Origin of the sequence: Confluentibacter citreus (assembly GCF_002807055.1) — a bacterium.
In the GTDB taxonomy this organism is placed as follows: domain Bacteria; phylum Bacteroidota; class Bacteroidia; order Flavobacteriales; family Flavobacteriaceae; genus Confluentibacter; species Confluentibacter citreus.
In genome coordinates this window covers 1-57,671 of record NZ_NIXN01000003.1, presented here as the reverse complement: position 1 = coordinate 57,671, position 57,671 = coordinate 1, and the positions used below count along the sequence as shown (strand labels likewise).

Below are 57,671 nucleotides of genomic sequence, written 5' to 3'. Positions count from 1 at the left end.
TTGGGAAGTATAGAATCGTTGCTTTCAGCCGTCGTATCAGATTCTATGATTGGAGGAAAACACCGCTCCAATGTCGAATTAATTGCACAAGGTGCTGCAAACATTGTGTCATCATTATTTGGAGGCATACCTGCTACAGGTGCTATAGCAAGAACAGCAACCAATGTTAAGAATGGTGGACGAACCCCTATTGCAGGCATCATGCATGCATTGGTTTTATTATCCATCATGCTGTTATTTGCACCTTATGCCAAGTTAATTCCGCTGTCCTGTCTTGCCGGTATTTTAATGGTCGTGGCCTATCATATGAGTGAATGGCGCCAATTCAAATCCATTTTAAAAGGAAATAGAATGGATATCATCATCCTATTGACCACATTTTTTCTCACAGTCATTTTCGATTTGGTCATCGCTATTGAAATAGGGATCGTACTTTCCAGCTTTATGTTTATGAAACGCATGAGTGAATCGGTGCTTGTTGAAAACATCTCGACAGACCATGTTAATGGCGAACATTTATTTGATGAAGAACAATTAGACCTACCCAAAGATGTGTTGTTATATGAAATAAATGGGCCTTTATTTTTTGGAGCAGCACGTCAATTTCAAGAAACCATAACCAATACACATTTACAACCCAAAGTTATTATTATCAGGATGCGATATGTCCCTTTAATAGACGCAACAGGGTATCAAAGCCTAAAGGAAATTATTAAATCTTATCACACAAGAAATATAAAAGTTATTTTATCAGGTATACGCGAAACATTAAAGAACGACTTCGAAAAAAATGGTATGTACGCCGTTTTAGATAGCCAATATATAGTAGGAGATATTAAAGAAGCCATTAAAATAGCAAGTGATCAATAATGTATTGTATTAGATAAGATATGTCCAGCTAAGGTTTTAATTTCCTATTTTTATATCTTCTAAATCAAAGGAATGCCAACGAAAACCAATTTAAGATGATCCAAAAAGTAAATCTAACCATATTGATGCTATGTGTATTAATAACATGCATCTCCTGTAAAAATACATCAGAACAAAAACCATTAGAAACAGATGTAAAGCCAGCATTTGAGGAAACTTGGGAATCCCTTGCAACCATCGACCGGGAACCAGAATGGTTCAAGGATGCCAAGTTTGGTATTTATTTTCATTGGGGACTTTACAGCGTACCCGCATTTGACAATGAATGGTACCCAAGGTGGATGTATGTGTCAGGAAGAAAGGAATGGGGAGGAAAGATTTTTGAGCATCAACAAAAAACCTATGGGCCGTTATCGGAATTCAACTATCATGATTTTATCCCCATGTTTACTGCTGAACATTTTGATGCGAAAGAATGGACGGATTTATTTAAAAAAGCGGGGGCTAAATTTGCAGGTCCCGTAGCGCAACACCATGACGGATTTGCTATGTGGGGCAGTAAAGTAAACCCTTGGAACGTTAAGGATATGGGACCCAAAAAAGATATTTTGGGAGAATTATATACCGAACTTAAAAAGAACGATATGAAAACCATCGCCACATTCCATCATGCCAAATTACTTCAACGCTATGCACAAGATACCTTGCAATGGGCCAAGAATTCATCTGACCCCGGCTTTGACAGCCATTATCCCTACCATCCAGATTATATCACTTCGACTACCGACCCAAAACTTAGAAAGTTTTATGGAAACATGCCTGCGGATGAGTTTCATGATTATTGGTTAAATCAAATCAATGAAGTGGTGGATAATTATGGGCCCGACATCATTTGGTTTGATTCTTGGCTAGATAAAATTCCAGAAAATTACCGTCAAAAAATGGTAGCGCACCATTTCAACACGGCCGTTTCTAGAGGTCAAAAACCCATTGCTGCCTATAAACAGGAAGATTTGCCTGCAAATGTTGGGATGTTGGATATAGAGCAAGGTGGAAAAACGGGTCTTTCTGATGATTATTGGCTTACTGATATCACTATAAGTAATTATAGTTGGAGTTATATTGCCGGACAAACCTATAAAAAACCAGATTTAGTTATCAGAAACATGATTGATGTGTGGAGCAAAAGAGGTATTGTATTGCTGAATATTTCACCAAAAGCAGATGGTACCATTATAGATGAGCAAAGACAAGTATTGCTAGCTATTGGAAAATGGATTGATAAGCATAAAGAAGCTGTATATGAAACCAGAGCCTTTACCACATTTGGTTATGGTGAAGCAGCATTTGAAAAAGGGGAGTTTGGAGGACAATCGGCTACCATGGATTATAATGAAAAAGATATTCGTTTCATGGTATCTAAAGATAATAAGCATTTATATATTTTCTCTTTAGGACTTCCTAAAGCCGAATCCAATATTGAAATCCGTACACCTATAACATCCAAAATCAAAAACGTATCCGTTGTTGGTAGTGGGGTAGATTTAAAATGGTCCGTTACCAATGATAAATTAACGTTTGCAACACCAAACGCATCTCAAATGGACGAGATTGCAACCGTGTTTAAAGTTGATTTTGAATAATTACACGTTTCAAATCAATACACAGCGGGGTTTTTAGTTAGTGGCGTTAACAGTATACGACTTCATCAAATTACAGTCCTTTTTTTTACGGGATATTAAATGAATTACAGTAAAAATAGCAATTAAGCAATACTTTTCATTGGCGTGGGAAGGTTTCGAAAAAAGAACTATTTTTATTCAAATCCGACTAAAATAAAGATTTTCAAAACATAATTTATATGTTATCGGAAGTCACTTTTAGTATCTGGCTTCTTTAAATATTTAGTTCAATTTACATATCAAAAATATATGATTCAAAAAGGTGCTGAGGCAGAAAGACTAGCCATACCAGATACATACAAATACTGGAAAAAATGGGGGCCTTATTTAGCCGAAAGACAGTGGGGAACCGTTCGCGAAGATTATAGTGAACATGGCACAGCTTGGGAATTTATAGACCATGAAAAAGCACGTAGCAACGCCTACCGGTGGGGCGAAGAAGGTATAGCAGGGTTTTGCGATTCGCGGGAAATTTTGTGTTTGGCCCCTGCGTTTTGGAATGGGAAGGATGCCATTTTAAAAGAACGCTTGTTTGGGTTGACCAACAATCAAGGGAATCATGGTGAAGACGTGAAGGAACTTTATTTCCATCAAGTATCCTCACCTACACACTCGTATTGCAAATACCTTTATAAATATCCCCAAAATGAATTTCCTTATGGGGATTTGGTTAGCGGCAATCAGCGTGGGCGTGATCAATTTGAATATGAATTATTGGATACAGGTAGCTTTAAAAGCCAGGCCTATTTTGATTGTTTTATTGAATATGCCAAAGCAGACGTAGATGATATTCTCATGAAAGTCACCGTGGTAAACAGAGGTGCAAAAACAGCCGATATCCATGTGTTGCCCCATCTTTGGTTTCGTAATTTTTGGAAGCATAACAAGCGGCACGCACGTCCAAGCATGAAATCTATTTCCAATACGGTAGTGCAATCCAGAAGCACCAGAAATGGGCGATATTATTTATATCACGAAGACGGAGAGCAACTATTTTGTGAAAACGAGACCAATAACAAGCGTATTTATAATTACCCAAATGAAGTCGATTATGTTAAGGATGGTATCAACGACCACGTCATAGATGGGAAACCTACTGTAAACCCAGAAAAAAATGGCTCGAAATTCGCCATTTGGCACCATTTTAAATTAAAAGCGGGTGAAGAAAGAATTGTTAAAGTACGTCTTAGTAAAAATAAGGTAGAACAGCCATGGGCAGATTTTGATACTACATTTCATCAAAGAATCGCCGAGTGCGAACAGTTTTATAACGAAACCATAAAAACCGATATTCCAGAAACACATCAAGTCATTGCAAAAAGTGCCTTTTCTGGGTTATTGTGGACAAAACAATTCTATTATAACGATGTATTTAAATGGCTGTTTGGCGGCCCAGGTGAACCCACCCCCAATCGGGCAAACATGCGTAATTACAATTGGCAACACCTTACCAATAGGCATGTTATTTCCATGCCCGATAAATGGGAATATCCGTGGTATGCGGCATGGGATTTAGCCTTCCACATGGCATCATTTGTAGAGATAGACCCCTTCTTTGCCAAAGAACAATTGTTGTTGGTACTGCAAGAAAGTTATATGCATCCTAACGGACAGATTCCAGCCTACGAGTGGAATTTTAGCGATGTAAATCCACCCGTACATTCTTGGGCGGTTTGGAGCGTTTACGAAAAAGATAAAAACTACACAGGAAACGGCGATATCCCTTTTTTAGAAAAAGCATTCCAAAAACTGCTGATTAATTTTACATGGTGGGTCAACCAAAAAGATAAAAGCGGTACTGACCTTTTTGAAGGTGGTTTTTTGGGCTTGGATAATATTGGGGTGTTCGATCGTAATCACATGCCTCCTGGAATCAAACGCATGCAGCAGGCCGATGCCACCAGTTGGATGGCGATGTTTACGCTCAATATGCTACGTATGTCCTTAGAGCTTTCCAAAACCAATAAAATTTATGAAGAGTCTGCTGCCAAGTTTTTCAGGCATTTTTTAAACATCGCATGGGCGATGCACCATATTGGGAAAAAGGACATATCCCTTTGGGACGATGAGGATAATTTTTATTACGACGTGGTAGAAATGGCAACCGGGGCGACCGATCGTTTGCGGGTGCGTTCTTTGGTTGGCGTCATTCCTATGTTTGCTGTTGAAATCATTCACAAGGACCTTTTTGAGGAACTAAAGAAATTTAGGATTAGAGCGAATGAAATTATAAGAACCCGTCCAGATTTGGCCTCCCTAATTTCAAATTTAGACAATGCCAATTCCGAGGGTAATTATCTGTTCTCCATCATGCGCGGGTTTAGGTTGGAACATTTATTAAAACGCTTGCTGGATGAAGATGAATTTCTTTCTGATTACGGCATACGTTCCCTGTCTAAATACCATGAAAAACATCCGTTTGTGTTCGAACATCATGGACGCCATCAAATTCAATATGAACCAGGAGAGAGCCGTTCCAACATGTTTGGTGGAAATTCAAACTGGCGCGGCCCCATTTGGCTACCTATTAATTATATGATTATTCAGTCCTTGCGCAAGTATTATACTTTTTATGGTGATGCCTACACATACGAATTTCCAACGGATTCTGGTCATAAACTTAATTTAAAGGATATTGCCAATCAACTTACCAAACGCTTGATAAAACTGTTTGAAGCCAATTCTGACGGCAAATTTCAGTACCATGCCGATGATCCCGAACACTTGTTTTCAAAAGACGAACACTTTAAAAACCTACATCTGTTTTACGAGTTTTTTGATGGCGATACCGGCAAAGGCTTGGGTGCATCGCACCAAACGGGATGGACAGCCCTCATTGCCAATTTAATTATGGAAATGGAAGACAGTAAAACATAGTAAGGTCTTGGTTATCAAAAAAATGGTTTATTAAAAAGTTTTGTCTGTTAAATTCAAGTTTTGACGATTATACTTAATTAAATTTTTTTTAAACCTAAAAAAGATTTAGTTTCAAACTCATTTTTTTTGGTTAATAATGAAAAGAAACCTGTTTTGCCTTTTTTTTGCTTTTCTAATACATTCTATTGTTTTCTCGCAATGGGTACAAACTAATGGTCCAATTGGAGCTCATACAAACCAAATAGTTAAGTCTGGGATCTTTTTGGTTTTAAATGCAGGTAATGGTGGCATATTTAGATCATCTAATAATGGGGCTTCATGGGAATGGAGTGGTTGGGGTTTGCCTTGTAATGAACAAGTGCTGGCCTTGTCAGAGTACAACAGTACTTTATATGCTTCAGTTTTTAAAAACGGTATATTTTTATCCACAGACAATGGTGCGTCTTGGAAACCAATAAATGCTGGTATTGAAGATAAAACATTCTATTCATTATTTGTTGATAGAATAAATCTTTTTGCGGGTAATTCTGAGGGGGGGATGTATTATTCTGGAGATAATGGTACTACTTGGACTGATAGAAGCACAGGAGTTACCGATATGGGTTTTACAAGTTTTTTGTATTTTAATTTTAAGCTTTATGCAGGAGGTCGTTCATCTGCTCTTGATCCTTCTCGAGCACTATTTGAAACCTCTGATAACGGGTTGACATGGAAACAAGTAATCATTCCGGGTATTGGGCCTAATGGCGTTCAATCCATGATAGTAAAAGATGGATTGTTTTATGTAGCCAATGATGATACCGTTTTTATTTCAAGTGATGGGGTTATCTGGAATGCAACATCAGTTGATACAAATGCTTCTATTGTTAGCATGGGCGTAACCGGAAATTCAGTTTATTTAACAACTTCCGCAGGAAGATATTTTGTGTCACCTGATAACGGAGCAACTTGGAATTTGGTACAAAACACCTCTACCAATGCCTTTGCAAATCACGTGTTTTTTTCAAATGGTAAAATTATTATGAGCACCAATCAAGGACTATATGAGTCCTTTGATTTTGGAGCTACTTGGCTACTCAATAATACAGGAATTACCGGTTTAAAAATAGAATCTTTTGGAGAGAATGGTAACTCTTTATTTGCAGGAACAAATGACCAAGGTGTTTTTAGATCGGCTGATGGTGGACTAAATTGGGAGTTAATCAATACAGGTATCAATACATTTAATTCTTTACATGTTACGAGTATTGTAAATGTTAATGGCGATATGTATTTGGGAACAGGGGATGGGGTATACAAATCTACAAACAATGGAAATAGTTGGGATTTTATATTTAACCCTGGATTAAATATTTCAACCCATGCGTTAGATTATGATAGTGGTGTACTTGTAACAGGAGCTAGTGGCACTGGGATTTATATTTCTAAAGATTTTGGTGTGACTTGGACGTTAGTTTCAACAAATGGAATTAGTACAAATGTAGATTATGAAAGTATTGAAATCATTGGAAATACTATCATTGTAAGCACAAATAATAGCGAACTATTTATTTCTCAGGACCTAGGTGCCAGTTGGACCAACAGATCAATCCCCGGAGGGTTTTCAACAACTTCCGATTTGCAATTAATCAATAATAAATTATATGCAGCAACTAGCAGGGGTTTGTTTGTTAGTGATAACCTTGGAGTTGGTTGGAGTTTGTATAATACAGATATAAAAATGATTAATGACATCGTGATAGATGGAGACAAAATATACGCTGCAACCAATACAGGGGTTTATGTTACTAATCAGACCTTTGGAGAATGGTATCCCTTATGTGAAGGTTTAGGAATTCAAAATACAAATGAAATCTACATTAAGGATAATGTGTTGTTTGCAGGGACTTTTGCGTCTAGTGTATGGAGGCGGTTTAAGATTATTGGAGGATTGCCCCCGTTAGAGGATGAACGTACCATTGGCATTAATGATTTAATGTTATGTCCTGATAGCTCTGAAATAAACCTATTCACTTATGCTGGATTGCCTGCCAGCGCTAGAGGAGAATGGACACCTAGTTTGTCAAAGAATGGTTTTTTTACTCCGGGTTTAGATGCAGAAGGAACTTATAAGTTTGTTTACGAAAATGATTTATGTGGATGTGAAGCTTATATAAAAGTAAACGTTTCACTAGAAGGGCTTTTTGCGGGTAATGATAATGATATGACTTTGTGTACTATAAGTGAGTCAGTCAATTTATTTGAAAGCCTTGGGCCTTATGCTGATGAAGGAGGTGTTTGGACACCTGCTCTCGCAAGTGGAACAGGCGTTTTTGATCCAAAAATCGATGTTCAGGGCATATATACATACACTGTTACAAATAATGGTTGTCCCAACGATTTTTCAGAAGTAAATGTGATTGTTTCCGATGACAATGACGTTGGTATTGGTGGGGACTTTGTTCTTTGTTATTCACAGACCCCCATAAATTTATTTACACTATTAGGCGGAACACCAGATGTGGGGGGTGAATGGATTCCGAAATTAGCTGGCACATCTGGTTTATTTAATCCAGCCATAGAAAAATCTGGAACTTATACTTATTATTTTCCTGATTCAGAATGCTCACAAGATAAAGCAGAGATACAAATTACTCTGGTAACAAAGGCAAATCCTGGTATTAGTAATGGGACAGTTCAAGTATGTGTAAATAGTGGAGGTGTAGATTTATTTAACATGCTAGGTACAAACGCAGATAGTGGAGGATTTTGGAGCCCCTCGCTTGCTAGTGGTACTGGTTTTTTCAATCCTAAAATAGATGTTCCTGGAAGGTATACGTATACTGTTGAAAATGATTGTGGAATGGATCTGGCCAATATTGAAGTTTCAGTTTATGAATCCGTTAAAATGGATGACTATTCCATATCTATTGAAGCATCCGAAAACAATAGAAATACGGTTATCCTAAATGTTGATTCAACATTGCCATATGAATTTTCATTAGATGGTATTTATTTTCAAAGAGAACCTGTATTTTACAATGTTTCTGGCGGGGCTTATACACTTATTGGAAGAGAAATTGCTGGTTGTAGTTATTTTGAAGAGAAATTATTGCTTGTAGGTCATGCCAGTTTTTTTACTCCCAATGGAGATGGGGTTAATGATACTTGGTTTATAAAAGGCACTTCCAACCAAAATTATAATTTATACATATACGATCGCTACGGGAAGTTGTTAAAAAACTTAGAAACATCCCAAGCTTGGGATGGTACATTTAATGGTCTACCTTTGCCGTCTTCAGACTATTGGTTTAAATTGGTTTTTGAAGATGGAACTAGTAAAGTAGGACATTTCACTTTAAAAAGATAGATGGGTCTTTGGAGGAGCAACTAACCGTCATTGCGAGGAGTGAGCGACGTGGCAATCTCCTTAATTGGTCATTGCGAGGCACGAAGCAATCCCATGAGGATAACTACAATTATGTCAGCAATTTAAAATAAACAGATTGCTACTGTCTCCCGATAGCTATCGAGACTCTTCGCAATGATATTAAACATACAGATTACTTCATGCCATGGCGTGTCATTGGTAACGACCATGGTTATAATTGTATATCAAAATAAAATTCACCAACTTTGAAACTCAAAAAAACAAAATAACTATGAGCAAAACAAAACTTACCATAAACAGCAACGGGTCAGTAAAAATAGATGGCGATTTCGAAATAGTAGATAGCCAAGGGAATGCGTATGGATTACAAGGCAGAACGGTTTTAAGTATTTGCCGTTGTGGGCTATCAAGTAACAAACCATTTTGCGATGGCGCGCACCGCAACCATTTTGAACACGATGCCAAAGCGTTCGATTTGCCACCAATGAAAACGAGTTAAATGTTTAACTTGTCATTCCTGCGGATCCCGATAACTATCGGAAAGGAATCCACTCAATAAATAAATTGCTTCACTGCTTTCGTCATGACGTTGCTATTTGTAATCACGATAATAACGTCATTGCGAGGCACGAAGCAATCTCTCGGTGTTGATTAAAACAGCTACAACAAAAAACAATCAAATCCGTTAATAACTCCTAACAATTCCTTTATAAAGACACCTTCTAAATTCCTATTTTGCATCCCCCAATAAATAAGAATTAAATGAAAGTCTGTATTGCCGAAAAGCCCAGTGTTGCCCGCGAAATCGCTTCTGTTTTAGGAGCGAACACCAAGCGCGATGGTTATTTTGAAGGCAATGGCTATGCGGTAACTTACACGTTCGGACATTTATGCACCTTAAAAGAGCCCAACGATTATAAGCCCCATTGGAAAAGTTGGGACTTAAACAATTTACCCATGCTTCCCGAAAAGTTTGAAACCAAAGTGGTAGCGAATTCGGGGATACAAAAGCAATTCAACATTGTAAAAAGTCTGTTCGCCAAAGCTGAGGTTGTTATTAACTGTGGTGATGCGGGGCAAGAAGGGGAGCTCATCCAACGTTGGGTAATGAACGAAGCCAAATACAAAGGCGAAGTTAAACGGTTGTGGATTTCATCCTTAACTACTGAAGCCATCAAAGAAGGTTTTGAAAACCTAAAACCATCCAGCCAATACGATAATTTGTTTTACGCCGGTTTTTCCAGAGCCATTGGTGACTGGTTATTGGGCATGAACGCCACCAGATTATATACCTTAAAACACGGTGCCAATAAACAAGTATTGTCCATTGGACGAGTACAAACCCCAACCTTGGCGATGGTGGTAAACCGATTTAAGGAGATTGAAAACTTTAAACCGCAACCCTATTGGGAATTGCAAACCTTGTATAGGGACACGCTTTTTAGTTATGAAGAGGGTCGTTTTTTAGACAAGGAAGCAGGTGCCGTTTTAGCCAATAAAGTCAAGGAAAGTGATTTTGAAATTGTGTCCGTCGACAAGAAAAAAGGCAATGAATATGCGCCCAAACTATTCGATTTAACAGGCTTGCAGGTGTATTGCAATAACAAGTTCGGGTTTTCGGCAGACGATACGCTTAAAATTGTTCAAACCCTATATGAACAAAAAGTAGTGACTTATCCAAGGGTGGATACCACATTTTTACCAAATGATATTTACCCAAAAGTGTCGGGTATTTTACAAAAGCTGACCAATTATGCAACCTTAACGCAACCACTTTTAGGAAAAAAGATTAAAAAATCCCCTAAAGTGTTCAACGATAAAAAAGTCACCGATCACCATGCCATCATCCCAACAGGCATGCAAACCAATTTGCAATACAATCAGCAACAGGTATATGACATCATCGTGAGGCGTTTTATTGCGGTGTTTTATGAGGATTGCGATGTGGCAAACACCACGGTGATAGGCAAAGCCGCCGAAGTGCCTTTTAAAGCCACTGGAAAGGAAATTCTGAAAAAAGGCTGGCGTGTGGTTTTTGAGGATGCAAACTCCAAGGAGAAAGAGCCCGATATCTTACCAACGTTTGTAAAAGGTGAAATGGGACCCCACGAACCCTCGTTTTTGGAAAAGGAAACCAAACCACCCAATCAGTTTACCGAAGCCTCGTTATTGCGTGCCATGGAAACCGCGGGGAAAGAAGTGGATGATGACGAGTTACGCGATTTGATGAAGGAAAACGGTATTGGGCGACCATCTACACGAGCCAACATTATTGAAACGCTTTTTAAACGCAAGTATATTGTCAGGAACAAAAAACAAGTCTTACCAACCCAAACGGGCATTCAACTGATTGATACCATTCAGAATGATTTATTGAAATCCGCTGAACTCACAGGTTCTTGGGAAAAGCAATTAAAAGATATTGAAAAAGGCACATTTACGGCAGGCGCTTTTATCAACAACATGAAGCGTATGGTCGATGCCTTGGTTTCCGACGTGCGTCGAGAAGCGGTTCGCGCCAATATTTCGCACGCTGCTACAAGTCCAAAACAAGCGTTTAAAGAGGCGAAAACGAAAGCGACAGGCATAAGTGCCGAAACTTGCCCGAAATGCAAGCAAGCGACTTTATTAAAAGGGAAATCGGCCTACGGATGCAGTGCTTATAAGTCTGGTTGCGATTTTGTGTTGCCGTTTACCTATGCTGGCAAAAAAATATCGGAGAACCAATACATGAGATTGCTTCAAAAAGGCAGCACGGTCAATTTAAAGGATTTCAAAACCGATGCTGGAACGGTGGAAGGTTTGCTGCGTTTTGATGCTGATTTCAAATTGGTGTTAGAACCTAAGAAATCTTCCACGAAAGCGATACCTGAAACATTAGTGTGTCCGAAATGCAAAAAAGGAACCGTCATAAAAGGCAAGACCGCTTATGGGTGTAGCGACTATAAATCGGGTTGCGATTTTAGGGTGTCTTTTGAAATGGTGCGACAAAAAGTAAACGGACATACTCCGACTAAAGAGCTTGTATATAATATTTTAACCGAAAGCATTTAAAGTGATGCATAAGCATTTCATTATCTACAAACCTTACGGTTATTTGAGTCAGTTTGCCAGTAACGCTAGCAAGCAACAATCAAAGAAGTTTTTGGGTTCACTGTATGATTTTCCAGAAGGCATCATGGCAATTGGTAGGTTGGATGAAAAATCGGAAGGTCTTTTGTTATTGACTACCGATGGAAAAATGAGTGATTTTATCAACAGTCAAAAAGTAGAAAAAGAATATTATGCCTTGGTGAATGGCGACATCACGCATGAAGCTATTGAGCAACTTTCCAAAGGTGTGGAGATTGGTTTTGAAGGCAAGAAATACCAAACCAAACCTTGTAAAGTTTTTAAGTTGGAACATGCGCCCAATTTACCAGAGCGTTCTAAAAAAATACGTGATAGTAGGCACGGGCCAACTTCGTGGATTTCCATTACCTTGAAAGAAGGCAAGTTTAGACAGGTACGTAAAATGACTTCCGCAGTGGGGTTTTCAACCTTACGATTGGTTCGAGTTCGGGTAGGTAGCATTCGCCTACACAATATGCAAGTTGGAGATGTTGTTGCGGTTGATGGGTTTCTCAAATAACGTTATGGTGAACGCAGTGAGGCAATCTCATGATTAAGAACTATAATTAAAGAGACTAAGCATACCGTCATTGCGAGGCACGAAGCAATCTCACGATGTAGAACTTACGACAAACGGATTGCTTCGTCGTAGCTCCTCGTAATGACAAATATGGAATTCTTTTTAAACCTCCAGCTTTTGTAATTCCTTGTAATTCCTGTTTAAGCGTTTCAGCAGAAGGCCGTAAATAAGCTTGTAAAACAGCCAAATAACAAGTATGAAAAGACTAGCAAAGCCAAATAAAATTAAATACATGACAGTCCTTTCCGTAGCGCCAAAACTCGCCATGCTTTTTGCTGTTTCTGGGTCGTTATGCAGCGCGTAGTAAAAGCCAATAATTAAGGAAATACCACCAAATATTAAGTTGTATAATACATAATATTTAATTACTCGGCGGGTTTTTATAATGTTTTCCATTAACTTTTTGGCACTGTCCGTAACAGAAATTGTTTTATGGGATTTAAATAATAAGTAAATAAATAGGATGGTAATGCCAAAACTAAATAGGGTCATAATTGTGAAAAGATGTTCGCTATCGTATATTTTGTCTAGCCTCTCTTTATAACTGTCTGAACAAACATAGGGAATGGCGCTCACTAAGATCCAAAATACAAGTTCGGCTATGCTGATATAAAATAGGGTCTTGACTATAGAAGACGATTTTTTATGCAGCATAGGATAAATATCGTTAACCGATAATTTTTTATATTCTGACTGTTTATTCCAGTCTTTTTTTAATAGCTCTAATTCATCCATAAAATTAAGGATTTAATATAGTTTTAAGTTTTGTTTTAATCCTGTTCATTTTCACTCGGGCATTCACTTCGCTTATCCCCATGGTTTCACTAATCTCACTATAGTCTTTGTCTTCTAGGTATAAAAAAACCAGTGCTTTGTCAATGTCATTTAATTGATGTAAGGCATTGTATAATGTTTTAAGTTGTTGTTCTTCGGTATCGTCATAGTCCTCTGCTTTCATCCTGAATTCAACACCATCAAATTCTTGGGTACTAATGCTGCGTTTAGATTTTCTGTAAAGTGTGATGGCGGTGTTTAAACCTACTCGATACATCCAGGTGCTAAACTTCGCGTCGCCCCTAAATTTTGGGTACGCCTTCCAAAGTTGAATGGTGATTTCTTGAAATAAATCATTATGGGCATCATAATTATTGGTGTACAAACGGCACACTTTATGGATGATATTTTGATGCTTTTCAAGCAATTCAACAAAGCTATGTTCTAGTTCTTTATTCAATGTTTTGGTATGGTTATAATATTAGTATTCTAATTGTTTTAAATGTTACAAATGGGAGTGGAGTTATTGAAAAAAATCATTTTTTTATAGTTTAAATTTGAAGCTTGTAGACTTCCTTTTTCAATGTATTTGGTGAAATATCCAGTTGATTTCTGTTATATTTGACATGTTTGTGATTATTTCAAAAAATATAAACTAAGACTTTATATAAAACTATTAAAATACTGATAACATGAATTTTAATAGTATGTCATAGATAAAATCTATATAGTGTTATTTAGTGTAATTTCAATCAAAAATGTAAGTTTTTATTTGCTAATATAGCAAAAATATTTTTACTGTAAATGAAGTTATTAAAACTAAGAAAAGTTTATAAAAGACACTTGTTTAGCTGATTTTTTTTAAGGTTTTTTTTTATTGATTTTTGGCAGGATAAAAACAGTGGCTTTAACTTTAAGTACTATTTAAATGTAAAAATGTAATTTGGTTATTGGGTCTAAAAAAGACCTATAAATGTATAATAGGGATGTAAAAAAGAAATGGTCAATTGATTTATTATCTATCACTACCTTCTTCTTTTTTTCCTTCCTCAATCATTTCATTTGCTTCCTGTAAATCCTCGCTATCCAAGTTTTCTTCATTTGTTTCTTTTTTGTTCATTTTAGAATCAATAAAAAAACGACAGTATAGGGGCAAGTGGTCTGACCCAATATTTTCTAGGGTCTTAAATTCTTCAATAAAAATACTATTGGAATGAAAAAGCAAATCAATTGGAAATCGTAATAGCTTGTAATTAGCATGGTACGTGGAGAAAAAGCCTCTCCCGATACGAGGATCTATTAATCCCGATATTTTTTTAAATAATTTGCTCGATTTAGACCAAGCAACATTATTAAAATCACCCACTACAATTACGGGATTGTTGTACTCCTTGACTTTTTTTCCAATCATTATAATTTCACCATCCCGCTCTTTGGAAGTGTCTTCTTCAGTTGGGCTGGGAGGTGGCGGATGTGTGCCAAAAAACGTGAGTTTTTCATTGTTGTCAGTCGTTAAATTGGCCTCGATGGAAGGTAGGTCGTCTGCCATAAAATAATTCACCTTACAATCATCGACCTTTATTTTAGAGTAAAAGTGAATGCCGTATGTATTTTCTAATGCTACTTTTTTTCGATATGGATATTGGGTGTCTAAAACGGACATAGCCTGTTCCCAATCTGAATTCGATTCCATGGTTAAAAATATGTCTGGTTTCAATTCATTAACCAAAGAAATGAATTTTAGATACTCCTTATTGTATTGATATACATTGAACGACAGGACGGATATTGATTTATCACTTTTTCGTGTTTTAGCATTCCGAAACAGATTTTTGAAGGGTACATAAGGCATCAATATCACGGCGTGATTCATTATGAAAATAAACAAAAGAATTTCAGTTATTAATATATGGATTGGCAGTAGATTATATATTAATATTCCAAAAATTAGAGTGACAATTTGTGTAATTAAGATTTGCATTCTAGCAAATTCACATATTCTAAATATCCAATATTGATGGGATATAAATGGAAGTATCGATGCTATAATAAGTATGGTTGAAAATAAAAAGTAGAATATAATCCAAATCATTTAGCTAAGATAGGTGATGTTTTTAAATAAACCCTAAAGAAAATATAAACATCAAATCACTGAACAATGAGTTTTTTATTCATTTTATAGAAGGAGCTATTTAAATTGTCAGTCCGTGAAAAGGTGAATCTTTCTAAAGAAAAACAAAATATTTCTTTATTTTTGCATCTTTGTTTATAAGAGCAAGGTTAGTTAAAATTTCAAGAAATATTATGTTTAATAATTTAAGTGAAAAGTTAGATAAAGCGTTACATGTTTTAAAAGGACATGGTAGCATTACAGAGGTAAATGTTGCAGAAACACTTAAAGAAGTACGTCGCGCTTTATTGGATGCTGACGTTAATTTTAAAATAGCAAAAGATTTTACCACCACGGTTAAAGAAAAGGCTTTAGGGCAAAACGTATTAACAACGTTACAGCCTGGGCAATTAATGGTTAAGATTGTAAAAGACGAACTTACCGAGCTAATGGGTGGCGATGCTGAAGGTATTAATTTGTCTGGAACGCCAAGTGTTATTTTAATGTCCGGTTTGCAAGGTTCTGGTAAAACAACCTTTTCTGGTAAACTAGCTAACTATCTTAAAACAAAAAAATCCAAAAAACCATTGTTGGTTGCATGTGACGTATACCGTCCAGCGGCGATAGACCAATTGCATATTGTTGGGGAACAAGTTGGTGTTGAGGTTTTTAGTGATAAAGGAAATACAAATCCAGTAGCCATTGCGCAAGCGGGTATTGCCCATGCGAAAGCAAATGGTTATAATGTGGTGATTATAGATACCGCAGGTCGTTTAGCTGTTGATGAAGTGATGATGACCGAAATATCAAATATCCATAAAGCCATTAAGCCACAGGAAACCTTGTTTGTGGTGGATGCCATGACAGGACAAGATGCCGTTAACACCGCAAAAGCGTTTAACGATGTATTGAATTTTGATGGTGTTATTCTTACCAAATTAGATGGTGATACTAGAGGTGGAGCGGCTATTTCGATTAAATCGGTTGTTAATAAACCCATTAAGTTTATTGGTACAGGTGAGAAAATGGAAGCGATTGATGTGTTCTATCCGTCGCGTATGGCCGATCGTATTTTGGGAATGGGAGATGTAGTGTCCCTTGTAGAACGTGCCCAAGAACAATTTGATGAAGAAGAGGCTAGAAAACTTCAAAAGAAGATTGCTAAAAATCAGTTTGGATTTGACGATTTCTTGAAACAGATTCAGCAAATCAAGAAAATGGGAAATATGAAAGATTTGGTTGGCATGATTCCCGGCGCTGGAAAAATGATGAAAGATGTCGATATTGATGATAATGCGTTTAAAGGTATTGAAGCCATCATTCATTCCATGACGCCTAAAGAACGTAGCAACCCAGCTATTATTAATGCTAGCAGAAAAAAGCGTATTGGAGATGGTTCTGGAACGTCTGTACAGCAAGTGAATCAACTTTTAAAGCAGTTTGAACAAATGAGCAAAATGATGAAAATGATGCAAGGCGGCGGTGGCAAACAGATGATGCAGATGATGAAGAATATGCGCTAGGTTAGTTTACAGTTTCAGTCTCAGTTTTTAGTAATAAAATTTATTTTATGGATTTCAAAAAACTATTAGCTTACCAAAAATCTTTTGAATTGGCTATGTTTGTTTTTGAAATTTCTAAATCCTTTCCAAAGGAAGAAACATATTCTTTAACAGATCAAATTAGAAGAAGTTCTAGGTCGGTTTCTGCTAACATAGCGGAAGCATATAGAAAAAGAATATATCCAAAGCATTTTATAAGTAAGCTAACTGATGCAGATGGGGAAAATTCTGAAACTAGCACATGGTTAGATTTTGCCTAAGCCTGTAATTATATAGATAAAGAAAAGCATTTAAAGTTTTCCGAACAAAGTATTGAAGTTGGTAAACTTATAAATTATATGATTAACAATCCAAGCAAGTTCGGAGTAAATTCAGTGAACGAATAAGTAAACTGGGACTGCCACTGCGACTGAAAACTATTTATATGATAATTTTAGACGGTAAAAAAGTTAGTAATGACATAAAAGATGAAATCGCTGAACATGTAGAAGCGATGGTTTTTAATGGCCAAAAAGTACCGCATTTGGCTGCCATTTTGGTGGGTACAGATGGTGCGAGTATGACGTATGTGAATGCCAAAGTGAAGGCTTGCGAGAAAATTGGTTTCAAATCCACGTTGATTGATTTGCCTGAATATACCTCTGAAAAAGAATTGTTGGCAAAAATAAATGAATTGAATACCAATGATGATATCGATGGATTTATTGTTCAATTGCCTTTACCAACGCATATAGATGAACAAAAAGTTTTAATGGCCGTTCATCCTGATAAAGATGTTGATGGATTTCATCCCACAAATGTTGGGAAAATGGCTTTAGATTTGCCTACTTTCTTACCAGCAACACCTTATGGCATTCTTGAATTGTTGGAACGTTATCAAGTAGAAACTTCTGGAAAAAATGTCGTTGTTATGGGAAGAAGCCATATTGTTGGTCGACCCATGAGTATTTTAATGAGTCAGAAACGAAAGGCAGGAGACGCCACCGTAACGGTTGTTCACAGTCGTACAAAAAACTTGGCAGGGATTACGAAGCAAGCGGATATTATTGTAGCCGCAATTGGTATTTCAGAGTTCTTAACGGGCGATATGGTTAAGGATGATGTTGTTATTATTGATGTAGGTATTACACGCGTTCCCGATGCAACAAAATCAACTGGTTACAGATTGGCAGGTGACGTCGATTTTGAAAGCGTTAGTAAAAAAGCGAGTTATATAACCCCGGTTCCCGGTGGTGTTGGCCCCATGACGATTGCCATGCTATTAAAAAACACACTATTAGCTTGCGAGAGACGTAGCTCTAACTAATGGTTAATTCGTTTTCTATACTTATTGATAAAAATTTCAGCTAAATTTTTATATAAGATTAATTCCCTGGTTCATCCTTTCTATATTTTAGCATAGATACGCCGGCGATAAAAAAAACACCCCCTAATATAGTTAATGCCCAAGGGCTAAGTGCTACAACGTTATTTCCAAAAATACCTAAAACACCTAAAATTAAGGCTGTCATACCTCCAACAGTTAAAATCAATGCCAATATTCGTATCATAATTTCAAATTTATTTTGATGCTAAGATAGAGCTAAAAAGGGTACGATGAACGTTATAAAATGAAGCGCACGCGTTTTAAATTACTAATATTAAGTTGTCCATTTGTTTGGTAGTTTCTATTAATTTCGGCGAACTGTATTAGGTTTATACTCTTTAGTTGAATCACTAATCAGTCTGTTTAATTCGCTAAATTCTTCATTAGTCAATTCTCGGTATTCGCCAACGGGCATATCCATTTTAATGTTCATGATACGAACCCGTTTCAGTGTTTCAACTTCATAATTTAAATATTCACACATCCTGCGAATTTGTCTGTTTAAACCTTGGGTCAATATAATTTTAAATTCGTATGTGCTCAATTTTTCAACAACACATTTTTTGGTGACCCTATCCAAATCTTCCAAAGGGATACCGCCAGCCATACGATCAACAAACGTTTGCGAAATGGGTTTGTCTACTTTCACGATGTATTCCTTTTCATGATTATTACTGGCACGAAGAATTTTATTTACAATATCACCATCATCAGTTAAAAGTATTAAGCCTTCACTTGGTTTATCTAATCGGCCGATTGGAAAAATGCGTTTTGGATACTTAATAAAATCAATAATATTATCCTTTTCAACACTGGTATCGGTGGTGCAAACAATGCCTACGGGTTTATTAAAAGCTAAATAAACAAACGATTGGTTTGTATTGCTTATTTCTTTTCCATCAACATGAACAACATCATTAGGAGCCACTTTTGTGCCCATTTCTGGAATGATACCGTTAATGGTTACGCGTCCAGCTTCTATAAGTTTATCGGCTTCCCTACGGGAGCAATAGCCTACCTCACTTAAATATTTATTGATTCGTTTTAATTCTGCTTCCATAGCCCAAAAATACAATAAACTATTGGTTGATGAAGTCTAAAATGTGTGCATTAATTTCCTTGGATTTTAAACCGTGGCCCAAACCAGAGGTTGATATAAGTATTGAATTTTTATAATGTTTTTGGTAATCTAAAGCATCGCTATAAGGAATAATCTTGTCCTCTTTATCGTGAATGACGAGTCCTTTGGAATGGATGTTTTCTGAAAAATTACTAATGTGATAATAACTTGGTAGACGTCCGAAGCGGTTAAATACCCATTCGTCAATGCCATTAGAAACCTTATTGTTATAACGCATCATACTTTTATAACGCTTAAAAATACCTGTAAAGTTTGAAGGCGCTCCCAATAAAACCAATTTTTTAACCGAAGGTAAATTGTATTTGTGCATGGAAATTACAGTCGCTATGCCGCCAACAGAATGACCAATAATAATAGTTGGATTTATTGTTTTAGCAATCTCATGAATACATTCCGAATATAGCACGGCATTAAATAATACGCCTCCAGAATTACCATGTGCAGGAGCATCCAAAGCGATGATATTATAATCGAGGGCTTTTAAAAGTTCAATTAATTTTTTCCATCTGGAGGTGTTGCTTTCCCAGCCATGAACTAATAGAATGGTTTCCTTTTTTCCTGCCCATTGATAGGTCATGATGTTTAGATCTTGATACCATAATTCTTTTTGGATGGAGCTGCTAAGAAATTCAGTGTCCATTTTTTTAGCGTTTCCTTTTTGGGGTCTGGAAAACAGTTGAAAAGCCAAATGGACAGCAAATGGCGTTGAAATATGGCTGATAAAGTTTATGGACGAGCCAATAATTTTTGGGAGGTACTTATTCATTTTAAAAATTTCTCTATTTACCGAACACCCTCGTAAAGTGTTTTGTACTATATGCTTTCTGACGCTAATTCACTAATTTTTTCTAATAACATGAAGACCCAGGACCCATGACCAAAATCACTATTTTAGCGGTTTTCTCTTTATCATACCACCTTTAAGGTCTTTCACAATCCCCATGATTATAAACGCCTTTTTATCTATTTTATCTATTTCGGTTTGTAATCTGGCAAGTTCTAAACGTGTAACAACGGTGTAAATAATATCTTTATCATAACTATCGCCATTTGTTCCAAAGCCCCCTTTGCCTGCATAAATGGTACAGGCGCGTCTTAGGTTTTTGGTGATCATGGTTCTTAAATCTTGATGTTTTTCTGAAATAATGGTGACTCCCACATATTCTTCAACACCATCTACAACAAAATCTACTGTTTTGGCAGCTGCTAAATACGTTAATATGGCATAAAGCGCTGTTTCAACAGATAGGATATAGGCACCAACAGAAAATATTAGAAGGTTTATTAAAAGCAGGACATCTCCAATGGTAAGTGACAATTTTTTACTTAAAAATATAGCGAGTACTTCAGTGCCATCAATCACACTACCGCCTCGCATGGACATGCCTATACCTAGTCCTAAGAAGAATCCTCCAAAAACAGAAATTAATAATTTATCTTCAGTTACTGTTGGATACTCTACAAAGTGAACCACAAAAGCCAAAAGGGCTATAGCAGCTATACTCCGAATGGCAAACTTAATATTTAGGGTTCTAGAAGCTAGAATTAAAAATGGAAGATTGACAAGAATTAAAAAATAACTTAAATCTAAGTTCGTAACGTTTTGAAGCAATAAAGACATTCCAGTAGCGCCACCATCAATAAACCGATTTGGTAATAAAAAACCTTTTAATCCAAAACCTGCCGAAAACACACCAATGAGGATAAATATATATTCTTTTATAGCATGGGATATTTCTACTTGAAACCTTCTAACTATAGGTACAATTTGTTTTTTACTAACAGGGTCATCAGTTTCTTGCTCCGATTTTATTCTCTTGCGTGCAATTTCTACTAAAATCTTTGATAAGAAAGCATTCATGGGCAACTTTTATATGTTATTCCAATTTATGAAAAAGTATTTTATTTTGGCATTATCTGGAATATGTATGGCTTCAATTTTTAAATTGGTATCAAAGCGAAGACTAGCAGGTAATTCTTTTTTATCTATGGTGAATGTGGTGTTTATTTCTTTAACTGTGATAAGCACAGAGTTGATTAAATTATCTATTTTGGTTATTTTGTAATTATCCGAAATATCTTTAAAAGTACTTAATATGGAAATGTCTCTAACGGTTTTGTAGCGGGGGTCTAAAATTCTAACATTCTTTATTAATGATGTAGAATCTGATGGTTTTCTGGGTGTTAAGACCAATAATTTTTTACCGCCTTTTTCAAAAATTTCAATATCATTAATGTTTAAGGTAAACTCATCAGTACCAGTATAATTAACAATAGAATCTTTGCTAAAAATATGTTTAAGGTCTTTAACCTGAGTTGAGTCATTCAATAAACCAACATATTGTTTGCCAATTTCAAAAGTATTTGGCTCTTTTTTGCAACTAACAACTAATATGAATAGAATGATGATACTGAAAAGGGGCTTGTGCATTTAAATTAAGGTTTTATGTTGATAATAAGCGTTATTTTTTCATGACTCTTGTTAAAATGCCAAATACACTACGAATAAATGTAGCACTTGTCAGCACTTTTACAACAGGATTCATGGCGGTGCTTCTACGAGCTGTAGGCGCAGTTTTTTGTTTAGATGTTGCTTTTTCAAGCGCCTCTCGTTCTTGTTTAGCCTTTTCCTTAGCTTCTTCTGCTTCTGCTTGTTCTATTTTTTCATTCAAAAGTTCGTAAGCACTTTCTCTGTCAATCGTTTCGCTATACTTTTTTACAAGTTTGGATTGGGAAAGTAAGGTACTTAATTCACTGTCGGTTAATACATCCATTCGGCTCATGGGTGCACGCATCATGGTCGCAGCCAATGGGGTAGGACGTCCTTTCTCGTCTAAGGCAGAAACCAAAGCTTCTCCAATGCCAAGCGATGTTAATACCGTTTCAGTATCATAATAATCGGAATCAGGGTAATTTTGAGCCGTCATTTTAATGGCTTTTCTATCGTTGGCAGTAAATGCCCTAAGGGAGTGCTGAATTTTTAAACCTAACTGACTCAATACCGCTTCGGGTACATCAGTTGGGTTTTGGGTGACAAAATATAAGCCAACACCTTTACTTCTAATTAACTTGACAATGCTTTCAATTTGGTTTAACAAGGCTTTAGAGGCTTCATTAAAAATTAAATGGGCTTCGTCAATAAAAATCACCAGTTCTGGTCGGTCGCTATCGCCTTGTTCAGGAAACGTTGAATAAATTTCAGCCAGTAAACTCAACATGAATGTTGAAAACAATTTAGGTCTATCTTGAATATCGGTTAATCTAATGATGTTGATATAACCTCTGCCATCTCTATCAATTCTTAATAAATCATCGACATCAAAAGAAGTTTCTCCAAAAAATAAATCGGCTCCTTGTTGTTCCAATTCCACTATTTTCCTTAAAATAGATCCTGTGGAAGCTGTAGAAATGTGTCCGTAAGCCTCAGCAAATTCTTTTTTACCTTCTTGTGTGGCATATTGTAATATTTTTTTGAAATCCTTTAAATCTAGAATGGGCAATTTATTATCGTCACAATATTGAAAAATCACCGCAACAACGCCAGCTTGTGCTTCAGATAAATCTAAAATACGTGATAGTAAAACAGGTCCGAATTCACTAATAGTAGCTCTTAATCGCACACCATCTTGTTCGGACAGCGTTAAAATTTCAACAGGGAAACTTTTAGCTTCATAGGGTAAACCAATTAGGGCATGGCGCTCATCAATTTTCGGATTACTCGTGGCTGCTTGTGCCAATCCACTTAAATCCCCTTTAATATCCATGAGTAATACAGGAATACCTTTATCACTCAAATTTTCCGCCAATACCTGCAACGATTTTGTTTTGCCGGTACCCGTGGCACCAGCAATTAAGCCATGACGGTTAAGGGTTTTTAATGGAATTTTTACAAAGGCATTTGTAATGGTTTCACCATCTAACATGGCGGCACCCACAGGAATAAAATCGCCTTTGGTTGTATTGCCTTGATTGATATAATTAAAAAAGGTTTCTTTTTTATCCATGGGTATTTATTTTGCATAAAAATACACGAAAAATGAAGAAGAAAAAAATATGGTTTCATTTTATAAAATGATGCTTATTTTTTTTGTTTTTGAATATTATGGACAATATGGTTCATGTAATTTGGAGGGTACATTTAAAAAAATCGTAAATCAAAAATCGTGAATCGTAAATTTTAAAAAGTATCTTTGCAACCTATGAACAACGACTTGCAAATATTGGTTGATAAAGGCGAAATGTTGCCTTTAATGGAGGAGTTTTATACCATACAGGGTGAAGGTTTCCACAAGGGAACAGCGGCTTATTTTATTAGAATAGGAGGTTGCGATGTGGGTTGCCATTGGTGTGATGTTAAAGAAAGTTGGAACGCTAATTTACATCCACCGACCGAAGTTTATAAAATTGTTGAAAATGCAAAAAAACATAGTGATACCATTGTTGTTACTGGCGGCGAACCCTTGACTTGGGATATGACAATACTAACAAATGCATTAAAGGCTGAAGGATTACAAATACATATTGAAACATCGGGCGCTTACAAATTAACAGGCATTTGGGATTGGATTTGTTTATCCCCAAAAAAGATGAAATTGCCAACCAAAGAAGTCTATGAAAAGGCTAATGAGCTAAAAATGATTATCTACAATAAAGATGATTTCCGCTTTGCGGAAGAGCAAGCCGCTATGGTTAATAAAAGTTGTATTTTATATTTGCAGCCAGAATGGAGCAAACGCGATAAAGTGATTCCTGAGATTGTTGATTATGTGATGAAAAATCCTAAATGGAAAGTGTCTTTACAAACACATAAATATTTAAATATTCCTTAATAAAAAACAGCCTTGAAATTTCAAGGCTGTTTTTTTATGCTAACAGAATAAATATTATTTACTAACTGGTACGGCAATTCTAGTAGTGCCCCAAGCTAGGTGCATGTTATCGTTTTCAAAAACAATTGAAAAATCATCAACAGCTTCCCCGGTGGTTGCAGGAACATTTACCCTCACTACATCATTAGCTTCTTTGTAACTAAAAGCGCCCCAAACATCCAATTCATTATTTAAAATGACAGTCCATTCAGTGTCGCCCGGAATTGCAAATAAGGAGTAAGTTCCAGCTTTAACTGCTTTTCCACCGAAATTCATATCCTGAAAAAATTTAATTTCCGTTGCTTCGTTGGCTCCAGTTCTCCATACTTTACCATTAGGTGCCAATTTACTTAACTCTCTTCCGTTAAGTTGAGGGCGGCTGTAAATAACTTTAATCATAGGAGGGGCGGTTCTTTCAGCTCTGTAGTATGTGATGTCCAAAGGACTTTTGTCCACGTTTGCAAATTTTTGCGCATAGGTGTTTATTGAAAATAGCATACCAAACGCTAAAGCAATAGTTGTTAAAATAATTGATTTTTTCATATTTAAATTATGGATTAAATTTTTTTTAAAATTAATGCAAATAATCTTAATGATAAGCTAAAAGTTGGTATGAAATGTTAAAATTTAAGATTTTACAAAACTATTTTTTTATAAATTTTAATGATTACCTGATTATGATTATTCAGTTATCATCTTTTTAATCAATGAAATTTGCCCAAGGTGATAATAACTATGTTCAATAACACCTTCAATATTTCTTAAATACGTTCCATACTTTTCATCCACAAATATTTCGTACAATTTATAATCTGGTATGTTCGCAACTTCCTTGATGAATTCTTCAGAGTTGAATAAAAACTCATTTATCAATTTTTTCCAATCAGTTTCTGATGCAATAGGTTGCATATCAAAACTGTATTGGTCCCGAATCTCAAGTTCACCACCTTTAAAGACATTTATAATGCCAGTTAAATAATAGTTTATATGAAAAGTCAGTGTAGCAATGGTGTTTAAAGTTCCTATTTTTTGGGTTGCTTGTTTCCACGTTATGCTTTCAATTTGCAATTTGTAGTTTGTGTTTGCTATCCAATGTCCATTCAAAAGGACTTCATGCAACCGATTTGCGAGTTCTTTATTTCTTTCCATTTTTAGTTGTTGTTTTGGGTTTTGTAAAAATACTGAAGATTTTGCACAATAAAACTGGAAGTTAATAGACTTGCAACTGGCTTTATGCTAGGTAAAACCAGCAATTTTTTATATACTTTGTTGTGCTCAGTAATTTTATTTAAATTTTGAGTTTAAAAAATCTTTTAAACCTAAAAAATTATCTCCGCCTCCACAAGTTCGATATAAAATATTTAAGTCGGAGTCTATAACGATAAAAGTAGGATAACATTCAATTCTTAAACCGCCAATAATTGGAGATGATATATCTCCAGAACCTGGTTTTCCTTTTATTATTCCAATGTACCAATTCATTTGATTAGTTTTGGTATAATCCAATACAGGTTTTGGGTCCAATTCAAACGCCAAACTTGCAAATTGTATATGGTTGCTAAATGTTTGATGTAATTCAACTAATTCAGGGGTAAGTTCTTTACAGGGAGCACACCAAGTACCCCAAAAGTCTAGTAACAGAAATCCTTTCTCCTTTGCTAAATTTTTAAGAGTTGTAGAGTTACCGTTTAGGTCATGAACTACATAATTTTTTGAAATCTCATTAGTTCTGAATCCGTTAATAATTTCTGTGTTATTAATTTCACGTATTATTAATTTTGAATGATAAAAAGACAAACTGTCTATCCTAAAAAACTTATTATCAAACTTTACGGTATCTTTTAGTTTATACTTTGCAAATAATTGATGATTTGAAGAATAAAAGGTAGTGTCGGAATTTTTGAAAATGATTTCTTCTCCAAATACACCTTTATTAGCTCCAACACTATATTCTTTGTCACCTATCTTAAACTTTCCATACAAATAGTCAAGTATTACAGCTTCTAATCGTAAACTATTTTTCCATTTTTCCTTCTCTGTTTCTTGTTTATATGTTAAGTTGGATGTAGGTACAAATTGAAGATATGTTTGCTGTCTATAAAAATTACCTTTTGAAAGTTTTGTGATATTTATATTTTTAACATTAAATGAGTCACGATAATTTTCTTTCTTGGTAATACTTTTGTTAAATTCTATTATTTCGTCATCACTAAAATCTTTGTTTTTATTAAGGTCAATAATATAATATTGTTTGCCATTGTTATAACCACTCAACACATATATTTTAGTCGCGGTTGTATCAGCTATATTTTTTACATTACCCTCTCTAATTGCATTTTTCAAATCTCTGGGACTAACATAATTTAAACACATTACAAAAGAACTGTCCCTATTTACAAGTCCTTTAAATTTATTGTGCATTGAATCCATAAAAATGAAAGAAAGAGGTATCACCCTTCTAGGAAAAGGATTATCGACCTCACTAACATTTAATTGCACGGTTATTTCAGATGTTTTTTTTTCTTTTTTACCACAAGAAATTAAAATCAGCAAAATACCAAGAAGTAATATGTTAGTTTTCATTATCGGGTTTTTATTTTTATTGGGCACAACTTGTCATAAGGAGAAGTTTTGTTTTAATATCCCAGTAAATATAGTCAATATTTCCTACTAGAAATAAAAAATCCCGACAGTAACCTATCGGGATTTCATAAAATCTATTTTTCTCTAGTCTCTAGTCTTTTATCTATCGTCTATTATCCTATTTCTTAATAACCCTCACATTCATTTCCTCAATCTTTTTATCGGATAAGATGGAAGGCGCTCCAAATAATAAATCGTCGCTCGTGCCTGTTTTTGGGAATGCCATCACTTCACGTATGGATGCTTTTTTCTCTAAAATCATCATCAATCTATCTACGCCCCAAGCAATACCGCCGTGTGGTGGCGCGCCATAATGGAACGCTTTGTACATGGTGCCAACGCTTTTCAGCATTTCCTCTTTATTGTAGCCCATATTTTTATAAGTCGCTTCTAAAATTTCAGGTTTGTGGGCACGAATGGATCCACCGCCAATTTCGTAACCATTTAATATTAAATCGTATTGTTGGGCGATGATACTGCCAATTTCTTCTTCCTTGCCGTTCATGTGTTTTTCAATATCATAAACCGCGGGCATGGAGAAGGGGTTGTGTGTAAATGTCCATCGACCTTCATCCGTTTTTTCAAACATGGGGAAATCAATCACCCACGCCGGACGTAATTCTTTCGGATTGATTAAATGCAACATACTGCCCAATTCCTGACGCACCGCATCCAAAGCTTTATTGGCTGTAGCGTAATCGGCAGCTGAGAAAAATACAATATCACCCACTTGAGCGTTGGTTGTTTTTATGATGCCTGCTGCAATGTCTTCACCTAAAAATTTAATAATGGGCGATTGTAAATCAGTTTCATTAACAATGATATAAGCCAAACCACCTAAGCCGTGTTGTTGCGCTGTGGCCGTTAATTTTTCAATTTGCCCTTTGGATAAGCGTTTGTTGCCTTGTTCTTCAGCAGACACCTTAATACATTTTACAATACCGCCTTCTTCAATCGGTTTGCTAAATACTTGAAAAGTTGTGTCTTTTACAATGTCTGTAATGTCTTGAAGTTTCAATCCGAAACGCAAATCTGGTCGGTCGCAACCATAATAATACATGGCATCTTGATAGGTAATGACTTCAAACGGACGCAATATCCATTTGTTGCCATATATTTTAGTGACCACCTCATTAAACATTTTGGTATTTAAATCGATGATTTGTTGCATGCTGGCATACGCCACTTCCATATCCAATTGGGTAAATTCCGGTTGACGGTCGCCACGGGAATCTTCATCCCTAAAACAACGTGCAATCTGGAAATACTTTTCGTAACCGCTTACCATCAACATTTGTTTAAACTGTTGCGGTGCTTGTGGCAAGGTGTAAAAGGCGCCAGGTTGTTTACGGGTTGGTACAATAAATTCACGAGCCCCTTCATCGGTTCCGGCACTTAAAATGGGCGTTTCAATTTCCAAGAAATTTTCTGCATCCAAAATATCACGCAGTAATTTGATAACCTTATGACGGTTGACAATCACGCGACGCACATCGTCATTTCTATGATCTAAAAACTTATATTGAAAACGAATGGTTTCGTTGGTTTTGGTCGCGCGTTTTATTTCGAAAGGAAGTGTTCTGGATAGGTTTAAAATATCCAATTCATAAGCTTCCAATTCTATTTTTCCGGTTCGTAAAGCTGCATTATAATCATCTTCTTTACGCTGAACAATCGTGCCTGTTACAGTAATAACGGACTCTGGTTTTAGCTTCACAAGTTCATCTAAATTAGGAAATGATTCCCGACTTAAACGCACTTGGAAAATCTCGGTACTGGAATCGCGTAAATCGATAAAAATCAACTCACCATGGTCGCGAACACTGGCAACCCAACCCGCAAAGGTTACTTTTTCAGAAATATTAGCTTCAGAAATAGCGGTGATTAGGTGTGTTCTGTATTCTTCTTTTATGATGATGGGGATTTGTGGTAATGCTTCTTCTTTGGTTGTTGGTTGTTGGTTGTTAGTTGTTGGGTCTTGGGTCTTGGGTCTTGGGTCTTGGTCTTCCGTCTTTGGTTTTCGGTCTTCTCCAGCAAGCATCTTCAAAATTCCCTCACGAACCACTTTTCCAGACGCGCCTTTTCCAATAATTTCAATCACTTTACCGACTAAAATACCTGCTTTTCCTTGGTTTCCAGCTTTAATATCGTTGGCAGTCGCTTCGTTTTCTGAAATGACTTTAGCGATGGCATCCTGAATTTTTTCTTCGGAAATGCTGTTTTCTTCGAAATAGGTTTTATAGTCGAAACTAGCATTTTCAAGCAACGATTTAATCGCGTTTTGAACCAATACGACCGTTACTTTTTCTTCTTTGAATAATCTGAAAATGGCAATAAAATCCTGTGTGTTTTCGATTTTAGAATAATCCTCAGGTTTTATATTGTTTGATAATGTTTTAGCAACAAACGAAGCATCATTCAATTCGTTATTGATAGCCACAAAGGTTTCTGAACGCAACGAATCCGCCGTGAAAAATTTAGCATCCTGTGGCAATACACCGCCTTGAATTAAAATGGATTCCACTGCAAAAGGAAGCGTTTTGGTATCCACATGAATCGCTTCCACAGCATTCTTGATGTTTACAAAAGGTAAATCCGGTTCAGAAATAAAACGATAATCCGCCTCAAATTCCTTTTTACGCATGGTTTTGGTTTGCTTTAAATCGGCATCCCATAGAACTGTGGTTTGGTCGGGTCTGAATTCCTTGTGCTCAATATAATAATTGAATTGTTTTTCAACTTCTTCCTTTAAGGCATCGACCATAAACTTAAACGAGTTCAAGTTTTTAATTTCGGTACGCGGATTTAACGCATAACTATGTTTTTTACGAAGTGATACTGAAACATCAGATTTAAACTCGCCTTTTTCAAGATTGGCTTCAGAAATTTTTAAATTTTGAACAATACGTTGGATGTATTGGGCGTAAATGGAAGCGTCTTCGATATGGCGAATGCAAGGTTCGGTCACAATTTCAATTAACGGTACGCCGGCTTTATTAAAATCGACTAACGAAACCGTTTTTTCGTGCATCAATTTGGCGGCATCTTCCTCAATATGAACTTGGGTTAAATTGACTGTGAACTGACTGCCATCATTCCTAAAACACGATACTTGTCCGTCAGGAATAATAGGATTATGAAACTGCGTGATTTGAATATTTTTCGGATTATCCGGATATTCATAATGCTTTCTATCCCAAGAAATAATGTCATTTTCAAAAGAAGAATTTACCGCTTTTCCAAAATAAATGGCTTTGGTGATGGCTTCTTTATTGATAGCGGGCAACACACCCATTTGTCCCGTACAAACAGAACATATATTTTGGTTTGGGATGTCTATTTCTTGATTTGGACAAGAACAGAACAACTTGGTTTTTGTATTCAGTCGAACGTGTGTTTCCAGTCCGATGACTAACTCTAAATCGTGCGCTTTTAAGGCGGCGTCTAATTGTTCCAGTTCCATTATATCGTGTCTTTTAAGAAGTTAGCAAACTTCAAAACGAGTTCGTCATTATTTTTTGCGGCCGTTATTTGCAAGCCCGTTTCTGTGCCTTGAGGGATGGTTAAAGTCGGTAATTGCCCTAAACTAAAACCAACCGTGTACGCATCACTTAAATACATGGCATGTGGGTCTTTCAAACTATCACCAATTTTTGGTGGTGAGTTTGGAGTAACAGGAGATAAGATGATATCGACTTCCTTAAAATCATTTTCAAAATTTTCGGAAATAGCATCTCTTAAAGCCAATCCTTTCAGATATATTTCATCTGAAAACCCTTGGGATAATACTTGATTTCCTCCAACAATACGACGTTTTGTTTCTTCCGAAAAATTTTCAGAACGTGTGATGGCGTAGGATTCCTTTAGGTTTTTATCTTCAATGCGGTTGCCGTAATTGCTACCATCTAAACGAGATAAATTGGAAGCTGTTTCAGCCATGGCCAACGTGTAATAAGTTGAAACTAAAATATCAGATTTAAAGAAATCCAGTTCCTTGACCTCAATTCCTTTGGCTTTTATCTTTTCAATAGCTATTAAAAAATCAGCTTTTATTTTAGAATCTATGGCATCATTTTCAATGAAATTTTTAAAATAACCGATGGTTTTAATGCTTTTGGAATTTAAAATGCTATCTTTAGTAATTTCCGCGGAAGCGTAAGTGGTTTGATCTTTAACGTCTTTTCCACTCATGGCGTTTAAAACAATACGAATATCTTCAACCGATTTGGCTATTGGGCCAACACAATCCGTTGAAGAGGCATACGCCATCAATCCGTAACGCGAAATGCGACCGTAAGTCGGTTTTAAACCATAAACATGATTGTAACCCGCAGGTTGACGCACAGAACCTCCAGTATCACCACCAATTGAGAAAATAGTATACTCTTTTGCAACATTCACCGCAGAGCCCCCACTAGAACCACCACCAACCAAATCGGGGTTATTGGCATTTTTCACAGCGCCGAATATGGTATTTTCACTAGACGACCCATGTCCGAAACTATCGCAATTCTCTTTTACGATAGGAATAGCACCAGCATCCAATAGTTTTTGAATGGCGGTTGCCGTGTAAGCCGATTTATAATTTTTCAACAAATTGGAGCTTGCTGTGGTATAAGTGCCCTGCAACATATACACATCTTTAATCCCAAACGGAATGCCTTCCAATAAACCAATGGGGTCTCCCTTGGCAATTTTAACATCTACTTTTGCGGCAAGTTTTAAGGCTAAATCATCTAATAATGAATTAACCGTATTGTTCGTGTTCTCTTTTAAAGCGTTTAATTTTTGTTGAACTAATGCCGTACAAGATATTTTCTTATCCACCAATTGCTGATGGATTTTATGTATTTGAGAGTCCATCATTATTCTTCTATAACTTTAGAAACTACCAAATAGCCGCCTTTTTCTTTAGGGAAGTTTTCGATGATGATTTGTTTTTCCAAGGCAGAACTTTCAATCACCACATCATTTCTTAAATCGTTTAAAGACACGTAATTATTACGATTATTATTAAAAGAATTATTATTTGTTGGCTGTGCATTTTTAATCACATCAAATAATTTGTTCACAGCCTCACTGGGTTGCGCTCCTTTAATACTCGACAATACGTCGACCGTCATAATTTTACTCATGTCTTAAAATTTAGATTAAAAAAAGCCTTCCAAGTTTGGAAGGCTTTATATTTTATTTTTAAACAATAACCTTCCCTTCCTATAATTTAGGATTATTGAAATTATTATTGTTATTATTTATCATAAATACTTTTTACGCTTCCAAATATATATAGAAATTATAAATCAAACACTATTTTTTATAACTATCCTAATCTATATTATCAAATTAATAAAAAACCCCATGATATTTTAGAGGTTTTAGTTTAAATAGATATTTTTTATCGAAACAAATGTATATTTATATTATGAATTTGACCATTACAGCAAAACATTATAAGCTTCCATTAAGGCATCCATTTACCATTTCGAGGTACACGGTAGAAACGCAAAGTACCGTGATTGTAAGCATGAGTCATGGCGAATTTACAGGTTATGGTGAAGCGACAGTGAATCCATATTATAATAGCACCGTTGAGAAAATTGAGGGTTCTATTCAACAAGTGAAATCCATAATAGAAGCGTCTGATTTAAAACATCCCAAGGAATTTTGGTTGGATGTCGAACCCTATTTAAAAGACGATTATTTCACGCTTTGCGCGATAGATTGTGCTTATTGGGATTTGTATGCTAGAATTCATCATAAAACTTTACGAAGTTATTTTGGAAATCAAATAGAAAAATTACCCTTGACGAATTATACCATCGGCATCGATTCCATTGAAAATATGAAAGTTAAAATCCTTGAAAAGCCATGGCCGATTTATAAAATAAAATTAGGAACTGAGCAGGATGTAGAGATTGTAAAATCCTTAAGGAAGATAACAAACTCCGTATTTAGAATAGATGCCAATGCCAGTTGGACCGCAGAAGAAACGTTGAGAAATATTGAGGAATTAAAATCTTTAAATGTCGAATTTATCGAACAACCATTGAAGGCGGGTGATTGGCAAGGCATGAAACTTTTAAAAGAAAGAAGTGAACTTCCCATAATTGCTGATGAAAGCTGCCAAAGACAGGAAGATGTTGATATGTGTGCAGACATTTTTCACGGTATCAATATTAAATTGATGAAATGCGGAGGAATGACGCCTGCTCTAGAAATGATAAAAAAAGCTCGACAATATGATATGTTGGTTATGGCGGGGTGTATGACTGAATCATCTATAGGGATTTCAAATCTGACGCAACTTGCCGGTTTGCTCGATTATATAGATGCCGACGGCGCCATGTTACTAAAAAAAGATATTGCAAAAGGTGTGTATTTTGAAGACGGAAAAATGGTGTTTTCTTTTGAAAATGGTTCTGGTGCCGAAATGCTTAAATGAGTCATTATTTGCATCATTTTTATTTTAAATTTAAGTTTGAAAAAACAGAAATTCGCGATTTAAGACGTTTTGTTTATCCTTCTTCTCGTAAACTGATTAAAAAACAATCAAAATTCAATTTAAGCCACTTTTTAGGCGATTTAAGACATTTTCAAGTAATTAACAAATGTTGATAATTATAAAGGTAAATCGATAAAATACTTTTAAATCACTTTTAAATTTCGTATATTTGTCTGTATTCAGAAGGATGCGTCAAGCATCTTTTTTTATGACATAAACCAGACTAAATTATATTAAAAAAGTAATATGAGCGAAGCAAAAGAAGAATTTAATAAACATAATTATTCGGCAGATAGTATTCAGGCTTTAGAGGGCATGGAGCATGTGCGTATGCGTCCATCGATGTATATTGGAGATGTTGGTACTAGAGGCCTTCACCATTTGGTATATGAGGTTGTTGACAACTCCATTGACGAAGCGCTTGCTGGACATTGTAATAATATTACAGTAACCATAAACGAAGACAATTCCATTACGACTGAAGATGATGGTCGTGGTATTCCAGTGGATTTACACAAAAAAGAAGGCGTTTCAGCCCTAGAAGTTGTAATGACCAAAATTGGTGCCGGTGGTAAGTTTGATAAAGATTCATATAAAGTTTCTGGAGGGTTGCATGGTGTTGGTGTCAGTTGTGTGAATGCCTTATCTGAACATTTGCGTGCTACTGTTTATAGAGATGGTAAAGTTTATGAGCAAGAATATGAGCGTGGAAAAGCGATGTATCCTGTTAAACAAATTGGTGAAACCGATAAACGTGGTACAACGGTTACTTTCAAACCAGACCAAACTATATTTACCCAAACTGTGGAGTATAGTTATGATACCTTGGCTAGTAGATTAAGAGAATTATCTTATTTAAATAAGGGTATCACCATTCATTTAGTTGATAAAAGGGAGAAAAAAAGCGACGGCACTTTTGAAGGGGAAACATTTCATTCTACCGAAGGTCTAAAAGAATTTATAAAGTTTTTAGATGGAAACAGAGAGCCTTTAATGAAAGATGTTATTGCTTTTGAAGGTGAAAAAAATGGTGTTCCAGTTGAAGTAGCTATGGTTTATAATACATCGTATGCTGAAAATTTACATTCGTATGTTAATAACATCAATACGCATGAAGGAGGAACACATTTAGCAGGTTTCCGTCGTGGATTAACTATGACCCTGAAAAAGTATGCTGATGACTCTGGTATGTTGAAGAATTTGAAATTTGAAATTGCCGGTGATGATTTCCGTGAAGGATTAACGGCCATTATTTCGGTAAAAGTTCAAGAGCCACAATTCGAGGGTCAGACTAAAACAAAATTAGGAAACAGGGAAGTTTCTGCATCTGTAAGTCAGGCGGTATCTGAAATGTTGACGGATTATCTAGAGGAACATCCAGACGATGCTAGAATCATAGTTCAAAAAGTGATGCTAGCGGCACAAGCACGTCATGCTGCCCAAAAGGCTCGTGAGATGGTTCAGCGTAAAACCGTTATGAGCATTGGTGGTTTACCAGGGAAATTAAGTGACTGTTCAGAGCAAGATCCTTCAAAATGTGAAGTATTCCTTGTTGAGGGAGATTCTGCAGGCGGAACGGCAAAACAAGGTCGAGATAGAGCATTTCAAGCCATTCTTCCGTTAAGAGGTAAGATTCTAAACGTTGAAAAGGCTATGGTCCACAAAGTATTTGAAAACGAAGAGATTAAGAATATTTTTACGGCTTTGGGTGTCACTATTGGAACAGAAGAAGATAGTAAAGCCCTTAACCTTTCTAAATTAAGATACCACAAAGTGGTAATTATGTGTGATGCCGATATTGATGGTAGCCACATTGCCACATTGATTTTAACCTTCTTCTTTAGATATATGAAAGAATTGATTGAAGGTGGGCATATTTACATTGCAACGCCTCCTTTATATTTAGTTAAAAAAGGAAATAAAAAATCGTATGCTTGGAGTGATAAAGAACGCGATGCCATTGCGGAGGAATTTGGAGGCAGTGTGAATATCCAACGCTATAAAGGTCTTGGTGAGATGAATGCTGAGCAATTATGGGATACTACGATGAATCCTGAATTTAGAACCATGCGCTTGGTACAGATAGATAATGGTATTGAAGCCGATAGGATCTTCTCGATGCTTATGGGTGATGAAGTGCCACCTCGTAGGGATTTTATAGAAAAAAATGCCATTTACGCCAATATTGATGCGTAAACGCTTTTAAGACATTTTTTTTGAATTTATTAGTGAAAACCGTTAACAAGATGAAAATTTGTTAACGGTTTTTTCTTGTTCAATATTGTTTATTGATAATAATGTAAAAAAGTCATATATTTTTATTATTTCAACAATGTTTTGCGATTAAATTTATAATTTACACACTCCTAAAAATTTAGAAATAATATTAAAATAATCATGATACAATTTAAATTAAGGCACTTTATTATTGTCACTATTCTTGTAGGATTTTATAGTGTCGATGTAAATTCTCAATCCGAGAACAATGGATGGATATCCCTTTTTAATGGCAAAAATCTGGATGGTTGGAAGCAGATTAATGGTAATGCAGAATACAAAGTTGAGAACGGGGAAATTATTGGAAAAACAACAGTAAATACGCCCAATAGTTTTTTGTGTACCACTAAAAATTATTCCGATTTTATTCTTGAGTTTGAAGTTATGGTGAGTCCGGAAATTAATTCAGGCGTTCAATTTAGGTCTAATTCAAGTCCAGATTATAGAAAAGGAGTTGTTCATGGTTATCAATTTGAAATTGATCCTAGTTCCAGAGGTTTTAGCGGGGGTATTTATGATGAACAAAGAAGAGGTTGGTTATATCCGTTGTCAATTAATAAAAAAGGGACTAAGGCTTTTCAGAATGGTGTTTGGAATATTTGTAGAATTGAAGCCATTGGTAATTCCATTAGAACCTGGGTTAACGGCGTAGAATGCGCCAATTTAGTTGATGATATAACATCTTCTGGGTTTATAGCTTTGCAAGTGCATAGCATTGGTGAGGATAAAAACCTAGCAAATAAAGAAATTAAGTGGAAAAACATAAGAATTAAAACTACTAATTTAGAATCCGAACGCAAAGCATCAGACCCTGAAGTCGTTGAGGTGAGTTATTTAGTTAATCAAATAACACCTAACGAAATGAGAAAGGGTTGGCGTTTGTTATGGGACGGTAAAACAACTTCTGGTTGGAGAAGTGCCAGAGCGAACAGTTTTCCAAAATCAGGTTGGGAAATAAAGGATGGTGAGCTAACTATTTTAGCAACGAATGGGGGTGAAGCTACCGGTCCTGGAGATATTGTTACAGAAGACCTTTTTAGTAGTTTTGAATTGGAATTGGAATTTAAAATTACCGAAGGTGCTAACAGTGGCATAAAATATTTTGTTGATGCCGATTTAAATAAAGGTCCAGGTTCTGCTATTGGATGTGAATTTCAAATATTGGATGATGACAAGCATCCAGACGCCAAAGCAGGTGTGAATGGCAATAGAACTATTGGCTCACTATATGATTTAATACCTGCGGAAGGGCTTTCATCATCCAATCGTCCGAAACAATTTAAAGGTATAGGAACATGGAATAAAGCAAGAATAATTGTAAGAGGAGGTCATGTTGAACATTGGTTAAATAATGAGAAAGTCGTAGAGTACGATCGGTTTTCACAAATGTTTAGGTCGCTTGTGGCAAACAGTAAATATAAAACATGGCCGGGTTTTGGACAATGGGCAAGTGGCTCCATTTTATTGCAAGACCACGGCAATACCGTTCATTATAGAAGTATAAAAATAAGAGAATTTAATTAATATATTATGGCATCAAATAGAAGGGAATTTATAAAAAAATCGGCATTAGGTGGAATAGCAACTATGGGCTTGGCGGTATTGCCAAACATAAGTTATGCTAGTATTATTGGTTCAAACGAGCGTTTAAATGTCGCGGTAATTGGGGTTAATGGTAGAGCAAAAGCTTTAACTACAGGTATACATAATTACCCCAATGCTAAAATTATATATACTTGTGATGTCGACGATTTAATTATAGACCGAAATAATAAGTATTTAGAGAGAACCATTGGTTATATTCCGAAAGTAGAAAAGGATTTTAGAAAGATATTGGATGACAAGGAAGTTGATGCTGTATTTATTGCAACACCAGAACATTGGCATGCACCCATGGCCATTATGGCGCTACAAGCAGGAAAACATGTGTATGTGGAAAAACCTTGTAGTCACAACCCACACGAAAATGAATTATTGGTAGCAGCCCAAAAAAAATATGGAAAAGTGGTGCAAATGGGTAATCAGCAACGCTCGGCAGAGTCCAGTATTTTGGCGGTTCAAGAAATAAAAGATGGTATTATTGGCGACGTTTACAAAGGCGAAGCGTATTATTCAAACAATAGAGGCTCCATAGGAAGAGGTAAAGAGATTGAAGTGCCTTCAACCTTAGATTGGGAACTTTGGCAAGGGCCGGCTCCAAGGCAAAAATATAAAGATAATATACATACCTATAACTGGCATTGGTTCAGAAAATGGGGCACTGGAGAAATACATAATAATGGCACCCATGAAATTGATGTTTGTAGATGGGCTATGGGATTAGGAATGCCCGATAGTGTGACTTCTTTTGGAGGTAAGTTTACTTATGATGATGATTGGGAATTTACAGATAATCAGCAAGCAACATTTAATTATAGTGATGGAAAATTTATTACATGGACGGGGAATAGCCGTGGTTTAATTCAACCAAATCAGCCGGATAGAGGTACTACAATCTATGGAAGTAAGGGGGTTATTACACTAAGTCGTAATGAGTACAAGCTTTTCGGATTGGATGGGAAACTTATCAAAACCGTTGAAGAAAAAGCTAAAAGTGATACAATAAATACGGTGGGTGCAGGTGCTTTGGATTTATACCATGTAGCGAACTTCTTTGATGCTATTCGATTGAACAAACAACAAAATGCCCCAATTGATGATGCTAGCATAAGCACGCAAATGTGCCATTTAGGGAATATTTCCCAAGACGTAAAAAGAACTATTTATATTGATGCTGCCTCGGGCAAAATAAAAAATGACAATGAAGCCATGACCTATTGGAAAAGAGAATATGAGAATGGTTGGGAACCAAAATTATAAATGGACACTTTTGAATTTGAAACCCTAGATTGAGATATATTTATTAAAATGAAAAGGAAAGATTTTATAGCTAAAAGTGCACTTTTGTCCGTAAGTGTTATATCTGCAACTTCAGTGTTTGGTGTTGTTTCTAACGCTGCCCGTATTAATAAAACCATTAAATTAGGAGTTATAGGTACTGGAGACAGAGGATCGGGCCTTATATCGCTACTGAATGAAATCGATGGAATTGATGTTGTTGCTGTATGCGATATATTGGATTTTAGATTAAAAAATGGTCTATTAAAAACAAATAATAAGGCTAAATCTTATATCAACTACAAAGATCTTTTAAATGATAAAGAAATAGATGCTGTACTTATAGCGACCCCTTTTAATACACATGCTCAAATAGCAATGGATGCCGTTGATGCAGGTAAACATGTTTATTGTGAAAAAACAATGGCTAAAGGATTAAAAGGAATACATGCTCTTGCTAATAAAGTTTCAAATTCCAACCTAATTTTTCAAACAGGTCATCAATACCATAGTTCTAAACTTTATAAACATATTGTAGACCTTATTAAAAGTGGTGAAATAGGGGATGTAGCTAGCTTTGAGTGCCAATGGAATAGAAATGGAAATTGGCGCAGACCAGTATCCAATCCTGCTTTGGAGCGGGTTATAAATTGGAGAATGTACAGAGAATATTCAGGAGGATTAGTAGCAGAATTATGTTCTCATCAAATTGATTTTGTGAGTTGGGTCCTTGGAGAAAATCCTAAAAAAATTATGGGCACTGGTGGCATTGATTTTTGGAAAGATGGCAGAGAGACATATGATAATATATATTTATTATATGAATATCCTAGTGGTGTTAAAGCGACCTTTAAATGTTTGACAAGCAATTCCTTAAACGATTATCAAATTAAAGTTCAGGGAAGTAAGGGCACCATTATAATAGGGACGGAAGAGGCTTGGGTGTATTATGAAAAAACTAGTAAAAAGGAATTTAATGATATTGATGGTGTCTCTGGAGCAACATCGCAAAACTATTCAAATGCCAACGGCAAGCGTATTAATGTATCTCATTTAGATCCTAGTAAGCAAGCTTTAATAGATTTTAGAGATGCTATTATAAACAATGAACAGCCTATTTCAAATTTATATACCGGTGCTAATACTGCAATTGCAGTTCAAATGTCTCTTGATGCTATGCATAACAATACCATTGAGTATTGGAAAGAGGAATATAATCTTTAAAGACCATTTTTATTTACCACCATTAGCCTGTAAATCTGCTATGCATTGAGCGTCTAGTTGTGGAGGTGAATTTCCATTCATAATACCATTTAATCCTGATGGAGATACGGCTTCCCAATACATTAAACAACTTGTTACATTACAATGTCTCGTGTGTTCTGGATCTTCATGTGGCGATTGTAAATCAGTTCCGAAATTGGTAAGCCCCAATAAGTGACCAAATTCATGATTTATAACCGTAGCTTCTAGCAAACTTCTATTTGGTTCAAACGGGCTATCACTAAAACTTCTAATGGTTTCTTCAAAAACTACAAAGGATGTATTTCTATAGGCGATGCCCAAAACAACCGTTTCATCACTATCTTTATCAGACTTTCCATCAGTAAAAAACACCCACAAAGCAATTTGTTCTCCATTATTATATTTTGTTCTGTTAGTTTCTTCAATATCTGCAATTTCTTCAATAGAGTATTTTGCATTCCCTAGAGAGGGTATGGATTTTTTTATAACGCTTATGCCCTCCGGTTTGTTAGATGTTGAATTTATAAAGTTTTTAAAATTATCAACAGCATTAGCCGTAGGTTCAAAACCTTCTACATAAGCTAGCTCAATTACAATGCTTTTAAATTTTGTAGCAGAAAGTATATCATTGGCAGAACTTCCAGTGGTTTGTTTGTTGCCAATTTTATTTATGCCATTAGCAGCATTATCAATGTCATCTTTACTACAGGATTGTAGAATAATTAATGTAAACATTAATGTTGCTAAAACTTTATATTTCATAGTCATGGGTATCTGTTTGCTAAACTACATACTTTTATTAAATATTTGTTTGAAGTTAAATCATCATCACTAATTAATGTATTGTTAATTTTCTTATGTTTTTTATTAAAAACCTTATAAATATCGATAAAATGCAATTTTTTTAGATAAAAAGTTGTTTTGAGCCGTTTTTTGTATATATTTGTACATTCAAATTTAATAAAGAATGAAAAAAATAGCCTTACTATTATTATTGTTTGTAGCAACTATTTCTTTAAAGGCTCAAAATGATTTAGACGTTTTGTTGTCTGCTGGTGTTGAAGATGCTCAGCGTTTTGCCAACGATTATTTAGCCCCTGGAACTAATGGGTTAATGTATAGTATGAATTCAAACTGGTTTAATACTGCCGATGCTAAGCCTTTGGGAGGTTTTGAGATTTCAATTATTGCAAACGCAGCCTCAGTAAAAAACGATCACAAATCATTCTTGATGAACACAGATTTGTACAATAACGTGCAATTTGTTCAAGGACCAAATTCGCAAACAGTTTCAACGTTGTTAGGCGAGAATAATCCCGATATAGATGTTTTAATAACCTATGATGATCCCATTTTTGGTCAACAAACAGAACAAATTACCTTACCAAGTGGTATTGGTTCAGGAAATATAAATTTAATTCCTACGGCATTCATTCAAGGTGCTTTAGGTCTTAGCAAAGGCATTGAGGTTAAGGCACGATTTGTGCCAAAAATAAAAACAGACGACGTTTCATTAAGTATGTATGGAGCGGGAGTGCAATTTGAAATTACAAAATGGCTACCGGCAGATAAAATTTTACCTGTCGCCATATCTGGATTGGTTGCTTACACACATTTAGACGGTTCGTACAATTTAGATGAATCTTCTAGTGTAGGGGGTGAAAATCAACGTTTGGAGACTGCTACAAATACGTGGTTGTTTCAAATGATAGCATCAACCAAATTGCCTGTCATTAATTTTTACGGTGGTGTTGGTTATATCAAAGGAAAATCAGAATCCGATTTATTGGGAACTTATAGAATATCTAATGGAATCATAACTTCTGAAGATATTGTAGATCCATTCTCAGTTTCAAGCGAGGTGTCTGGAGTGAGAGGTACTGTTGGCACAAAACTAAAATTAGGTTTTTTTAGATTAAACGCTGAATACCATATAGCCGAATTTAATGCTTTTTCAGTAGGTGTAAATTTCGGATTTAGATAAAAATATTAAAGAGTCATATTTTAATTGTTTGAATTAGTTTATTTTTAGTTATTAGTTGGATGTTAGAAAAGTGCGGGATTTAATCCCGCACTTTTTTTATTAAGAACATTTTAATTTATACTTTTGCCTTACATGGTTTTAAATGTTAATATTACCAAACAAAAATCATATTTTCCGATAAAAATAAATCCCAATTTTGGTTAGAATTTAGATAAATAAAAACTTTTTAAATAATAAACTTATGAAAATTACAGTAGTTGGTGCAGGAGCAGTAGGTGCAAGTTGTGCGGAATATATTGCTATTAAAAATTTTGCTTCCGAAGTCATTTTGTTAGACATTAAAGAAGGCTATGCGGAAGGTAAAGCCATGGATTTAATGCAAACCGCATCGTTAAACGGGTTTGATACAAAAATCACAGGGATTACAAATGATTATAGCAAAACAGCGAATAGTGATGTTTGTGTTATTACTTCAGGGATACCTAGAAAACCAGGAATGACCCGCGAGGAATTAATTAGTATTAATGCAGGGATTGTAAAAACGGTATCATCTAGTTTGGTACAATATTCTCCAAACACAATTATAATCGTTGTAAGTAATCCGATGGATACTATGGCATATTTGGTTCATAAATCTACCAATTTGCCTAAACATAAAATCATAGGAATGGGTGGTGCTTTAGATTCTGCTCGTTTTAAATACAGATTGGCAGAAGCTCTTGGAGGCCCCATTAGTGATGTTGATGGAATGGTTATTGCTGGCCATAGTGACACAGGAATGATTCCTCTAACGCGTTTGGCTACAAGAAATGGTGTGCCAGTTTCAGAATTTTTATCAGAAGAACGATTAAATCAAGTAGCAGAAGATACTAAAGTTGGAGGAGCAACACTTACTAAATTACTAGGCACTTCTGCGTGGTATGCACCTGGTGCTGCGGTTTCTGCAATGGTTCAGGCTATTGCTTGCGATACCAAAAAAGTATTCCCTTGTTCGGCATTGTTAGAAGGTGAGTATGGGTTTAATGATATTTGCCTTGGAGTACCAGTTGTATTAGGTAAAAAAGGTATAGAAGAAATCATCAATATCAAGTTAAATAATGCTGAAGTTGCTAATATGAAAGAGAGTGCCGATGGCGTTCAAAAAGTAAATGATTTATTGGAATTATAATATTCAATAGCTTATTAATTGATTTTTATTTAAAGACTGCTAACAAGCAGTCTTTATTTTTTTATATTTGGCGCATGAAATTGAGATGGTGCTTTTTATTGCTGGTAATTGCCTTGATTGGTATTGCCAGTCAGCAGCAAGTTTGTTTGCCAAATCAGGAAATCGTTTTACGGTTTACTGATGATAAGGTAACATCAGACGAAGCTCAAAATGCCGTTGCTATCATAAAAAAACAGTTGCTAGCGATTGGCGCGAATCAAATTCATGTAAAAGAATCCCAAAAAGGAAATTTAAAGATCACCTATTATAGTGATACAGATGTTGCCAGTATAAAAAAACTGCTTTCTAAAGAAAAAGACTTAGAGCTTGGTTACATTTATCCTAATCAGGATAATAAACCTACTAAATCACCCTCCGAAAAAAATTCAAGGTCTTATGATATTGATGTATTTGAGATTAAAAAACAGGATGCTGGATTTGAAGGCGGAAAATATGCTACAGAGCTTAAAACCGAGAACAGTCGGTTCTTTATTCCTAATCTATTAGTATCCATTACTCAAATTGGCTTTGTTAATACAGCTAATGTTTTAAAAGAGACCTTTAAATTCCGAAAAAGTATTGCCATTGCTATAGATATTACTTCAAATAAAATCCCAGATGGTAGAGCAGGACCATTAATGATGGGGATTCATGACTATAGCTAGTTTAATCATAAAAAAGCTATTTCATATGAGCTTTTTTATTAATGTAAAAGCTATAAACAATCATTTATAATCATAAAAAAACAATTGTCAAATCATCGGTAAATTCTATATTTGCTCGTTTAAAAAATTTGACCAAAAACAATAAATAATGCAAAATAAAGGACTAGTAAAATTGTTTGCGATTTTGTTTGGTTTGGTAAGTATTTACCAATTATCATTCACATTTAAAGCAAACCAAATAGAGAGCAATGCCGAAGCAGTTGCAATAAGTAAAATTCCTGATACTGAACCCGACTATAGGGAAAAACGAAGTAACGACGAAGCAAGTTACTTACAATCCATTGCGAAAGATACTGTATTTAACATGGGTGTTGCAAAATACACTTATGATGAGGTAAAGCAAAAGGCCATGAACCTTGGATTGGATTTAAAAGGAGGTATTAATGTTATTTTACAAATATCTGTGAAAGATATTTTGAAAGGATTAGCTAATAATACTAAAAGCCCGGTTTTCAATAAAGCGTTAGATGATGCTAGCGAACTTCAAAAGAACAGCCAAAACACCTATTTAGAAGATTTCTTTATAGCTTTTGATAAAATTAAAGGTGATACTAAATTGGCATCCCCAGATATTTTTTATACAAAAGAACTAGATGGTGAGATTGAAGGAAGCATGTCTGATGACCAAGTTAAAAGTGTTATTACTACTAAAATTGATGAATCAATCACATCTGCTTTTGAAGTGTTGCGTAAACGTATCGATGAGTTTGGTGTAACGTCTCCAAACATCCAACGTTTAGGTAATTCTGGGCGTATTTTGGTTGAATTGCCAGGTGTTAAAGATATAGAAAGAGCATCAACCTTATTGCAAAGTACAGCTCAATTAGAGTTTTGGGATGCCTATAGAGGAGAACAGTTTTTGCCATTTATACAACAAGCTAATGATGTTTTGAAAGGCATTGTTGATGTTAAAACCAATACTACTGAAGTTGAAAATGAAGACGATGAAAATGCCCAAGATTCTAAAATTGATGATCTTTTAGGAGCAACCAGTATAGATTCTACAGCAAATACCTCAAACAATCCATTAGTTGATTTATGGAGAGGAATGGGTTATCAAGGAGGCCCTGTTGTTGGAAGATTTGAAATCAAGGATAAAGAAACTGTCCTTAAATACTTAAACATGCCTCAAGTAAGAGCATTACTTCCAGCAGAACAGCGTTACGTTAAGTTTGCATTTGGTAAACCAGAGGCTAATAGTGAAATAGTAGATTTATATGCGCTTGTCGGAAATAGGGATAATATACCTGAGCTAAGTGGAGCTGTTGTTGTTGATGCTAGAAATGTATATGGTCCTACTGGAAAACCAGCAGTATCTATGCAAATGAATGCTAAAGGCGCTAAGATTTGGGAGGAAATGACAGGGAAAGCTTTTTCTCAAGGAAGTCAGATTGCCATTGTTTTAGATAATGTGGTTTATTCTGCACCAGGCGTAACAACGGGACCGATATCAGGAGGAAGCTCTGAAATATCAGGAAATTTCACATTAAATGAAGCCATAGATTTAGCAAATGTATTACGTGCTGGTAAATTACCAGCAAGAGCCGAAATTATTGCTAGTGAAGTCGTAGGGCCTTCTTTAGGTCAAGAGTCTATTGATAGTGGAACAACGTCATTTATGATTGCTTTGGCACTAGTATTAGTCTGGATGATTGTTTACTATGGCAAAGCAGGTGGTTTTGCTGATATAGCCATGGTATTTAATATTGTCTTGATTTTTGGTGTTCTTTCTGGATTGGGAGCTGTATTAACTTTACCTGGTATTGCCGGTATTGTACTTACTATAGGTATGTCGGTTGATGCTAATGTCATCATCTTTGAACGTATCAGGGAAGAATTGGCAAAAGGTAAAGGACAAAAAGAAGCTATCCAAGATGGATTTAGTAATGCGCTATCTTCCATTTTAGATGCTAACATTACAACAGGTTTAACTGCTTTAATTTTATTTGTTTTTGGAACGGGGCCTATTAAAGGATTTGCAACTACGTTATTAATAGGTATTGTAACATCATTATTTACGGCCATATTCATCACCAGATTGTTTGTTGATTGGTATATAAACAAAGGAGGGAAATTAGAGTTTTCAACACCTATTACTAAAAACCTTTTCAGAAATATAAATATTGAATTTTTAAAGAAACGAAAAGTAGCCTATATCATTTCTAGTATTTTTATTATAGTAAGTTTAGGTTCTTTATTTACCAATAGTTTAGATCAAGGCGTAGATTTTGTGGGTGGAAGAACATATCAAGTTCGCTTTACACAAGATGTTAGTCCTACTGAAATCACAAATGTACTTTCTGATGCTTTTGGAAGTGCTGATGCAAAAACATTTGGAACTAGCAATCAGTTAAAAATAACAACCAAGTATAAAATCGATGAAACTAGTGCTGAAGTAGACGAAGAAATTAGAAGTAAATTGTTTACAGTTTTACAGCCTTATTTAAGTGGACTGACTTATGAAGATTTTATTAGTGATTCTGATACTAAAACAGTTGGGCTTATGCAATCTTTTAAAGTAAGTCCAACAATAGCTGACGATATAAAACAAGCATCATTTTGGGCTATACTTGGGTCGTTAATCGTCGTGTTCCTTTATATTTTATTACGTTTTAAAAAATGGCAATTCTCCCTAGGGGCAGTTGCAGCGGTATTTCATGATGTATTAATTGTATTGGGTGTGTTCTCTTTAACCTACAAATTCATGCCTTTTAGCATGGAAGTAGACCAAGCGTTTATAGCAGCTATCCTTACGGTAATTGGTTATTCATTGAATGACACGGTAATTGTTTTTGATAGGGTCAGGGAATATGTTAATGAACACACTACATGGAATTTTAATAAAATTGTTGATGTATCCTTAAGTAGTACATTAGGAAGAACATTAAATACATCGTTAACTACTTTGGTAGTGTTATTAACAATCTTTATATTTGGCGGAGAATCCATTAGAGGATTTATGTTTGCATTAATAGTTGGTATTGTTGTAGGGACTTATTCATCTTTGTTTATTGCGACACCAATAATGTACGACACCATTAACAAATCAGAAGAAAAAAAGAAAAAAAACTAACTCAAAATTTTTTCTTTAATAGGAGCCTATCACGAAAATTGATAGGCTTTTTTTTGCTCATATATTTTTCAAATTTTAGCATATCAAATGAATAACGAACGTGTTATTTGTATAAATTCGCATAAAATTACTATACCACAATCGCATTCAAATAATGAATAATTTCAGTCTTTTTTTCAAGTGAAAACAAATCAAACTTCAAGTAAAAAATTCCTTTTCATTTCCAAATGGGGAGAATCTTTGGACATTGCATATACAACCTTACAGGAAGGAAACGAGGTTAAATTATTTATAGAAGATAAATCCTCTAAAGAAATTGGTCTTGGTTTTGTGAAAAAAGTCACGAAATGGGAAGAGCATGTTGATTGGGCCGATGTGATTGTTTTTGATTATACTGGTTATGGTAAAATTGCTACCCAATTGAGAACTGACGGCAAATTGGTTATTGGTGGAACGGAATACACCGATAATCTGGAACTGGACAGAAACTTTGGTCAAGCTGAATTGCAAAAACACAAAATAAAAGTATTGCCCTCAAAAGAATTTGTTTCGTTTAAAGACGCAATAAATTATATTGAACAAAATCCAAATTCATATGTGCTTAAACCCTGCGGAGAAACCCAAGAATTAAAACAATTATTATTTGTTGGGAGTGATGACGAAGGCTTAGATGTTATTAGGGTTTTAAAAGCCTACGAAAAATCTTGGGGCGATAATTTTGGAAATTTCCAATTACAGCGGAAAGTAAAAGGTGTCGAAATTTCCATTGCGGCCTTTTTTAATGGCAATGAATTTATTTACCCAATCAACATCACGTTCGAACATAAAAAGTTATTTCCAAAGGAATTAGGAGTTTCTACGGGCGAAATGGGAACAAGCATGTTCTGGACCAAAGATTCACCCATTTTTGAAGCAACGCTTTTAAAGTTTCAAAATACCTTGGCAAAACATAATTTCATTGGGCATATTGATATTAATTGCATTGTTAATGGCAATGGTATTTATCCATTAGAGTTTACATCACGTTTTGGTTATCCACAAATATTTATCCAAAGAGCTGGTATTATAGAACCCATAGGGGAGTTATTTTATAAACTCGCATCTAAGCAAAAATTTAAAATCAATGTTAGAAAAGGATTTCAAGTTGGTGCTTTTATTGTTGTGCCGCCATTTCCTTTTGACGATAAAAAGACATTCCGACTTTTTTCTAAAGACGCTGTGGTGGTTTTTAAAAAGAATGGAAAAGAAGGCGTTCACCCCATGCACTTAAAGAAAATTAATGATGAATGGTTAATAACAGGAGAGATAGGGATTGCTGTTTTGGTAACGGGAACAGGAACGACTATGAAAGATGCCCAAAAAATGATGTATAACCGAATAAGCAACATCATAATCAACAATAGTTATTATAGAACTGATATTGGTGATCGATGGAGCGAGGATTCAGATAAATTATGGTCGTGGGGATTGTTGTAACTATATGGTTTTCGAAAAAATAACAGCATACAATCAATTTTTCAATATATTACCTCTTGATTGGCAAGAAAGTATTTTGCCTTATTGGAAATCCTATAAACATACCACTAAGTGTTATGTGCTTTTAGAGAATGATGAACCCATTGCTGGTGGATTGGTGTTTTCTGAGTGTCCTCCAGATATGTTATACGCTAAAGAAGAAGCCGATAGTTGGTTCAAAAATGGTTATCTTTATTTAGGGTTTATCTATGTTTTGGAAGAAAAAAGAGGACAGAACTTGGGTTCTATTTGGTTATCTAATCTTAAAAACAAGTTTCCTAAACAAAAATATTGGCTAACCATTGAGGATTTAGGACTTCATGGTTTTTATGTTAAAAACGGCTTTGTAAAAGTAAAAACCCTAAGTAATAAAGGGCAAGAAGAAGTTATTTATTGTTTTGATGGAATTTAATAATAAACACCTAAGCTTCAACATTAAAATATACTTTATAGTAATACATTTTTTTATCCTCATCAAAACCGCGTTCTAAATATTCGCTAGAAGCTTCTGGAGCATCAATATCAAGTTTTATTTGAATATTGGTATCTAATTTTATATCGGTTTTAATTTTTTTCTTTTCCTTATTAACAACTGCTTCTGCAACATCAAATTGATTTCGCATCACAATGTTTTGTTCACCTTCAAACGTCTTTTTATAATCGTCGAATAAGCTTTTATGTTTGGCTTCCTCAAAAACCTCGTCTTTAAAATGTTCTATATTAACAACCTCGTTTTCTTTAAAAAAATCAATAGTTTTGGCTAAAAACATATTTTGCTCTTGGGAACCATAACTCGTTTTTAAAACTTCAGTTGAAAATTCTTTGCATAGCTCAATATATTGTTGTGTGTGGCTATTGGCATCATCGGCATATTTAATATTCAAAAACTGGTTTATCCAATATTGTGCATCATAACTGTTGTTATCTACACTCAAAATAATATTACCTTCAGTATCTGTTTGGTTTAGAATAAGACAACCTTTATCTACTTTTTTAGAACTGATACCTTTTTGCACTAAAACATCATAACTATTGTTTTCTAAATAGGTTTGGAAAAAATCGACTTTAGTCTCTATTTTGAATATTCCGAGAGCATTTGTTGTTATCTCGTTAAATTCAATACCTTCAAACATAACGATTAAAACATCACCGGTTTTAATGTTTGCCGAGGTAGATTGTTCATACAAATGGGTAACAACGTGTTTTGAAATGTCTACAAAGGCATCATCGTCAGTAAAAATTTGCTTAGCATAACTATTAATTTCGTTTAAGCTAATGTTTGCATGGTGATTAAAGCGGTAACTTTGTACCACGCTACTAAACGGACGCAACAAAAAAGGCAGCATTAAATTGTAACTGGCTTCATCAAAATCCACTATTTTTTCTGAAAATGCATTTTTGGTATCGTTGAATTTATTACCAACTTTATGGATAATGAATTTTGAAATAGAGGCGTTTTTTCTAGTAATCATGTTCTTTTTTTTAATACTGCAATAGTACTAATTTCAAAACAGAAACCTGTAAAAAAGAACGCCAAAGTAGAAACTTTGACGTTCAAGATCTAGGGACTTGAGATTTGGTTGTCGTTATTTAACTATTTGGAAATGCTTGTTAGCTCTGAATATCCCAATAGTTTTCCGCCTTTGTTATAGGTTTCGCTTTTAACGGCTCCAACACCTTCTGAAATCCATTCTTTTACTTCAAACGATTGCTTTATGCCTATTTTCATTTCAGTATTATAACTCAATGCAAAACAATCAAATGTGCCAGCAGCAGTAGTTAAAGATTCTTTAGCATTCACTTTTCTGTTGACCATATCAATACTCATATTCATTTTCATAACTCCCATATTTATAGCCATGTTTAATTGAGCATCTTTTAAATTTTGCCCCACGCTTAAATTATTTGGTAATTCAATATTGGTTCCAGTCATCTCAACTTCCATTTTTTTATACTGTTTAAGCATTTCTGGATTCATTAAAGATTTAAAATCAATTGAAATACCATCTCCGTTACAGGTCATTTCATAACTTGCTGTTGAAATTTCCTTGCCTTTGTCATCAGAGATTTTAGTATTTATTGTAGCAACATTGTTTTTAATGCTTGCAATTTCGTAATCTACAACACTTTCTTTTTTGCCTTTTTTATCAAAACTTGTTATTTGGAATTTAGCACCTTCCTTAAAAGGATAATAGGTACTACAAGCATTTTGGGAAATAGTTGTCATACTTACTAAAAGCATTAGAACTAATAGGGTGATTTTGGTTTTCATAAAGTTTATATTTTAATGAATTCTACACGTCTGTTTTGGGCTTTTCCATTTGGGGTAGTATTATCATTAACTGGTGCACTTGCACCTTTTCCATCTGTTTGAAGTCTATCGGAAGAAATACTATAAACTTTTATGAGTGCATTTTTAACAGCTTCAGCCCTTGCTTTTGAAAGTTTTAAATTGGCATCATTACTTCCATCAGAATCGGTATGACCTACAATGTTTAACTTTATGGCAGCATCTTGCTGTAAGACTTGAGAAATTTGACGGATAATCCCGTAAGATTGTGGTTGGATGTTGGCCGAACCAGAATCGAATAAAATACCATTTGTAGAAACTTTTCCGTTACTAAGCAATTCACGTCTTAAATCTTGTCCGCCTTCAGCTAATTTTAAATTTCTTATAAAAATACGTTCTTCCCCATCTTTTAAGTTATTAATATGAAATTTAACATAATTAAGAACGTTTACTTGTTCTACAAGCCTTGGGATATCAACATATTTCACCTCATTTACCCAAAGTCTATATCTGTTTTTGGTAACCGATATGGCGATATGGGGTTGGTTTTTTACTTCGTTACGAATGTCTGCTTTAATATATGAACTGATAGATGATTTTCTATTAAAATAATTGTACATACGAATATCGAAAGCGCCATATTGGCCAAAAGGTAAGGATGCAGAAACATAATGCTGTGCACCTTCATCAAACAAATTGTTGTCACTAAAATAAACCGTTAACCTAGCGTTTGATGAGGTTTTCTGGCTTAAACCTTCGGTTAATATATCAAATTCCAAAGTGTAATCTTCCGGAAGGCTTTTGATATCTGGAATATAATAAATACCGTATCCGGGCTTTAATTCAAACCAGTTACCTTCAACTTTGTTGAATTTAACCACTTCTCCAGAGGCGTTGGTGTTCCATCTACTGGGGAAATCGCCTATGAAATCTTGGGAGAAATCATCAAAAAACAACAGTTTATCACCAGGAACATAATCAAATTTGCTATAAATTTCTAAATTATCAGAAACATTAGTGTTTCCAACGGCATCAATAGGTCCTTCACCATTTTTTGTAGTGTTTTTGGTTGGACTAGGACTAGTTTGAGGCGTTTTTTCGGTAGAAGGATTTTCATTAGGGTTTAGAATGGTATCCATTGTTTTTCCCGTTTCCTTCTCAACCTTTTGTTCTAGCTTACGCTCTACAGTTTCCTCGGCTTTCTTTTGAAGCTTTTTAAGTAACTGCGCATTTGCATTTGGAATAGAAAATAAAATAAAACCTATAAGGCAAATGAAGTGAATTGATTTGATTGTAATTTTCATTGTAAAAAATTGATTAATAGCTTTGTAAAGATAAAAATTACTTAATCAATAACAAGGATGTTTTTAAAAAATGAAAGGGAATTCGCGATTTTATAATGGGTTAATGTATTTTATAAAGAATAACGGAATTGTTTTCTCCCTTAACCACGAAACCTAAGTTTCTATTTTTGTCAATAGTATCAATTGTTGCTATTGAATTTCCGTAAACAGGAAAATTATACAAAAGCTCTCCTTGGCTATCATACAGATATACTTTATGCGCTTGTAAATCGGTTACGGAAACATAAATTTTATCATTAACATAAAATAATTTGGGTGCTGTATAAGTACCAAAATCCAATTCAATGGTTTTGCCTTTAATGGTTAATTTATTTTCGCTTTGTGTTACCAGTGTTTTACTGCTGGCGTCTATGTGGTGTTTTTCGGTAAGATTAAGGTTTAATGATGAAGTATTTCCATTAAGGTCTATAGAGATTAAGTCAGCATTGGTATTAGTTGTTGCAAATTTATTGTTATGATAAAATACAGGTTCACTGGAAAACGTAGCAGATGTTTTAGGTGTGATTCTGGTTTTACCAGTCCTATCTAATATGTGAAGCTTATTTTGTGTTTTCAATGTGATAAAGTCTTTTCCACCTATTCTTATGTGTTGTGGCTGATTGATGATGTTATCATTTGCAGATTTGAAAGCAAACCCATTTACCAATTTAGCATTTACATCATACATTAGTATATTTTTCCCTTGGGTTACTAATAGTCTGTAATTTTTATTTTTATCATAATCAAAAACAGATAGAGGTTGTGTGATGTTATCATTAAACTTTGCAGGAAAAGGAGCTACATCATTACCATTTCTATCAATGACATAAACGCGATGCGGTGTTGCAAAAGCTAATTGTAATCTGCCATTTTTGAAAATATCAATTTGTTCAATACTTCCTAACACAGGGCCTTCCAATTGTTTTTTCCAGAGAATTTTTCCTTTGTTGGAAATTAAATAAAGATTGTTATTAATATCTTGAACTACAATTTCTTTTTCCTTTGTAATGTGGTTAGTTACAAATTGGGGCGTGTTTAATAAATCGGTATCCAATTTTATATTTAATTCTTCAGAAACTGAATTTTCACTAGCTTTAATTTTGGTTTGTTTTATAATGGCATTTATATGGGCAAAATTGGTATCGTAAATAAATTGTAAGGCCGAAGTATTGTAATTATTTAAACTTGAGCCAATGGGTTCTCCGAGATTTTTTTCTAAAATAGTTTTAAGAATATAAGGATTTCCAACAATCATTAAAGAGGAGGCATCATTTAATTGTTCTTTAATGTCATTAAAATAGGATTGCTCACCCAACGTCGTTTGATTCAGATAACTGGCGATGATATTATGAAGTAATTCTATATCATCAGTAAACACAAAAAATTCGTCCAGCACACAATATTTTGTGGCTTTATTGAATGTTATTAGTGGATTAAAGGTTTTAGAAAACAAGTCGGGTTTGCTAAAATTATAGATATCTGTTTCCCTAAAAGTTTCCAGCATATTCAATTCCCCTAATAATTCTTCTTTGGTAGCAATAATGTCGATGGAATTTAAAACTATAGCACGTTTATTTTCTTCATAAATCACACCCACTTCAGTTATATTATCAAAAAGAGCCGTTGAATTTGCAACAGAATCCTTCTTTGTAAATGCTTTCAAATTAGCTTCTAAATTTTCAAAATCATTAAAAGTGAAACTCATAAAACCATCACTATTATTTGGTGTAATGTTTTGTAATTGATTTTCTTGCGGGATGGTGTTTTTAAAAACATTAATGGTGTTTAAAGAATCCAAACCTTTGGTAATACCATTAATAAAAATCTGATTTTGATTAATATCAATATCTAAAGCCGTGTAATTTGAAAATGTTTTTAAAGGTAATCCTTCATCTAAAAAGAATGATTTTATAAATGAATTATTGGATTTTATAATGATAGATACCGTTTTGTCTAGGGTGGTGGTGTTATATATTTTTTCAAGTTCGGTGTCAATATACTCCTTGTTATAAGCAGCATCAATAATATCCTTTGATGAAGATGCCATAAAAACACTGTCAATAACAGTGCTATAAAAAGTATAATTTTTAAGAGTGGATTTTGTTATTGATTTGTCATTATATACTAGAGTTTCTTCCTTATAGTTTTTTAAGGAGTCTGTTATAAATAGTTTTTTATTGTATGTTGTTATGATGGTGTATTGAAGGCTATCGGTTTTATCTTTTGACAAACAAATTAAAACATCACCAGTTGGTTTTAAAAGCGACACATGTTCTAACTTAGCTTTAAGATTTTTATAAGTGTTTGTTTGTGATAGAATATCAAAAAAATCACTATTATGAATGCTGCTTTTTAAGCTTTCAATATTATTTGTCCTTAAAATAATAGAAGCATTTTCTGGGGTATAGTGAATGAGCTTGGTTCTATCAACATCCGCATTATTGCAGCTAAATGTTAAAACAAGCAAGAGGGTAATACAAAAAAATCTCATGGATAACTTAATTTATACAAACCTACATATTTTTCATTTTACTATTAAATAAAACTGTAGTGAATATAAAACCAATGTTCTATAAAACGTTAAAAATTGAGTTTTAATTGTTCAGGTAAAAGTCTAAAGGATTTTCTATGATATTTTGTAATACCATATTTCTTTATGGCTTCTCTATGTTCTTTTGTGGGATAACCTTTGTTTTGTTTCCAGTTGTACATGGGGTATTCTTCATGTATGGAATCCATATAGGCATCACGATATGTTTTTGCTAAAATGGATGCTGCAGCGATACTCAAATATTTTCCGTCACCTTTTATAATGGTTTCAAAAGGAATGGTATTCAAAGGTTTAAATTTGTTGCCATCCACAATAATGAATTCTGGTTTTGTTTTTAAACTGTTTACTGCTTTGTGCATCGCCAAAATAGACGCATTTAAAATATTTATTTTATCTATATCTTCTTGAAAAACATGTGCAACTGCAAAAGTTAAAGCTTCAATTTCTATTATAGGTCTAAGGAATTCTCTCTTTTTTTCGCTTAGCTGTTTGGAGTCATTTAATATGGAATTCTCAAAAACACTAGGAAGTATAACTGCAGCGGCGGTAACAGGGCCTGCTAAACAACCACGTCCAGCTTCGTCGGTACCGCACTCTAGTTTAAAGTTTGAATGATTTAATAGTAACATGAAATAAATCTTACTGCCAAATTTATAATTTTTACTAACACTTAACGTTCAAATAATTACTTTTGCTTCGGAAAAAATAAATTGATGTTAAAAATATTTCTCGCATTCCTTACCGTGTTTTTTTGTTATGGGGCTTTTGCTCAAGGTGGTCCCAATAGGTTAAGTAGAACAGGTGGACAGAGTTTGAAGTCGCCCCGCGACACTATTGGCAAATCAAACAATGAAGTTGCTAAAATAACAGATTACCTTATTATCTCCCATGAAAACGATACAACATATGTTGATACAACGCTAACCATAAAAAAAGACTACAAATTCAATTATTTAAGAAGAGATGAATTTGGGCTGCTACCTTTTTCGAATTTAGGACAAACATATAATAGTTTAACGTACGATTTTGAAAGTACTAACTTAATGCCAAGTTTTGGAGCCCGGGCTAGACATTTTAATTATATGGAGATAGAGGATATTAGTTATTATAGGGTTCCAACACCATTAACCGAATTATTGTATAAATCTGCATTCGAGCAAGGCCAGTTGGCCGATTCCTTCTTTACTGTAAATACCTCACCGCAATTAAATTTTTCAATAGCATATAAAGGGCTACGTTCTTTGGGTAAATACCAACACATATTAACAAGTACGGGTAATTTTAGGTTTACAGTGAATTATCAAACAAAAAACAAGCGCTATTTTATTAGGACGCATATTATAACCCATGATTTAATGAATCAAGAAAATGGTGGATTGCAAGATAGTAGTGTTGATAATTTTGAAAGTGGCGATCCAGAATTTCTAGACCGATCTATATTGGAAGTTAATTTTGAAAATGCAGAGAATATTCTAGTAGGCAAAAGGGTGTATTTAGACCATAGATATTACCTATTAAATAAAAAAGACTCCTTATCAACGAATCAAATTAGCATTGGTCATGTTATGTCTTTTGAAGATAAGTATTATCAGTACGATCAATCCAATGCAAGTACAACTTTTTTCGGACCATCTTTTGTAACATCTGAATTCACAGACCGTGTTACTTTAGAAAATTTCCATAATAAAGTAAGTTTAAATTACAGTAATAATATTGTAGGGGATTTACAATTCAATATCAATAATACCAATTATAATTACGGCTACAATAAAATTGTTGTATTAAATGGGAATACAATTACCAATAGATTAAAAGGGGATGTGATTTCCGCTGGTGGTAAATACCATAAATCATTTAAGAAGTTTGAATTTAATGGAGAATTGGGGTTGAATGTTGCAGGTGATTTCGATGGTAATTTCATAAAAGGGGAAGCTACTTTTAAACTCAATGAAGATTTATCCGCTACTGCAGCCATCAATCATAATTCAAAAGCACCTAATTATAATGTTCTATTATATCAAAGTAATTATTTGAATTATAATTGGAGAAACAACTTTAATAATACAGAAACCCAACAACTTTCATTTCAGCTTAAATCCAATAAAATAGCAAATATCTCATTTGATTATTCCACGATTACAGATTACACCTATTTTAAAAGGGATGACGATAATGCCATTAAGGCATTTCAAAACAATAAAACGATTACGTATTTAAGGGTTAAATTAGAAAAGGAAATAAGGTTTGGTAATTTTGCACTCGATAACACCATACTTTATCAGAATGTTCAAGATGAAAATGGCGTGCTCAATGTCCCAGAGCTAACAACCCGAAATACCTTATATTATGCCAATCACATATTTAAAAAGGCGATGTATTTACAAACAGGTGTTACGCTTAATTACTTTACCAACTATTATATGAATGCCTACGATCCGTTGTTGGCTGAATTTTATGTCCAAAACACTAGGCAGTTCGGAGAGTTCCCAAGATTAGATTTCTTTATAAACGCCAAAATTCGTCAAACTCGCATCTATTTAAAGGCAGAACATTTCAATGCAGCCTTCACGGGATACAATTATTATTCAGCTCCAAACTATCCTTATCGTGATTTTACGGTACGTTTTGGGGTTGCATGGAATTTCTTTTTGTAATTTTTAAAGCATTCCTAAGCGTAAAATGAGCTTGGTCGCGCTTTCACTTCTCACTTATATTTAAGGTAATTTGTAATAAAAAGTTCAAACAAGTCGTTCAATCGCCATTGTAACTCCTTAAAAAGAAAGAAAATACAACGTTATATTATGGGCGCACAACATTATTATAATTAAAAAGTAACGTAAATAATTAAAAATCAGCCCTTAAAACCCATCAAAAAAAACATTAAAAAAAGGGGATAAAAAGTTTGCAAATAAGAGGGAAAGGGTCGTATGTTTGCAGCCGCTAAAAAAGGGAACATTCTTTGGGGCGTCGTTCGGCAGGAAAAGTTAGTGTTCAAGGGAGAGGGTTCGGAAAAAAACTTTTTTCAAAAAACATTTAAAAAGTATTGCGGGATAAGAAAAAGGGTTTTATATTTGCACCCGCTTAGCAAGGAAACGAGCTGGGATAAGATAAAAAGAAGTTCATAGACA

General features: G+C 34.8%; 43 protein-coding genes and 1 pseudogene (1 of these 44 running past the window's edge). 23 read left to right on the top strand and 21 right to left on the bottom strand.

Features of this window, described 5'->3' with window-relative positions; genetic code table 11:
• The 7 genes from CDH49_RS07855 to CDH49_RS07825 all read left to right on the top strand — a co-directional run.
• On the top strand, positions 1 to 870 hold the 3' portion of the coding sequence (locus tag CDH49_RS07855; protein ID WP_100615228.1) for a SulP family inorganic anion transporter. 777 nt of this gene lie to the left of the window's left edge; only the last 870 of its 1,647 coding nucleotides appear in the window; its start codon lies off the left edge, out of view; its stop codon occupies positions 868 to 870.
• A 95-nt stretch (positions 871 to 965) separates the two neighbouring features.
• Complete coding sequence (locus CDH49_RS07850) at positions 966 to 2,513, top strand: alpha-L-fucosidase (RefSeq protein WP_100614968.1); 1,548 nt, start codon at positions 966 to 968, stop codon at positions 2,511 to 2,513.
• A 288-nt stretch (positions 2,514 to 2,801) separates the two neighbouring features.
• Complete coding sequence (locus tag CDH49_RS07845; RefSeq protein ID WP_100614967.1) at positions 2,802 to 5,429, top strand: MGH1-like glycoside hydrolase domain-containing protein; 2,628 nt, start codon at positions 2,802 to 2,804, stop codon at positions 5,427 to 5,429.
• A 136-nt stretch (positions 5,430 to 5,565) separates the two neighbouring features.
• Positions 5,566 to 8,778 carry a T9SS type B sorting domain-containing protein gene (locus CDH49_RS07840; RefSeq protein ID WP_100614966.1) on the top strand — a complete coding sequence of 1,071 codons (3,213 nt, stop codon included), beginning with the start codon at positions 5,566 to 5,568 and terminating at the stop codon, positions 8,776 to 8,778.
• A 292-nt stretch (positions 8,779 to 9,070) separates the two neighbouring features.
• Positions 9,071 to 9,298, top strand: coding sequence for a CDGSH iron-sulfur domain-containing protein (locus CDH49_RS07835; RefSeq protein ID WP_100614965.1), 228 nt, complete (start codon positions 9,071 to 9,073; stop codon positions 9,296 to 9,298).
• Between the two features lie 263 nt (positions 9,299 to 9,561).
• Positions 9,562 to 11,853 (top strand): type IA DNA topoisomerase, encoded by a 2,292-nt coding sequence (locus CDH49_RS07830; RefSeq protein ID WP_100614964.1) that lies wholly within the window; start codon positions 9,562 to 9,564, stop codon positions 11,851 to 11,853.
• 4 nt (positions 11,854 to 11,857) lie between these two features.
• Entirely contained in the window at positions 11,858 to 12,430 is a 573-nt protein-coding gene (locus CDH49_RS07825; protein WP_100614963.1) for a pseudouridine synthase, read from the top strand.
• A 162-nt stretch (positions 12,431 to 12,592) separates the two neighbouring features.
• On the opposite strand, the gene CDH49_RS07820 is transcribed toward CDH49_RS07825, so the two are convergent.
• From CDH49_RS07820 to CDH49_RS07810, 3 genes are all read right to left on the bottom strand, one after another.
• A complete protein-coding gene (locus tag CDH49_RS07820; RefSeq protein ID WP_100614962.1) occupies positions 12,593 to 13,225 on the bottom strand; it encodes a hypothetical protein in 633 nt (210 codons plus the stop codon).
• A 4-nt stretch (positions 13,226 to 13,229) separates the two neighbouring features.
• Positions 13,230 to 13,724, bottom strand: a complete 495-nt coding sequence (locus CDH49_RS07815) for an RNA polymerase sigma factor (protein WP_100614961.1) — start codon at positions 13,722 to 13,724, stop codon at positions 13,230 to 13,232.
• 555 nt (positions 13,725 to 14,279) lie between these two features.
• Positions 14,280 to 15,137, bottom strand: coding sequence for an endonuclease/exonuclease/phosphatase family protein (locus CDH49_RS07810; RefSeq protein ID WP_239970614.1), 858 nt, complete (start codon positions 15,135 to 15,137; stop codon positions 14,280 to 14,282).
• A gap of 431 nt (positions 15,138 to 15,568) precedes the next feature.
• Here CDH49_RS07810 and ffh point away from each other — a divergent pair, with 431 nt between their 5' ends.
• The 3 genes and pseudogenes from ffh to folD all read left to right on the top strand — a co-directional run bounded on the left by ffh (position 15,569) and on the right by folD (position 18,242).
• A complete protein-coding gene (gene ffh / locus CDH49_RS07805) occupies positions 15,569 to 16,897 on the top strand; it encodes a signal recognition particle protein (protein ID WP_100614960.1) in 1,329 nt (442 codons plus the stop codon).
• 47 nt (positions 16,898 to 16,944) lie between these two features.
• Positions 16,945 to 17,322: pseudogene (locus tag CDH49_RS07800) on the top strand (four helix bundle protein).
• Positions 17,323 to 17,360: 38 nt separating this feature from the next.
• On the top strand, positions 17,361 to 18,242 hold the full coding sequence (gene folD, locus CDH49_RS07795) for a bifunctional methylenetetrahydrofolate dehydrogenase/methenyltetrahydrofolate cyclohydrolase FolD (RefSeq protein WP_100614959.1): 882 nt from the start codon (positions 17,361 to 17,363) through the stop codon (positions 18,240 to 18,242).
• 58 nt (positions 18,243 to 18,300) lie between these two features.
• Here the strand turns inward: folD and CDH49_RS07790 are convergent, their stop codons facing one another.
• The 6 genes from CDH49_RS07790 to CDH49_RS07765 all read right to left on the bottom strand — a co-directional run bounded on the left by CDH49_RS07790 (position 18,301) and on the right by CDH49_RS07765 (position 23,447).
• Positions 18,301 to 18,486, bottom strand: a complete 186-nt coding sequence (locus CDH49_RS07790; RefSeq protein ID WP_100614958.1) for a hypothetical protein — start codon at positions 18,484 to 18,486, stop codon at positions 18,301 to 18,303.
• Between the two features lie 120 nt (positions 18,487 to 18,606).
• Positions 18,607 to 19,362, bottom strand: coding sequence for a 23S rRNA pseudouridine(2604) synthase RluF (gene rluF, locus CDH49_RS07785; RefSeq protein ID WP_100614957.1), 756 nt, complete (start codon positions 19,360 to 19,362; stop codon positions 18,607 to 18,609).
• A 19-nt stretch (positions 19,363 to 19,381) separates the two neighbouring features.
• Entirely contained in the window at positions 19,382 to 20,209 is an 828-nt protein-coding gene (locus CDH49_RS07780; RefSeq protein ID WP_100614956.1) for an alpha/beta fold hydrolase, read from the bottom strand.
• A gap of 120 nt (positions 20,210 to 20,329) precedes the next feature.
• Positions 20,330 to 21,304: a YitT family protein gene (locus CDH49_RS07775; RefSeq protein ID WP_100614955.1), complete on the bottom strand. Its 975-nt coding sequence runs from the start codon at positions 21,302 to 21,304 to the stop codon at positions 20,330 to 20,332.
• A 9-nt stretch (positions 21,305 to 21,313) separates the two neighbouring features.
• Positions 21,314 to 21,874 (bottom strand): hypothetical protein, encoded by a 561-nt coding sequence (locus tag CDH49_RS07770; RefSeq protein WP_100614954.1) that lies wholly within the window; start codon positions 21,872 to 21,874, stop codon positions 21,314 to 21,316.
• 31 nt (positions 21,875 to 21,905) lie between these two features.
• Positions 21,906 to 23,447, bottom strand: coding sequence for a helicase HerA-like domain-containing protein (locus CDH49_RS07765; RefSeq protein WP_100614953.1), 1,542 nt, complete (start codon positions 23,445 to 23,447; stop codon positions 21,906 to 21,908).
• Between the two features lie 195 nt (positions 23,448 to 23,642).
• Here CDH49_RS07765 and CDH49_RS07760 point away from each other — a divergent pair, with 195 nt between their 5' ends.
• Complete coding sequence (locus CDH49_RS07760; protein ID WP_100614952.1) at positions 23,643 to 24,272, top strand: 7-carboxy-7-deazaguanine synthase QueE; 630 nt, start codon at positions 23,643 to 23,645, stop codon at positions 24,270 to 24,272.
• 54 nt (positions 24,273 to 24,326) lie between these two features.
• Here the strand turns inward: CDH49_RS07760 and CDH49_RS07755 are convergent, their stop codons facing one another.
• The 6 genes from CDH49_RS07755 to CDH49_RS07730 form a co-directional block, all read right to left on the bottom strand.
• Positions 24,327 to 24,854: a DUF2911 domain-containing protein gene (locus tag CDH49_RS07755; RefSeq protein WP_100614951.1), complete on the bottom strand. Its 528-nt coding sequence runs from the start codon at positions 24,852 to 24,854 to the stop codon at positions 24,327 to 24,329.
• A gap of 138 nt (positions 24,855 to 24,992) precedes the next feature.
• Entirely contained in the window at positions 24,993 to 25,460 is a 468-nt protein-coding gene (locus tag CDH49_RS07750) for a DUF1572 domain-containing protein (protein ID WP_100614950.1), read from the bottom strand.
• A 135-nt stretch (positions 25,461 to 25,595) separates the two neighbouring features.
• Positions 25,596 to 26,921: a TlpA family protein disulfide reductase gene (locus tag CDH49_RS07745; RefSeq protein WP_162296711.1), complete on the bottom strand. Its 1,326-nt coding sequence runs from the start codon at positions 26,919 to 26,921 to the stop codon at positions 25,596 to 25,598.
• Between the two features lie 151 nt (positions 26,922 to 27,072).
• Complete coding sequence (gatB/aspS, locus tag CDH49_RS07740) at positions 27,073 to 30,417, bottom strand: bifunctional amidotransferase subunit GatB/aspartate--tRNA ligase AspS (RefSeq protein ID WP_100614948.1); 3,345 nt, start codon at positions 30,415 to 30,417, stop codon at positions 27,073 to 27,075.
• Positions 30,417 to 31,817 (bottom strand): amidase family protein, encoded by a 1,401-nt coding sequence (locus tag CDH49_RS07735; protein ID WP_100615226.1) that lies wholly within the window; start codon positions 31,815 to 31,817, stop codon positions 30,417 to 30,419. The genes gatB/aspS and CDH49_RS07735 overlap by 1 nt, the downstream gene beginning before the upstream one ends.
• A gap of 2 nt (positions 31,818 to 31,819) precedes the next feature.
• Positions 31,820 to 32,089 (bottom strand): Asp-tRNA(Asn)/Glu-tRNA(Gln) amidotransferase subunit GatC, encoded by a 270-nt coding sequence (locus CDH49_RS07730; protein WP_193434722.1) that lies wholly within the window; start codon positions 32,087 to 32,089, stop codon positions 31,820 to 31,822.
• A 287-nt stretch (positions 32,090 to 32,376) separates the two neighbouring features.
• Between CDH49_RS07730 and CDH49_RS07725 the strand changes: the two genes are divergently transcribed.
• From CDH49_RS07725 to CDH49_RS07705, 5 genes are all read left to right on the top strand, one after another.
• Entirely contained in the window at positions 32,377 to 33,396 is a 1,020-nt protein-coding gene (locus CDH49_RS07725; RefSeq protein WP_317044387.1) for a dipeptide epimerase, read from the top strand.
• A 306-nt stretch (positions 33,397 to 33,702) separates the two neighbouring features.
• Positions 33,703 to 35,652, top strand: a complete 1,950-nt coding sequence (gene gyrB / locus CDH49_RS07720; protein ID WP_100614946.1) for a DNA topoisomerase (ATP-hydrolyzing) subunit B — start codon at positions 33,703 to 33,705, stop codon at positions 35,650 to 35,652.
• Positions 35,653 to 35,853: 201 nt separating this feature from the next.
• A complete protein-coding gene (locus CDH49_RS07715; RefSeq protein ID WP_100614945.1) occupies positions 35,854 to 37,257 on the top strand; it encodes a 3-keto-disaccharide hydrolase in 1,404 nt (467 codons plus the stop codon).
• Positions 37,258 to 37,263: 6 nt separating this feature from the next.
• Complete coding sequence (locus CDH49_RS07710; RefSeq protein ID WP_100614944.1) at positions 37,264 to 38,592, top strand: Gfo/Idh/MocA family protein; 1,329 nt, start codon at positions 37,264 to 37,266, stop codon at positions 38,590 to 38,592.
• Positions 38,593 to 38,640: 48 nt separating this feature from the next.
• Positions 38,641 to 39,834, top strand: a complete 1,194-nt coding sequence (locus CDH49_RS07705; protein ID WP_100614943.1) for a Gfo/Idh/MocA family protein — start codon at positions 38,641 to 38,643, stop codon at positions 39,832 to 39,834.
• A 9-nt stretch (positions 39,835 to 39,843) separates the two neighbouring features.
• On the opposite strand, the gene CDH49_RS07700 is transcribed toward CDH49_RS07705, so the two are convergent.
• Positions 39,844 to 40,617, bottom strand: a complete 774-nt coding sequence (locus tag CDH49_RS07700) for a membrane metalloprotease (protein WP_100614942.1) — start codon at positions 40,615 to 40,617, stop codon at positions 39,844 to 39,846.
• A 205-nt stretch (positions 40,618 to 40,822) separates the two neighbouring features.
• Here CDH49_RS07700 and CDH49_RS07695 point away from each other — a divergent pair, with 205 nt between their 5' ends.
• The 6 genes from CDH49_RS07695 (at position 40,823) to CDH49_RS07670 (ending at position 48,771) form a co-directional block, all read left to right on the top strand.
• A complete protein-coding gene (locus CDH49_RS07695; protein WP_100614941.1) occupies positions 40,823 to 41,839 on the top strand; it encodes a DUF6588 family protein in 1,017 nt (338 codons plus the stop codon).
• 241 nt (positions 41,840 to 42,080) lie between these two features.
• Positions 42,081 to 43,007 carry a malate dehydrogenase gene (gene mdh, locus CDH49_RS07690; protein ID WP_100614940.1) on the top strand — a complete coding sequence of 309 codons (927 nt, stop codon included), beginning with the start codon at positions 42,081 to 42,083 and terminating at the stop codon, positions 43,005 to 43,007.
• Between the two features lie 74 nt (positions 43,008 to 43,081).
• Positions 43,082 to 43,711 carry a hypothetical protein gene (locus CDH49_RS07685; RefSeq protein ID WP_100614939.1) on the top strand — a complete coding sequence of 210 codons (630 nt, stop codon included), beginning with the start codon at positions 43,082 to 43,084 and terminating at the stop codon, positions 43,709 to 43,711.
• Positions 43,712 to 43,859: 148 nt separating this feature from the next.
• A complete protein-coding gene (gene secDF / locus CDH49_RS07680) occupies positions 43,860 to 46,844 on the top strand; it encodes a protein translocase subunit SecDF (protein ID WP_100614938.1) in 2,985 nt (994 codons plus the stop codon).
• Positions 46,845 to 47,024: 180 nt separating this feature from the next.
• Positions 47,025 to 48,320: a hypothetical protein gene (locus CDH49_RS07675; protein WP_100614937.1), complete on the top strand. Its 1,296-nt coding sequence runs from the start codon at positions 47,025 to 47,027 to the stop codon at positions 48,318 to 48,320.
• Between the two features lie 4 nt (positions 48,321 to 48,324).
• The gene (locus tag CDH49_RS07670; protein ID WP_100614936.1) at positions 48,325 to 48,771 is read left to right on the top strand and encodes a GNAT family N-acetyltransferase; all 447 of its coding nucleotides are present in this window, start codon (positions 48,325 to 48,327) and stop codon (positions 48,769 to 48,771) included.
• Between the two features lie 10 nt (positions 48,772 to 48,781).
• Here CDH49_RS07670 and CDH49_RS07665 read toward each other — a convergent pair whose 3' ends face one another.
• From CDH49_RS07665 to CDH49_RS07645, 5 genes are all read right to left on the bottom strand, one after another.
• The gene (locus tag CDH49_RS07665; RefSeq protein WP_100614935.1) at positions 48,782 to 49,831 is read right to left on the bottom strand and encodes a nucleoid-associated protein; all 1,050 of its coding nucleotides are present in this window, start codon (positions 49,829 to 49,831) and stop codon (positions 48,782 to 48,784) included.
• A 122-nt stretch (positions 49,832 to 49,953) separates the two neighbouring features.
• Complete coding sequence (locus tag CDH49_RS07660; protein WP_100614934.1) at positions 49,954 to 50,631, bottom strand: TapB family protein; 678 nt, start codon at positions 50,629 to 50,631, stop codon at positions 49,954 to 49,956.
• 5 nt (positions 50,632 to 50,636) lie between these two features.
• Positions 50,637 to 51,953 (bottom strand): OmpA family protein, encoded by a 1,317-nt coding sequence (locus CDH49_RS07655; RefSeq protein ID WP_100614933.1) that lies wholly within the window; start codon positions 51,951 to 51,953, stop codon positions 50,637 to 50,639.
• A 100-nt stretch (positions 51,954 to 52,053) separates the two neighbouring features.
• The gene (locus tag CDH49_RS07650; protein ID WP_100614932.1) at positions 52,054 to 54,483 is read right to left on the bottom strand and encodes a ribonuclease HII; all 2,430 of its coding nucleotides are present in this window, start codon (positions 54,481 to 54,483) and stop codon (positions 52,054 to 52,056) included.
• Positions 54,484 to 54,572: 89 nt separating this feature from the next.
• The gene (locus tag CDH49_RS07645; protein ID WP_100614931.1) at positions 54,573 to 55,172 is read right to left on the bottom strand and encodes a ribonuclease HII; all 600 of its coding nucleotides are present in this window, start codon (positions 55,170 to 55,172) and stop codon (positions 54,573 to 54,575) included.
• Positions 55,173 to 55,256: 84 nt separating this feature from the next.
• Here CDH49_RS07645 and CDH49_RS07640 point away from each other — a divergent pair, with 84 nt between their 5' ends.
• On the top strand, positions 55,257 to 57,197 hold the full coding sequence (locus tag CDH49_RS07640) for a putative porin (RefSeq protein WP_100614930.1): 1,941 nt from the start codon (positions 55,257 to 55,259) through the stop codon (positions 57,195 to 57,197).
• The last annotated feature ends 474 nt before the right edge of the window (positions 57,198 to 57,671 follow it).

Bases quoted from the DNA above. Each gene is read 5' to 3' on its own strand.
- CDH49_RS07735 (WP_100615226.1), bottom strand. From the start codon at position 31,817: ATGGACTCTCAAATACATAAAATCCATCAGCAATTGGTGGATAAGAAA.
- mdh (WP_100614940.1), top strand. From the start codon at position 42,081: ATGAAAATTACAGTAGTTGGTGCAGGAGCAGTAGGTGCAAGTTGTGCG.
- CDH49_RS07665 (WP_100614935.1), bottom strand. From the start codon at position 49,831: ATGATTACTAGAAAAAACGCCTCTATTTCAAAATTCATTATCCATAAA.
- CDH49_RS07790 (WP_100614958.1), bottom strand. From the start codon at position 18,486: ATGATACGAATATTGGCATTGATTTTAACTGTTGGAGGTATGACAGCC.
- CDH49_RS07830 (WP_100614964.1), top strand. From the start codon at position 9,562: ATGAAAGTCTGTATTGCCGAAAAGCCCAGTGTTGCCCGCGAAATCGCT.
- CDH49_RS07850 (WP_100614968.1), top strand. From the start codon at position 966: ATGATCCAAAAAGTAAATCTAACCATATTGATGCTATGTGTATTAATA.
- CDH49_RS07730 (WP_193434722.1), bottom strand. From the start codon at position 32,089: ATGAGTAAAATTATGACGGTCGACGTATTGTCGAGTATTAAAGGAGCG.
- CDH49_RS07755 (WP_100614951.1), bottom strand. From the start codon at position 24,854: ATGAAAAAATCAATTATTTTAACAACTATTGCTTTAGCGTTTGGTATG.
- CDH49_RS07645 (WP_100614931.1), bottom strand. From the start codon at position 55,172: ATGTTACTATTAAATCATTCAAACTTTAAACTAGAGTGCGGTACCGAC.
- CDH49_RS07770 (WP_100614954.1), bottom strand. From the start codon at position 21,874: ATGCACAAGCCCCTTTTCAGTATCATCATTCTATTCATATTAGTTGTT.
- CDH49_RS07750 (WP_100614950.1), bottom strand. From the start codon at position 25,460: ATGGAAAGAAATAAAGAACTCGCAAATCGGTTGCATGAAGTCCTTTTG.
- CDH49_RS07670 (WP_100614936.1), top strand. From the start codon at position 48,325: ATGGTTTTCGAAAAAATAACAGCATACAATCAATTTTTCAATATATTA.
- CDH49_RS07725 (WP_317044387.1), top strand. From the start codon at position 32,377: ATGAATTTGACCATTACAGCAAAACATTATAAGCTTCCATTAAGGCAT.
- folD (WP_100614959.1), top strand. From the start codon at position 17,361: ATGATAATTTTAGACGGTAAAAAAGTTAGTAATGACATAAAAGATGAA.
- CDH49_RS07760 (WP_100614952.1), top strand. From the start codon at position 23,643: ATGAACAACGACTTGCAAATATTGGTTGATAAAGGCGAAATGTTGCCT.
- CDH49_RS07710 (WP_100614944.1), top strand. From the start codon at position 37,264: ATGGCATCAAATAGAAGGGAATTTATAAAAAAATCGGCATTAGGTGGA.
- CDH49_RS07825 (WP_100614963.1), top strand. From the start codon at position 11,858: ATGCATAAGCATTTCATTATCTACAAACCTTACGGTTATTTGAGTCAG.
- CDH49_RS07765 (WP_100614953.1), bottom strand. From the start codon at position 23,447: ATGGATAAAAAAGAAACCTTTTTTAATTATATCAATCAAGGCAATACA.
- CDH49_RS07695 (WP_100614941.1), top strand. From the start codon at position 40,823: ATGAAAAAAATAGCCTTACTATTATTATTGTTTGTAGCAACTATTTCT.
- CDH49_RS07700 (WP_100614942.1), bottom strand. From the start codon at position 40,617: ATGAAATATAAAGTTTTAGCAACATTAATGTTTACATTAATTATTCTA.
- CDH49_RS07820 (WP_100614962.1), bottom strand. From the start codon at position 13,225: ATGGATGAATTAGAGCTATTAAAAAAAGACTGGAATAAACAGTCAGAA.
- CDH49_RS07685 (WP_100614939.1), top strand. From the start codon at position 43,082: ATGAAATTGAGATGGTGCTTTTTATTGCTGGTAATTGCCTTGATTGGT.
- CDH49_RS07660 (WP_100614934.1), bottom strand. From the start codon at position 50,631: ATGAAAACCAAAATCACCCTATTAGTTCTAATGCTTTTAGTAAGTATG.
- gyrB (WP_100614946.1), top strand. From the start codon at position 33,703: ATGAGCGAAGCAAAAGAAGAATTTAATAAACATAATTATTCGGCAGAT.
- CDH49_RS07650 (WP_100614932.1), bottom strand. From the start codon at position 54,483: ATGAGATTTTTTTGTATTACCCTCTTGCTTGTTTTAACATTTAGCTGC.
- CDH49_RS07835 (WP_100614965.1), top strand. From the start codon at position 9,071: ATGAGCAAAACAAAACTTACCATAAACAGCAACGGGTCAGTAAAAATA.
- CDH49_RS07655 (WP_100614933.1), bottom strand. From the start codon at position 51,953: ATGAAAATTACAATCAAATCAATTCACTTCATTTGCCTTATAGGTTTT.
- CDH49_RS07845 (WP_100614967.1), top strand. From the start codon at position 2,802: ATGATTCAAAAAGGTGCTGAGGCAGAAAGACTAGCCATACCAGATACA.
- secDF (WP_100614938.1), top strand. From the start codon at position 43,860: ATGCAAAATAAAGGACTAGTAAAATTGTTTGCGATTTTGTTTGGTTTG.
- CDH49_RS07640 (WP_100614930.1), top strand. From the start codon at position 55,257: ATGTTAAAAATATTTCTCGCATTCCTTACCGTGTTTTTTTGTTATGGG.
- rluF (WP_100614957.1), bottom strand. From the start codon at position 19,362: ATGGAAGCAGAATTAAAACGAATCAATAAATATTTAAGTGAGGTAGGC.
- CDH49_RS07715 (WP_100614945.1), top strand. From the start codon at position 35,854: ATGATACAATTTAAATTAAGGCACTTTATTATTGTCACTATTCTTGTA.
- CDH49_RS07705 (WP_100614943.1), top strand. From the start codon at position 38,641: ATGAAAAGGAAAGATTTTATAGCTAAAAGTGCACTTTTGTCCGTAAGT.
- CDH49_RS07840 (WP_100614966.1), top strand. From the start codon at position 5,566: ATGAAAAGAAACCTGTTTTGCCTTTTTTTTGCTTTTCTAATACATTCT.
- CDH49_RS07810 (WP_239970614.1), bottom strand. From the start codon at position 15,137: ATGAATCACGCCGTGATATTGATGCCTTATGTACCCTTCAAAAATCTG.
- ffh (WP_100614960.1), top strand. From the start codon at position 15,569: ATGTTTAATAATTTAAGTGAAAAGTTAGATAAAGCGTTACATGTTTTA.
- gatB/aspS (WP_100614948.1), bottom strand. From the start codon at position 30,417: ATGGAACTGGAACAATTAGACGCCGCCTTAAAAGCGCACGATTTAGAG.
- CDH49_RS07780 (WP_100614956.1), bottom strand. From the start codon at position 20,209: ATGAATAAGTACCTCCCAAAAATTATTGGCTCGTCCATAAACTTTATC.
- CDH49_RS07775 (WP_100614955.1), bottom strand. From the start codon at position 21,304: ATGAATGCTTTCTTATCAAAGATTTTAGTAGAAATTGCACGCAAGAGA.